Source organism: Patescibacteria group bacterium (assembly GCA_028707065.1).
Lineage (GTDB): Bacteria > Patescibacteriota > Patescibacteriia > Patescibacteriales > WJLG01 > JAQTUZ01.
Genome location: JAQTUZ010000009.1, coordinates 1 through 48615, shown reverse-complemented (window position 1 = coordinate 48615; position 48615 = coordinate 1). Strand labels below are relative to the sequence as shown.

The 48615-nt window shown below is 44.5% G+C and carries 53 protein-coding genes and 2 tRNA genes; 50 read left to right on the top strand and 5 right to left on the bottom strand.

Going from position 1 to position 48615, the window contains the following annotated elements; genetic code table 11:
• From tuf to recO, 28 genes are all read left to right on the top strand, one after another.
• The coding region (gene tuf / locus PHE24_04020) for an elongation factor Tu (protein MDD4902280.1) at positions 1-1135 on the top strand (1135 nt) is incomplete at its 5' end.
• 139 nt (positions 1136-1274) lie between these two features.
• Positions 1275-1640 (top strand): 30S ribosomal protein S10, encoded by a 366-nt coding sequence (gene rpsJ, locus PHE24_04015; GenBank protein MDD4902279.1) that lies wholly within the window; start codon positions 1275-1277, stop codon positions 1638-1640.
• Positions 1641-2152: 512 nt separating this feature from the next.
• On the top strand, positions 2153-2863 hold the full coding sequence (gene rplC, locus PHE24_04010) for a 50S ribosomal protein L3 (GenBank protein MDD4902278.1): 711 nt from the start codon (positions 2153-2155) through the stop codon (positions 2861-2863).
• Positions 2864-2903: 40 nt separating this feature from the next.
• Complete coding sequence (gene rplD / locus PHE24_04005) at positions 2904-3662, top strand: 50S ribosomal protein L4 (protein MDD4902277.1); 759 nt, start codon at positions 2904-2906, stop codon at positions 3660-3662.
• Between the two features lie 99 nt (positions 3663-3761).
• Positions 3762-4283: a 50S ribosomal protein L23 gene (rplW, locus tag PHE24_04000; protein ID MDD4902276.1), complete on the top strand. Its 522-nt coding sequence runs from the start codon at positions 3762-3764 to the stop codon at positions 4281-4283.
• Between the two features lie 102 nt (positions 4284-4385).
• Complete coding sequence (gene rplB / locus PHE24_03995) at positions 4386-5228, top strand: 50S ribosomal protein L2 (GenBank protein ID MDD4902275.1); 843 nt, start codon at positions 4386-4388, stop codon at positions 5226-5228.
• A gap of 102 nt (positions 5229-5330) precedes the next feature.
• A complete protein-coding gene (rpsS, locus tag PHE24_03990; GenBank protein MDD4902274.1) occupies positions 5331-5690 on the top strand; it encodes a 30S ribosomal protein S19 in 360 nt (119 codons plus the stop codon).
• A 134-nt stretch (positions 5691-5824) separates the two neighbouring features.
• Positions 5825-6364: a 50S ribosomal protein L22 gene (rplV, locus tag PHE24_03985; protein ID MDD4902273.1), complete on the top strand. Its 540-nt coding sequence runs from the start codon at positions 5825-5827 to the stop codon at positions 6362-6364.
• Between the two features lie 157 nt (positions 6365-6521).
• On the top strand, positions 6522-7217 hold the full coding sequence (rpsC, locus tag PHE24_03980) for a 30S ribosomal protein S3 (GenBank protein ID MDD4902272.1): 696 nt from the start codon (positions 6522-6524) through the stop codon (positions 7215-7217).
• A gap of 123 nt (positions 7218-7340) precedes the next feature.
• Positions 7341-7751 carry a 50S ribosomal protein L16 gene (rplP, locus tag PHE24_03975; GenBank protein ID MDD4902271.1) on the top strand — a complete coding sequence of 137 codons (411 nt, stop codon included), beginning with the start codon at positions 7341-7343 and terminating at the stop codon, positions 7749-7751.
• Positions 7752-7865: 114 nt separating this feature from the next.
• Positions 7866-8069, top strand: coding sequence for a 50S ribosomal protein L29 (gene rpmC, locus PHE24_03970; protein MDD4902270.1), 204 nt, complete (start codon positions 7866-7868; stop codon positions 8067-8069).
• 105 nt (positions 8070-8174) lie between these two features.
• On the top strand, positions 8175-8423 hold the full coding sequence (rpsQ, locus tag PHE24_03965) for a 30S ribosomal protein S17 (protein MDD4902269.1): 249 nt from the start codon (positions 8175-8177) through the stop codon (positions 8421-8423).
• 111 nt (positions 8424-8534) lie between these two features.
• Positions 8535-8906 carry a 50S ribosomal protein L14 gene (gene rplN, locus PHE24_03960; protein MDD4902268.1) on the top strand — a complete coding sequence of 124 codons (372 nt, stop codon included), beginning with the start codon at positions 8535-8537 and terminating at the stop codon, positions 8904-8906.
• A 139-nt stretch (positions 8907-9045) separates the two neighbouring features.
• Positions 9046-9381, top strand: coding sequence for a 50S ribosomal protein L24 (gene rplX, locus PHE24_03955; protein MDD4902267.1), 336 nt, complete (start codon positions 9046-9048; stop codon positions 9379-9381).
• Between the two features lie 105 nt (positions 9382-9486).
• On the top strand, positions 9487-10026 hold the full coding sequence (gene rplE / locus PHE24_03950; protein MDD4902266.1) for a 50S ribosomal protein L5: 540 nt from the start codon (positions 9487-9489) through the stop codon (positions 10024-10026).
• Between the two features lie 108 nt (positions 10027-10134).
• Positions 10135-10320, top strand: a complete 186-nt coding sequence (locus PHE24_03945; protein MDD4902265.1) for a type Z 30S ribosomal protein S14 — start codon at positions 10135-10137, stop codon at positions 10318-10320.
• Positions 10321-10445: 125 nt separating this feature from the next.
• Complete coding sequence (gene rpsH, locus PHE24_03940) at positions 10446-10862, top strand: 30S ribosomal protein S8 (GenBank protein MDD4902264.1); 417 nt, start codon at positions 10446-10448, stop codon at positions 10860-10862.
• Positions 10863-10973: 111 nt separating this feature from the next.
• The gene (gene rplF / locus PHE24_03935; GenBank protein ID MDD4902263.1) at positions 10974-11519 is read left to right on the top strand and encodes a 50S ribosomal protein L6; all 546 of its coding nucleotides are present in this window, start codon (positions 10974-10976) and stop codon (positions 11517-11519) included.
• A 33-nt stretch (positions 11520-11552) separates the two neighbouring features.
• The gene (gene rplR, locus PHE24_03930) at positions 11553-11909 is read left to right on the top strand and encodes a 50S ribosomal protein L18 (GenBank protein ID MDD4902262.1); all 357 of its coding nucleotides are present in this window, start codon (positions 11553-11555) and stop codon (positions 11907-11909) included.
• An 89-nt stretch (positions 11910-11998) separates the two neighbouring features.
• Positions 11999-12691 (top strand): 30S ribosomal protein S5, encoded by a 693-nt coding sequence (rpsE, locus tag PHE24_03925; GenBank protein MDD4902261.1) that lies wholly within the window; start codon positions 11999-12001, stop codon positions 12689-12691.
• A 42-nt stretch (positions 12692-12733) separates the two neighbouring features.
• Positions 12734-13150 (top strand): 50S ribosomal protein L15, encoded by a 417-nt coding sequence (gene rplO / locus PHE24_03920; protein MDD4902260.1) that lies wholly within the window; start codon positions 12734-12736, stop codon positions 13148-13150.
• Between the two features lie 91 nt (positions 13151-13241).
• Positions 13242-14501, top strand: coding sequence for a preprotein translocase subunit SecY (gene secY, locus PHE24_03915; protein MDD4902259.1), 1260 nt, complete (start codon positions 13242-13244; stop codon positions 14499-14501).
• A 139-nt stretch (positions 14502-14640) separates the two neighbouring features.
• Positions 14641-14934 carry a hypothetical protein gene (locus PHE24_03910; GenBank protein ID MDD4902258.1) on the top strand — a complete coding sequence of 98 codons (294 nt, stop codon included), beginning with the start codon at positions 14641-14643 and terminating at the stop codon, positions 14932-14934.
• A 3-nt stretch (positions 14935-14937) separates the two neighbouring features.
• Positions 14938-15330 carry a hypothetical protein gene (locus tag PHE24_03905; GenBank protein MDD4902257.1) on the top strand — a complete coding sequence of 131 codons (393 nt, stop codon included), beginning with the start codon at positions 14938-14940 and terminating at the stop codon, positions 15328-15330.
• A 139-nt stretch (positions 15331-15469) separates the two neighbouring features.
• Positions 15470-16114 (top strand): nucleoside monophosphate kinase, encoded by a 645-nt coding sequence (locus tag PHE24_03900; protein MDD4902256.1) that lies wholly within the window; start codon positions 15470-15472, stop codon positions 16112-16114.
• A gap of 185 nt (positions 16115-16299) precedes the next feature.
• A complete protein-coding gene (locus PHE24_03895; protein ID MDD4902255.1) occupies positions 16300-17127 on the top strand; it encodes a M24 family metallopeptidase in 828 nt (275 codons plus the stop codon).
• Positions 17128-17282: 155 nt separating this feature from the next.
• The gene (locus PHE24_03890) at positions 17283-17672 is read left to right on the top strand and encodes a RuvX/YqgF family protein (GenBank protein ID MDD4902254.1); all 390 of its coding nucleotides are present in this window, start codon (positions 17283-17285) and stop codon (positions 17670-17672) included.
• A 73-nt stretch (positions 17673-17745) separates the two neighbouring features.
• Positions 17746-18273 (top strand): DNA repair protein RecO, encoded by a 528-nt coding sequence (gene recO / locus PHE24_03885; protein MDD4902253.1) that lies wholly within the window; start codon positions 17746-17748, stop codon positions 18271-18273.
• Positions 18274-18291: 18 nt separating this feature from the next.
• On the opposite strand, the gene PHE24_03880 is transcribed toward recO, so the two are convergent.
• Positions 18292-18858: an adenylate kinase gene (locus PHE24_03880; protein MDD4902252.1), complete on the bottom strand. Its 567-nt coding sequence runs from the start codon at positions 18856-18858 to the stop codon at positions 18292-18294.
• Between the two features lie 675 nt (positions 18859-19533).
• Between PHE24_03880 and aspS the strand changes: the two genes are divergently transcribed.
• From aspS to PHE24_03810, 14 genes are all read left to right on the top strand, one after another.
• Positions 19534-21315, top strand: a complete 1782-nt coding sequence (gene aspS, locus PHE24_03875; GenBank protein ID MDD4902251.1) for an aspartate--tRNA ligase — start codon at positions 19534-19536, stop codon at positions 21313-21315.
• Positions 21316-21766: 451 nt separating this feature from the next.
• Positions 21767-22723 (top strand): DUF5671 domain-containing protein, encoded by a 957-nt coding sequence (locus PHE24_03870; GenBank protein MDD4902250.1) that lies wholly within the window; start codon positions 21767-21769, stop codon positions 22721-22723.
• Between the two features lie 211 nt (positions 22724-22934).
• The gene (locus PHE24_03865) at positions 22935-23597 is read left to right on the top strand and encodes a YbaK/EbsC family protein (GenBank protein MDD4902249.1); all 663 of its coding nucleotides are present in this window, start codon (positions 22935-22937) and stop codon (positions 23595-23597) included.
• Positions 23598-23989: 392 nt separating this feature from the next.
• Positions 23990-24706 carry a segregation/condensation protein A gene (locus PHE24_03860; GenBank protein MDD4902248.1) on the top strand — a complete coding sequence of 239 codons (717 nt, stop codon included), beginning with the start codon at positions 23990-23992 and terminating at the stop codon, positions 24704-24706.
• 110 nt (positions 24707-24816) lie between these two features.
• On the top strand, positions 24817-25524 hold the full coding sequence (gene scpB, locus PHE24_03855) for an SMC-Scp complex subunit ScpB (GenBank protein ID MDD4902247.1): 708 nt from the start codon (positions 24817-24819) through the stop codon (positions 25522-25524).
• 18 nt (positions 25525-25542) lie between these two features.
• Entirely contained in the window at positions 25543-25941 is a 399-nt protein-coding gene (locus PHE24_03850) for a hypothetical protein (protein ID MDD4902246.1), read from the top strand.
• Positions 25938-26933: a serine hydrolase gene (locus PHE24_03845; protein ID MDD4902245.1), complete on the top strand. Its 996-nt coding sequence runs from the start codon at positions 25938-25940 to the stop codon at positions 26931-26933. Before PHE24_03850 ends, PHE24_03845 begins: the two co-directional genes overlap by 4 nt.
• Before the next feature lie 129 nt (positions 26934-27062).
• Entirely contained in the window at positions 27063-27845 is a 783-nt protein-coding gene (gene tpiA / locus PHE24_03840; GenBank protein ID MDD4902244.1) for a triose-phosphate isomerase, read from the top strand.
• Positions 27846-27952: 107 nt separating this feature from the next.
• Positions 27953-28756, top strand: coding sequence for a hypothetical protein (locus tag PHE24_03835; protein ID MDD4902243.1), 804 nt, complete (start codon positions 27953-27955; stop codon positions 28754-28756).
• 72 nt (positions 28757-28828) lie between these two features.
• Complete coding sequence (locus PHE24_03830; GenBank protein ID MDD4902242.1) at positions 28829-29368, top strand: hypothetical protein; 540 nt, start codon at positions 28829-28831, stop codon at positions 29366-29368.
• Positions 29369-29491: 123 nt separating this feature from the next.
• Positions 29492-29564 (top strand) — tRNA-Thr (locus PHE24_03825).
• 54 nt (positions 29565-29618) lie between these two features.
• Positions 29619-29969, top strand: a complete 351-nt coding sequence (locus tag PHE24_03820; protein ID MDD4902241.1) for a four helix bundle protein — start codon at positions 29619-29621, stop codon at positions 29967-29969.
• A gap of 41 nt (positions 29970-30010) precedes the next feature.
• Positions 30011-30094: transfer RNA gene (locus PHE24_03815), tRNA-Tyr, on the top strand.
• 903 nt (positions 30095-30997) lie between these two features.
• On the top strand, positions 30998-32179 hold the full coding sequence (locus PHE24_03810; protein ID MDD4902240.1) for a 3-deoxy-7-phosphoheptulonate synthase: 1182 nt from the start codon (positions 30998-31000) through the stop codon (positions 32177-32179).
• A gap of 122 nt (positions 32180-32301) precedes the next feature.
• Here PHE24_03810 and PHE24_03805 read toward each other — a convergent pair whose 3' ends face one another.
• From PHE24_03805 to PHE24_03795, 3 genes are all read right to left on the bottom strand, one after another.
• Complete coding sequence (locus PHE24_03805; protein MDD4902239.1) at positions 32302-32433, bottom strand: hypothetical protein; 132 nt, start codon at positions 32431-32433, stop codon at positions 32302-32304.
• 62 nt (positions 32434-32495) lie between these two features.
• Positions 32496-32954, bottom strand: coding sequence for a hypothetical protein (locus PHE24_03800; protein ID MDD4902238.1), 459 nt, complete (start codon positions 32952-32954; stop codon positions 32496-32498).
• Positions 32955-33108: 154 nt separating this feature from the next.
• Positions 33109-33675, bottom strand: a complete 567-nt coding sequence (locus PHE24_03795; GenBank protein ID MDD4902237.1) for a hypothetical protein — start codon at positions 33673-33675, stop codon at positions 33109-33111.
• 480 nt (positions 33676-34155) lie between these two features.
• Between PHE24_03795 and PHE24_03790 the strand changes: the two genes are divergently transcribed.
• Complete coding sequence (locus PHE24_03790) at positions 34156-34437, top strand: HU family DNA-binding protein (GenBank protein MDD4902236.1); 282 nt, start codon at positions 34156-34158, stop codon at positions 34435-34437.
• A gap of 170 nt (positions 34438-34607) precedes the next feature.
• Here the strand turns inward: PHE24_03790 and PHE24_03785 are convergent, their stop codons facing one another.
• Positions 34608-34853, bottom strand: coding sequence for a hypothetical protein (locus PHE24_03785; GenBank protein MDD4902235.1), 246 nt, complete (start codon positions 34851-34853; stop codon positions 34608-34610).
• A gap of 774 nt (positions 34854-35627) precedes the next feature.
• Here PHE24_03785 and PHE24_03780 point away from each other — a divergent pair.
• From PHE24_03780 to PHE24_03750, 7 genes are all read left to right on the top strand, one after another.
• Positions 35628-36194: an RNA polymerase sigma factor gene (locus PHE24_03780; protein MDD4902234.1), complete on the top strand. Its 567-nt coding sequence runs from the start codon at positions 35628-35630 to the stop codon at positions 36192-36194.
• A 132-nt stretch (positions 36195-36326) separates the two neighbouring features.
• Positions 36327-37352, top strand: a complete 1026-nt coding sequence (locus PHE24_03775) for a DUF5667 domain-containing protein (protein ID MDD4902233.1) — start codon at positions 36327-36329, stop codon at positions 37350-37352.
• A gap of 188 nt (positions 37353-37540) precedes the next feature.
• Positions 37541-38374, top strand: coding sequence for a class I SAM-dependent methyltransferase (locus PHE24_03770; protein ID MDD4902232.1), 834 nt, complete (start codon positions 37541-37543; stop codon positions 38372-38374).
• Between the two features lie 500 nt (positions 38375-38874).
• A complete protein-coding gene (locus tag PHE24_03765; GenBank protein MDD4902231.1) occupies positions 38875-42609 on the top strand; it encodes a hypothetical protein in 3735 nt (1244 codons plus the stop codon).
• A gap of 291 nt (positions 42610-42900) precedes the next feature.
• Positions 42901-45327 carry an O-antigen ligase family protein gene (locus PHE24_03760; protein ID MDD4902230.1) on the top strand — a complete coding sequence of 809 codons (2427 nt, stop codon included), beginning with the start codon at positions 42901-42903 and terminating at the stop codon, positions 45325-45327.
• Between the two features lie 200 nt (positions 45328-45527).
• On the top strand, positions 45528-46322 hold the full coding sequence (locus PHE24_03755; protein MDD4902229.1) for a hypothetical protein: 795 nt from the start codon (positions 45528-45530) through the stop codon (positions 46320-46322).
• A gap of 214 nt (positions 46323-46536) precedes the next feature.
• Positions 46537-48615, top strand: a 2079-nt coding sequence (locus tag PHE24_03750) for a hypothetical protein (protein ID MDD4902228.1), incomplete at its 3' end; no start/stop codon positions are given.

Sequence of the window (48615 nt, the reverse complement as noted above, 5' to 3'; positions counted from 1 at the left end):
CCACGTTGACCACGGCAAGACAACTTTAACCGCGGCGATTCTGGCGGTTTTGACCGCGAAGGGTTTTACCACTTCGCACAAAACCGTTGACCAGATCGACTCGGCTCCGGAAGAAAAAGCCCGCGGCATCACCATTAACACGGCGCACGTCGAGTATGAATCTGAAACCAGGCATTATGCTCACGTCGATTGCCCGGGTCATGCCGATTATGTGAAGAACATGATCACCGGCGCCGCCCAGATGGATGGCGCGATCTTGGTAGTGGCCGCGACCGACGGTCCGATGCCGCAAACCCGAGAACATATCCTTTTGGCCCGCCAGGTCGGCGTGCCTTACATCGTCGTTTTCCTGAACAAGTGCGACATGGTTGAGGACAAAGAATTGATCGACTTGGTCGAGGAAGAGATCCGCGATCTCCTGAAACAATATGAGTTCCCGGGCGACACCACTCCGATCATCCGCGGTTCGGCGCTGAAAGCTTTGGAAAATCCGACCGGCGAATGGGGAGAAAAAGTTTTTGAACTGGTAAAGACTTTGGATACTTATATCCCGGAACCCAAAAGAGACGTGGACAAACCGTTCCTGATGCCGATCGAAGACATCTTCTCAATCGAAGGCCGCGGCACGGTCGTGACCGGCAGGATCGACAGGGGCACAATCCATATCAACGAAGATATCGAGATCGTCGGTTTGGGTGAAACCCAGAAAACGGTGGTCACCGGCATTGAAATGTTCAACAAGTCGTTAGACGAAGGCCGGGCGGGCGATAACGCCGGCATTCTCTTGCGCGGCACCAAGAAAGAAGAAGTCGAGCGCGGCATGGTTTTGGCCAAACCGGGTTCAATCACTCCGCACACTGAATTTGAAGCCGAAGTCTATGTCTTGACCAAGGAAGAAGGCGGACGCCATAAACCGTTTTTCAAAGGCTATAAGCCGCAATTTTACATCAGAACCACGGACGTGACCGGTGAAGTAGAATTGAACGCCGGAACTGAAATGGTGATGCCGGGTGATACGGCCAGCTTGAAGATCAAGCTGATCGCTCCGGTCGCCTTGGAAGAAAAAATGAAATTTGCCATTCGCGAAGGCGGCAAAACCGTGGGCGCGGGCAACGTTTCGAAAATCATTAAGTAAGTGAATTTTTATCCCTCCTCAAATTTTTGGGGAGGGAGGCTAAATCCATTTAAAAAAGAACAAAGAACAAAAGAACAAAGAACAAGACTAAAACAAAATGCTCTTTGCTCCCTGTTCTTTGCTCGATGATATTAATTACATGTCTGAACCCAAAGCTAAAAAAGTGACGAAAAAAGCGGTTGAAGCGGAACAAGAAGTCAAACAGAAGATCCGCATCAAGATCAAAGCGTTTGATCATAAAATAATCGATAAGTCCACCAAGACGATCATTGATACCGTGGAAAAAAGCAATGCCAAGATTTTTGGGCCCATTCCTTTGCCGACCGAAAAAATCAAATATACGGTTAACCGCGCGACCTTTGTGAACAAGGACGCCCGGGATCAGTATGAAATGCGCGTCCACAAAAGATTGATCGACATTGTCGAACCGACCGCCAAAACCGTCGAGGATCTGACCAATTTGAATCTTCCGGCCGGCGTGGATGTGGAAATTAAAATGGTCTAGGTTAGTTGATTAGTTAATTGGTTAATTAGTTGTGGTAAAAAAATATTTTAAACTAATTAATTTTTTGCCGATAAATTATCAAGTAAGTTTTTTATAGATACATACGTCAAGGATTATTATTTATTCAACTCCCCGAAGTTAAGAAGTTAGCTAGTGATTTAGCTGAATATCTGAAGGGGTTATTCAGATTGTAAACTAAGTGACTAATTAACTAATCAACTAATTCCGGGGAAAGTGTTTAAATGATAGTAAATGACTAATTGAGGAGAAAATATCAACAAACGTTAGCACAAAATTGAATATTGACTAATTTTCGATAATAAGTTATCATTATCTTAGTCATTTTTTGTGAAATTGACCATTTGTTGAAAGGTCAATTTTTGTTTTAGAAAGAACATAAAACAAAGAGCATAGAGCACGGGACAAAGAGCAACTTATTTTAAAATGTTCTTTGTTCGATGTTCTTTGCTCTTTCTGTCAGTAAGTACGGAACAAATTAAGTTAACTAGAATATGAAGTTTATTATCGGTAAGAAAATTGAGATGACCCAGCTTTGGCAGGGAGAAAATGTCGCGGGCGTGACTGCTGTTCAGGCCGGGCCTTGTTATGTCACCCAAGTTAAAACAACCGAAAAGGACGGCTATCAGGCAGTTCAGCTTGGTTTTGGCGGAAAGAAAGAAAAGAATACCAACAAGCCGCAAATCGGTCATTTGAAAAATATTAAAACCAAAGGGATTGATGATAATTTTGCTTGGTTGCGCGAATTCAGAGTTGACGCTAAGTCGGCCTTGGAGATTGGCGACAAAATCGACGTCGGCGCTTTTGCCATCGGCGATAAGGTCGCCGCGACTGGCGTTTCCAAAGGCCGCGGTTTCCAGGGCGTAGTCAAAAGACACGGTTTTTCCGGCGGCCGCAAATCGCACGGCAATAAGGATCAATTGAGAATGCCCGGTTCTACCGGCGCGACCGGCGCGGGCCACGTTTTCAAGGGCACCAAGAAACCGGGACGGATGGGCACGGAAACGGTCACCACCAAAAATTTGGAAATTATTGAAATTGATAAGGAAAAAAATATTTTATACATCAAGGGCGGAATTGCCGGAGCTAGAAATGGGTTAGTGTTGATTGAAGGCGCGGGAGATATTGTCGCCAGCAAACCCGCTGTTGCCGTTAAAGAAGAAATTAAGCCGGCCGAAGCTGCGGCGGAGGCAGAAAAAAAGTAAAAAGTAATAAGTAAAAAGTAAAAAATTTGTTTTTCAAGATATGGCGATAAAGTTAAACGTCTACAATCAAAACGGCGAAGCTAAGGGACAGAAGGAAGTCTCTGACGCGATTTTTGCCGTTAAATCCAATCCGGGATTGATCAATGAAGCGGTTACCGCCCAGATGGCTAATGAGCGCCAGGTTTTGGCGCATACCAAGACCAGAAGCGAAGTGAGAGGCGGCGGCAAGAAACCGTGGCGCCAGAAAGGAACCGGCCGGGCCAGAGTCGGCTCGAGCCGTTCTCCGCTCTGGAAAGGCGGCGGCATAATTTTCGGCCCCAATTCCGACCGCAATTTTTCCAAGAAGATCAATAAGAAAGCCAAGCGCAAAGCGATGTTTATGGTTTTGTCCGACCGAGCGGCTAATAACGGCTTGGCGATTGTGGAAAAATTAACCCTGGATGATTATAAAACAAAAGTGATGGATGGAATTTTAAATAATTGGGAAGAAAAAATTTTTAAGAATTTTACGATCGCGGAAAAAAAGAAATCCGCCTCCGTTAAAGCTTCCCCCTCCGCTACGGCTACGGGGGACAAGCCTGCGGACAAGTCCAAGGTCAAAAAAACAAGAAGCACCGGAAGAAGCATTCTTTTTATCAACGATGCCAGGGACTTGAAAGTCGTCAATTCGGGAAGAAATTTGGCCGGCGTAAAAATGTTAAATCTGGAAAATATCAATATCGTTGATTTGCTGAGCCATAAAAATATTATATTCACTGATAAGGCGATAGATAAGCTGGAAAAAACGTACAAGAAGTAAAGAAATTTGAAATTAGAAATTGGAAATTAGGCGAGAAAATAACTTTAATCTAAATTTCAAATTTCAAATCTCAAATTTCCAATTTCAATTTTCGTAAATATGTCTATTTTTGGAAAAAATAAAATCGAAGAAAATAAAAAAGGCGAAGAAAAATCGGCCAAGGTTGTTAGTGCCAAGAAAGCGAAACCCCCCTTTGCTAAAGCTTCGGCGGACAAGCCGGAGGCAAAAAAATCCATGAAGGATCTTTATGGCGGCGCGAGTAAAGAAAAAGTGACTGCTCCAGTCGCGGCTAAAGCGGAAGGAAAACCAGAAGTCGTAAAAAGCGCTTCGACTGAATCCAATGCTTATCGCGTACTGTTGCGCCCGTTAGTTACGGAGAAAGCCAGCCATATGGGAGTGATCAATAAATATATCTTTGAAGTTGATTATAATTGCAATAAGATCGAGGTAGCCAAGGCGATCGAAGCCACCTATGGCATTAAGCCGCTGAAAGTTAACATGATCAAGCTGGCCGGAAAAGTTATGCGCCGGGGAAGAACGGAAGGACGGAGAAAAAATTGGAAGAAGGCGATCGTTACCTTGCCGGCCGGAAAAACGATCCAGATCTACGAAGGAATATAGATTAGGAAATTAGAAATTGGAAATTAGAAATTAGGCGCTTAAAAGATTGTTCGTGAATTTTTTACCTAATTTCAAATTTCCAATTTCAAATATTATTTTCGTATGGGTATCAGAAACGTAAAACAGAATACTGCGGCGAGAAGAGAATTGAATTTTGATGATTTTGCCGATATCACTTCGACTACGCCGGAGAAAAGTTTGTTATTGGCGAAGAAATCCACCGGCGGCCGCAATTTCCAGGGTAAGATAACCGTTAGGCATAAAGGCGGCGGCGTGAAGCGCGCGATTCGTATCGTTGATTATAAAAGAGATAAATTCGATGTGCCGGCGGTCGTGAAGACGATTGAATACGATCCGGGCCGCGGCGCGAGAATCGCTCTGCTTTGGTACGCTGATGGCGAAAAGAGATATATTGTCGCTCCGATCGGAATGAATGTCGGCGATAAAATTTTAAGTTCCCAGAAAGAAATTGAGATAAAAACCGGCAATTGCCTGCCGATCAAATTCATTCCGGCCGGCGTAGCCGTTTCCGGCGTGGAAATTTTTCCGGGCCAGGGCGCCAAGGTCGCGCGCGGCGCGGGAAACGCGGTTTTTGTCATGGGCGTGGAAGGGGAGTTCGCGCAGTTAAGAATGCCGTCGAGCGAAATCCGCCAGGTCAATAAAGAATGTCTTTGCACTGTCGGCCAGGTCAGCAATCCCGATCATATGAATATCGTTATTGGCGCGGCCGGCCGCCAGAGAAGATTGGGCATCCGCCCGACCGTCCGCGGCACCGCGATGAATCCCAACGATCACCCGCATGGCGGCGGTGAAGGCAAACAGCCGATCGGTTTGAAGCATCCGAAAACTCCTTGGGGCAAACCGGCTCTGGGCGTGCCGACGAGAAGGAAGAAATATTCAGACAATCTAATTATTCACCGCAGAAAGAAGAGAATAGAAAAATAATAGAACAAAGAACATAAGAACATAGAACATAAGAGCAGGGTGAAAATCGGAAATTTATCTGAAGCACCATGTTCCATGCTCTTTGCTCTATGCTCCAATGATATGTCGAGAAGCTTAAAAAAGGGACCGTACGTCAACCCCAGAATAATCAAGAAGATCAAGAATCTTAAGCCCGGTGATAAAACCGTGATCAAGGTTTGGGATCGGGCTTGCACTATCACTCCGGAAATGGTGGGATTTACGATTGGCGTGCATAACGGCAAACAGCATATCCCGGTCTATATTATTGAAAATATGGTCGGCCATCGTTTGGGCGAATTTTCTCTGACGAGAAAATTTGTCGTTCACGGCGGCAAGATGGCTAAGATTGAAGCGATGGAAGAAGCGGAAGCGGGCAAACCGGCGGCAGCTCCGGCGGCAGCGGCCCCGGCTAAAGCGCCGGCGGCGGGAGGGAAAAAATAAACATCTAAAAGTTCTATAAATCAACAATTGCAGGTAATACTAATTTATACGAATACATACTAATATAACGAATTAGTTCTTAATAAGTATTCGCAATTAGTATATATTCGTATAAATTAGTATTATATTCCGATATGGAAATCAAGGTTAAACTAAAATTTTTGAAAATGTCTTCGAAGAAGCTGCGCTTGGTGGCCAATCTTATTCGCGGCGCCGAAGCCAATTCGGCTTTGAATCAATTGAGATTTGCCAATAAAAAAGCGGCTGAACCGATCGCCAAGCTGCTTAAGTCGGGGATCGCAACCGCGGCAAATGATTTTGCGTTGGATAAAAATAATTTGTTTGTTAAGGAAATAAAAATTGATGAAGGCGGGATGTTAAAGCGCTGGACCCCCAAGGCTCACGGCAGCGCCACGCCGATCCGAAGAAGATTAAGTCATATTAACATAACTTTGGGCGAGCTTAAAGCTTCGGGCGTTACCGCGGCCAAGGCGAAAGAAGTGGAAGCTCCGATCAGTCTCGAGGAAATGGTTAAAGAAGGGGAAAAGGCGGCTAAAAAAGACAGTGGAAAAGATATTAAGAAAGAATCGGCCGGGAAGGATTTAAAGAAAGAAGGCGCCTCCAAGAAGGGTTTTGTCAATAAAATGTTCCAGCGCAAAAGCGGAAATGGATAAAGAACTGAAATTAGAAATTAGAAATTTGAAATTAAAAAAATCACGACAGAAAATACAAATTTCCAATTTCCAATTTCAAATATCTTGCTGAAAATATCGAAACATCCATCTTTCGTAAAATTATATATTTAAAAAGAAAGAATGAATTTAGAAAAATATGGGCAAGAAGATAAATCCAAAAATATTCCGAATAGGCATTAATCGAACTTGGCCGTCCGTCTGGTTTGCGACGGGTCAGGACTATATTAAAAATACCAGGCAAGATGTGCAAACGAGAAGATTTTTAATGAACGAATTGAAGGAAGCCGGCGTTGATAATGTCAAAATCGAAAGAGGCGTTAAGAAAATTTCTTTCGACATTACCGCTTCCAAACCCGGAGTTATAATCGGCCGCGGCGGCAACGGCATTGAAGAATTGAAGAAGAAAGTTCATAATAAATACTTGAAAAATTTTCGCTTGAAAGAAATCAACATCAATATCAAAGAATGTGATCGCCCCAATTTAAGTTCGCAGATCGTAATGCAATCGATCATCGCCGATATCGAGAAGAGAATGCCTTTCAAGCGGACGATGAAGCAAGCTATTTCCCGGGTGGAAAAAGCCGGCGGCTTGGGAGTCAAGGTGGTGGTGTCCGGACGTTTGAATGGCGCGGAAATCGCCCGCGAAGAAAAATTAGTTTCCGGAAAGATCCCATTACAGACGCTTCGAGCCGATATTGATTATTCCCGCGGCGCGGCCAAGACCACTTATGGAACCATCGGCGTGAAGGTGTGGATATATAAAGGTGAAGTTTTTGAAAAAGATCTTAAGAATAAAGACGGCAAGGGAGAGATTTTAGGGAGAAGAAAATAAATATCAAAACTATTCGTAGATTAGGATACAATTCGTAGATTTGGATTATAATCTGATAATAATTAATTTCAGGTGATAATCCAAATCTACGAATGACATCCAAATCTACAAATTACATAAGGTATGTTGATGCCCAGAAAAACAAAATATCGCAAGTCCCATAAGGGCGCGAGAGGCGGCAAAGCCACCAGCGGCCTGAGGGTTAGTTTTGGGAGTTATGGCCTTAAGTCTTTGGAAAATTGCTGGGTAACGGCGAGACAGATCGAAGCAGCCCGCCGCGTGTTGACCAGATATATCAAGAAAGGCGGCAGAATTTTTTGCCGGATCTTTCCGGCCAAGCCGGTCACGGCCAAGGGCGGCGAACTGCCGATGGGTAAAGGCAAGGGTTCGGTCGATCATTATGTTTGTAATGTTAAGCCGGGGATGGTGATGTTCGAGATTGAAGGCGTTACCGAGGCGGAAGCCAAGGAAGGAATGAAATTTGCCGGCGATAAATTGCCGGTTACCTCGCGGTTCGTTAAAGCGAATGAATAAAAAAATATGATGCGAATCCGCTAATGGGCGCGAATGCCGCTAATGAATGCTAATAGGTTATTCGCATTGATTCGCAGCATTCGCATCAATTTGCGGATTAGCATCAATTACAATATGGAGTTTAAAGAATTAGCCAAAAAAACTGAAAAGGAATTGCAGGCGATCTTAGCCGAGTATCGGGAAAAATTAAGATCAGCCCGTTTTAAGGATGCCAATAAACAATTAAAAAACGTCCGCGAGATCAGAGTGGCGAGAAGCGTTATCGCCAATGTTTTGACTTTGCTTAATTTGAACAAGAAAACAATAAATCATTCGTAGATTTGAGCAGATTTGTAAATTTGAATTTTGAATCAAAAGTAATTAGTTTGGATCCGAAATTCAAATCTACAAATGACATTCAAATCAACAAATATATATAATCGTATGAATAAAGATAAAAAAATCAGCAAAAGAAAGTTTGTCGGAACAGTTACCAGCGATAAGATGGATAAAACCATCTCGGTCCAAGTGATCACCCACAAGCGCGACCAAAAATATAAAAAGAATTATTTCATCTCCAAAAAATATAAGGTTCACGATGAAAATAATCAGTACAAGGAAGGGGATAAGGTTGAATTTATCGAATGTCGCCCGTTAAGTAAAGACAAAAAGTGGCGAGTTTTATCTAAATAAACATGATGCGAATCCGCTAATGAGCGCGAATGCCGCAAATGAATGCTAATAAATTATTCGCATTGATTCGCAGCATTCGCGACTAATTCGCGTCATTCGCATCAGATTAATATGATTCAGGTTGGGACACAATTAAGGGTAGCTGACAATACCGGCGCCAAATTGGCCGAGTGTATTCATGTTGTCGGAACTTACGGCAAAAGATATGCCACGGTCGGCGATATTATAACTTGCGCGGTCAAGGAAGCGATTCCGCACGCGCCGGTTAAGAAAAGCGACGTCGTCAAGGCGGTTGTTGTCAGAACTAAAAAAGAGATCAAGAGAAAAGACGGCACTTGTCTGCGTTTTGACGAGAATGCTTGTGTTATCGTTGATGCGGATAAAGGCGAACCCAAGGGAACGAGAATTTTCGGTCCTATTGCCCGCGAAGTCAGAAGAAAGGGTTTTGCCAAGATCGCCTCTTTGGCTCCTGAAGTTTTATAAATTATCACAGGTAATGCTAATGTCATACGAATACATACTAATATAACGAATGCTTGTTAAATAATTATTCGTCATATTAGTATGTATTCGTGGATTAGTATTACAATAAAAATTACTATATCCCGTTAACGAATATCGTATGAAAATAAAGAAGAATGACAAAGTGAGAATAATGGCCGGCAAAGACAAGGGCAAGGAAGGAAAAGTCCTGCAAATCTTTGTTGACACCAATAAAGCCAGTATTGAGGGGTTGAATCTTTTGATCAAGCATTTGCGTCCGAGAAAACAAGGCGAGAAAGGGCAGAGAATTGAATTTCCCGCTCCGCTGTCGATCACTAATTTGGCTTTGCTTTGTCCGAATTGCGGCAAGGCCACCAGGGTCGGCTATCAGTTCATCGAAGAAACGGTTGGCGAAGGGAAAAAGATCAAGAAAAAAGTGAGAATTTGCAAGAAGTGTAATAAATCAATTGAATAGATTACGTCATATAAACTGTTCTCTGTTCCTTGTTTCTTGTTCTTTCTTAAAAGAACAGAGAACAAAGAGCAAAGAACAAATCAATTTAAAGAATTTCAAACATTTATGCGATTGAAAGAATACTACAAAAAAGAAATCCTGCCGGAATTAAAAAAACGGTTGAACATCGGGAATGATCTGGCCGCGCCTCGATTGGCAAAGGTCGTAATTAACGTTGGCTTCGGACGCAGTGTTAAAGATAAGGAATTGATCAAGATCGTGGAAGAGAATCTGACGATCATTGCCGGGCAGAAACCGATGTTGAATAAAGCCAAAAAAGCCGTTTCTGCTTTTAAGATCAAAGAAGGAATGATTATTGGCGCGTCGGTTACTTTGCGCGGTAAAAGAATGTACGATTTCGTGGAAAGGCTGGTTAATGTCTATTTGCCCCGCGTCCGCGATTTTCGCGGAGTTGATCCAAAATCGATTGATCGCAATGGCGGATTGACTATCGGTTTCAAGGACATTATGCCTTTTGCCGAAATTGAAGTCAGGGATTTGGAAAAACTGCACGGCTTGGAGATTTGTCTGGCGACAACCGCTAAAAACGCGCAAGCAGGATTGGAATTATTCAGATTATTGAAATTCCCTTTGAGAAAAGAATAAAACAGTTATCATTTATTAATTTTTAAAGAAAAAAATAGTTCTGAAAACCCACCCCGCCGCTCATTTCAATCGCGGCACCCCTCCCAAGAGGGGATTAAATTCAAGGATATGGCTCGAACAGCATTAATAGTCAAAGCGAAAAGAAAACCGAAATTTTCCACCCGGAAGATCAGACGGTGCTGGCGCTGCGGCCGCAATCACGGCTATATGCGTGATTTTGAATTGTGCCGCATTTGCTTTCGCGAGTTGGCTGAAAAGGGAGAATTGCCGGGAATAAAAAGAGCCTCGTGGTAGGCGGGTAAAATACATAATATATTTATAACTGCTCTTTGTTCTTTGATCTTTGTTCGGTTGTTTTTTCGAAAGAACAGAGAGCAAAGAGCAAAGAACAATAACAGAATCATTTTTTTCAAACACATATGACCGATCCAATAGGAGATATGCTAACAAGAATCAGGAACGCGGCCGCTGCCGGAATTAGCGAGCTCTCTTTGCCGTCGAGCAAGATCAAGCAAGAGATCGCTAAGATACTGGAAAGCGAGAACTGGATTCAGAAGTTCGAGATTCTTGGCGCCGAAAACGCCAAAGCCAAAGCTGATGGAGCCTTCAAGGAATTGAAGATAGTTTTGAAATATAAGAAAAGCGGCCGTCCGGCGATCAGCTCGATTCAGCGGGTCAGCAAACCGGGTTTGCGCGTTTATGCCGGCAAAGATAAGATGCCGGTGGTTTTGAACGGCATGGGCACGGCTATTGTTTCCACCTCCCGGGGCTTGATGACCGCCAAAGAAGCCAAGAAACAGAAGATCGGCGGAGAAGTGCTTTGCGAAATCTATTAAGAATTGAAGAATAATTATTTAAATAGTGGTTTAATCCCCAATTTCTGAAAACCCACCCCGCCGCTCATTTCAATCGCGGCACCCCTCCCGAGAGGGGATTAAAATAAATGTATGTCCCGTTTAGGAAAATTACCAATTAAGATCCCGGCTGACGTTCAAGTGAAGATTGAAGGCGATTTAGTGACCGTGAAAGGCCCGAAGGGCGAACTGAAAAGAAAATTGATTCCGCAGATTGCCGTAAAAGCGGAGAATGGCGAAATTTACGTCAGTATCATTAACCCTAAAAATAAAAGAGAAAATGCGCTCTGGGGCCTGTATTGGAATTTGATCAGAAATATGGTGATTGGCGTCAAAGACGGCTTCGAGAAAAAATTGGAAATCAACGGCGTTGGTTTCAAGGTTCAAGGCTCGGGCAAAAAATTAACTTTTGAAGTCGGTTATTCCCATCCGGTCGTTTTCGAATTGCCGGCCGCGATTGACGCAAAAGTCGAGGAAAATGTCATTACGGTGAGCAGCGCGGACAAGGAATTGCTGGGGGAGATCGCCAATCAGATCAGAAATATCAAAAAACCCGAACCTTACAAGGGTAAGGGGATTAAATATGTCGATGAAGTGATCAGGAGAAAGGAAGGCAAGGCGGCAGTAAAGAGCGAATAATTGAAGTAAGAAGTTAGAAGTAAGAATAAATTTATGAATAGACAGATAGTGAGACAAACAAAGAGAATCAGACGGCATGCGAGAATTCGCGCCAAGATCGAAGGCACGGCGGAGTGCCCGCGTTTTTCGGTTTTTCGTTCCAATCGCGGCATGTTTTTACAGTTGATCGACGATGAAGCTGGTAAAACTTTGGTTAGTGCGGGAGTCCGGGAAATTAAAATCAAAAAATTGAACAAGATCGAGATGGCGGCTGAATTGGGTAAACTTTTGGCCAAGAAAGCCGTCGCCAAGAAAATCAGCCAAGTAGTTTTTGATAAGAGTTTTTATAAGTTTCACGGCCGGATCAAGGCGGCGGCCGAGGCGGCGAGAGCGGGAGGATTAAAGTTTTAGTAATTTAAATAAAACTGATCTTTGCTCTTTGATCTATGATCTTAATTAAAAAGAGCAAAGAGCATGGAACATAGAACAAAATTATTTATATGATAACAGAAGATAAGAAAATAGAAGAGGTCCCGGAAGCGGTTGCTATCGAACCGGAAGCGATCGTCCCTGAAGAGGTTGAAGAAATCGTCGGGCCGGCCGCACCGTTAGAAGTAAAAGGTCCGGCAGGCAAGGGGATTGCGGTGGAAAAAGGAAAGGGCTCGCGAAAAACCTTCGGTTTTAAGAAGGGCGGCTTGAAATTGGAAAAAAGAGACGAATTTGACGAGAGAATTTTGGATATTGCCCGGGTGACGCGCGTTATGGCCGGCGGCAAAAGAATGCGTTTCCGCGTTTGCGTGGCGATCGGCGATCATAAGGGCAAGATCGGCACCGGCGTGGGCAAGGGCGCGGACGTTACCGCGGCCGTAAAGAAAGCGGTCAATCAAGCCAGAAAAGAAATTATCGACGTACCCTTGGTTAATGATACTATTCCGCACCAGGTGTATAATAAGTATTGCGCCGCCAAGATCCTGTTCAAGCCGGCCGCCAAAGGCAAGGGCGTTATCGCCGGCGGCGTGGTGAGAATTATTTTGGAATTGGCCGGAGTCAAGAATATCACTTCCAAGATCCTGGGTTCCAAAAGCAAATTAAGTAATGCGGCCTGCACGATTGAAGCTTTGAAGAGCTTGAAGAGAGTTGAAAATAATAATAAGACTGAAAATAAGAAGGCAGAAGTAATAAGTAAAAAGTAAAAAATTTGGGAAATTCCATATTCCAAATTCCATATTCCAAATATGTTATCTCTTAATAATATTAAAGCTAAAAGGGGGCAGAAAAAGATCAAGCGCGTGGGCAGGGGCAATGGTTCCGGCCACGGCACTTATTGTTGCAAGGGGCAGAAGGGCCAGAATTCCCGTTCCGGCGTGACCGGTTTAAAGCGCTTGGGTATGCGCCCGCATATTTTACAGACGCCGAAGATCGGCGGCTTCCGCTCGCTCGCGCCGAAAAATCAAGTGGTTAAGGTCGCGGTAATCAATAAAAATTTCAAGGACGGCGAGACGGTCTCGGTGGCGACTTTGTTTGCCAAAGGTTTGATTGCTGACGCGCAAAAGCCCGTGAAAGTTTTAGGTAAGGAGAAATTGGAAGTGAAGATTGAATTCGACAAAGCGATAAAGCTCAATCAATCGATTGCGGCTGGACTTAAAAAGTAGTATTGGATATTTAGAACATAGAGCAAAGAACAAAGAGCAGTTCTGAATCGACTTCATGCTCTATGCTCTATGCTCTCATGCTCCATGATCTATGTGGGATAAAGTTGAGAAAATTTGGAAAGCCCGCGATTTGAGGAACAATATTCTTTTTGTTTTGGGTTTATTGGCGATTTATCGTTTTGTCGCGCATATTCCGATTCCCGGCGTTGACGTGGCTGCCATGCAAAATTTATTTTCTTCCAGCCAGGCCCTGGGACTTTTGAATTTATTTTCCGGCGGAGGAATGAGCAATTTTTCCGTAGTTTTGATGGGCGTTGGCCCTTATATCACTTCCTCGATTATTTTCCAGCTTTTGGCCATGATCGTCCCGTCATTGGAAGAAATGCAGAAAGACGAGGTTGGCCGCCAGAAGATTACGATGTGGACCCGCTGGCTGACCGTTCCTTTAGCCATGCTCCAATCTTATGGCATGGTTGCCATGCTACGGCAATATTTGGGAGATGTCAGCGCTTTTGATATTCTTTCGATCATGCTGGTAACCTCTTCCGGCACTATTTTTTTGATGTGGCTTGGCGAGTTGATCAGCGAGAAAAAGATCGGCAATGGCATCTCGATGATGATCTTTGCCGGTATCGTCGCCGACTTGCCCCAAAGCGTAATGCAGACTTTCAGCGTTTACGACCCTTCCAAACTTTTCACTATTTTAGCTTTTGTGATTGTGGCCGTGATCACCGTCATCGGCATTGTTATTATCAACGAGGGCCAGCGAAATATTCCGGTCCAGCATGCCCGCCAGATCCGCGGCAACCGGACTTTCGGCGGCACCACCACTCATTTGCCGCTTCGCGTTAATATGGGCGGCGTCATCCCGATCATCTTCGCTATTTCCGTGATCCTTTTCCCGCAAATGATCGCGCAATTTTTTGTTAAGGCTCGGACCGAATGGATTGCTAATTTTGCCGAATGGATCATTCAAGCTTGGAACAACCAGCTGATCTACGGCATTATGTATTTTGTTTTGGTTTTTGCTTTCACCTATTTTTATACCGAAGTTATTTTCCATCCGGACCGGATCGCCGAAAATTTACAGAAGCAGGGGGCTTTTATCCCCGGGATTCGCCCGGGATTGCATACGCAGGAATATCTGGCTAATACGACTTATAAGATAATTTTAGTCGGCGCCTTATTTTTGGGCTTGATCGCCGTCTTGCCCCTGATCATCAAAGCCTTCACTAATATCGGTTCACTGGCGATCGGCGGTACCAGCATTTTGATCGTGGTCGCCGTAGTGATCGATATGGTCAAACAGATCGAAGCGCAGTTGACGATGCGGGAGTACGAAGGAATGTAGGATATTGGTATGAAGTATAAAATATTTAGTATAAAGCCCCTTGGGGGCTTTTTTGTCGGGTGATTTTGTGCTATGATTAGACAGTAAGTCATAATATTTCAATTGATAATTAGCATTGTCAATTGAGTGTTTTAATTTTATGGATACTGCCCGATTGCCTGGTCCGGGCCCGGATTTCAGGCTTAATGACCCCCACCTCGGTTTTAGGCACAAGTTAACCGAGATCACCTTTAAGTCCGAATATAAAAACATCAGGAATGATATCGACCTGATCGTTGACGCTCTCGATCCTTACGAAGAGGTCATCCGTCGAGGCGGATTGGATCATTCGGCCAGGTTTCATATTTGGGAAAAGATCAGAACAGGCGATCGGAGCTTGACTCATTGGGATATGGAATTGGTAATGAAAATTTTAGAGCATTTAAGCGGTTAATCTATGTTTAGTCCGGCAAAAAAAATAGCCAAAGAGGGAAAGCCGCTGACCTATCGGGAGAAAGTTGAGGCCGAAAAAATGGCTGAGCAAAAAAAGAAAATAAATATTTTTCTCACCCGTCGTTCCGGAGAAGAAGGTGTGACCGGTTATCGAACTTCCCGCTCGGCTTTTGCCGGCGGCGAAGTGGAGAGCCGTTCCCGCGTTTCTTTGGTGGGCGGAACCACCGAAGGCGAAGTCGGCCGGGCGGCGGTTGGCAAAGTTAGAAGCAAACTCGGTTTTGCCAAGGGGAGGTACGGTTCGGCCAGGACCGGTTTCGCCAAGAAAAGCGATTATGCCTCGGCGGCTGGTACGCCGGGAATCAAACCTCCAGCTAAACCTTTGGGTTTTGGCAGATAATTTATTAATTCTTCCCGAGGCAAGCTCGGGATGCCGACTTTACGTCGGCATAATTTTTAAATCTTAATTTGATAAATATCAGTTAATGATTTTTTAAGCAATGAACATGAAAAAGAGGAAGAAGATGATATTAATTTTTATGGGTCCTCCCGGGTCGGGCAAGGGAACGCAAACCGATAAATTAGCCGAACGGTTGAAAATTCCGGCTATTTCCGGGGGCGAGTTATTGCGCCTGGAAATAAAAAATAAAACCAAGATCGGAAAAGCGATCAAGAAAAAAATGGATCAAGGGAGTTTGGTGTCCGATGAGTTAATGAGAGGAGTGATGGAAAAACGGCTGCGCCAGCCTGACACTAAAAAAGGTTTTATTCTTGACGGTTTCCCCCGGCACTTTAAACAGATCCGCATCCTGGAAGAAATTTTGCGCGAATTTCATGAAGGAGAAAAAGATGTGCTGGTTTTTTATATCTATATCAGCGCGCAAGAAGCGAGAAAACGCCTGGGCAAGCGCCGAGTCTGTTACGCTTGCGGCCGGACCTATCATCTTGGAGTAAATCCTCCGCGCGAGAAGGGGGTCTGCGATTCTTGCGGCCATAAAATTGAGCGCCGTCCTGACGATGAGCCAAAGTCGATTTCCCGCCGCTTGCGTAATTTTCACCGCGAGAATGATCCGGTTTTGAATTATTTTTCCTCGAGGAATATGTTATTTCGGATAAACGGCGAGCAGAATATCGCTAAAGTTGAAAAAGATATCCTAAGCAATCTGGATAAAGTGCGGCGTTAAACTTCACGGATTTTTAAAATTTGAAAGTATGGCAGGGGTTATTAGTCGCTTAGTTAATTAGGTACTTAGTTGTATCGCAACGAAGTTCACGGATAATAATGAAGCTTATCTATTTTTAAACTAAGTAACTAATTAACTAATTACCCGATTAAGTATCTTAAAATCGCAAAGACTTTTTTAAATTAATGATTACCATCAAGACTAAAGATGAAATAATCGTGCTTCGGGCCGGCGGCAAGATATTGTCCCGAATTTTGCGCCGGATCGCCGCCGAAGTCAAACCCGGAGTCAGCACGGAAAAATTGGAAAATTTGGCCTGCGAATTAATCGACTCCGCCGGCGGCCGGCCTTCGTTTAAAAATTATGAAGTGGCTAACGGCCGGTTTTTTCCGACCGCCTTATGCGCCTCGATCAATAACGAGATTGTGCACGGGCTGCCGATCCCGGGGCGCATACTCAAAGAAGGCGATATTATTGGCCTGGATTTGGGCATGGAATATCCGGTTGGAGGCCGCGCGGCCGAGAAAATTAAGGCCAAAAACCGTTATTCGGCCTTGGGCGGTTTTTACACGGACATGACCTTAACGGTTCCGGTCGGCAAGATCGGCAAGAACGCCAAAAGATTGATCGAGGTTACCAAAAAAGCCTTGGAAATCGCCATTGAAGAAGCCAAGCCGGGCGGAACTTTGAACAAGCTGGGCATTGCCGTGCAAAATTTTGTGGAGAAAGCCGGTTTCTCGGTGGTTCGCGATCTGGTCGGACACGGCGTCGGCCATCAGGTTCATGAAGAGCCGGAAGTTTTCAATTATGAATTTGTTTCCTATGGCATCCGCGACACGGAATTGCGGCCGGGCATGGTGATCGCCATCGAGCCGATGGTGAATATGGGCCGCGCCGACACTAAAAGCGGTCCGGATGGCTTTTCCATTGTCACGGCCGATAATTCGCTCTCGGCGCATTTCGAGCATACCGTGGCGATCACGGAGAAGGGGAATATTGTTATCACCGAATAATTTTTTTGTCATCCTGAGGAATCCGCCTTGGCGGATAACGAAGGATCTATTATCCGAGAAATTCAATTTTTTTCTTTAGAAATTTTTGTCGATAAAGTTTGTGTTTCCTACTTAATAGATCCTTCGCGCGGCGCTCAGGATGACAAGCGTGTTTTATGAGCTTAGAGTTAAAAATTTACCTCGGGGTGGACTGGGGCGCGAAGCGCGTCGGTTTGGCGCTGGGCGACAGCGAAACCAGAATGGCTACGCCTTTTAAGACGGTTAGCGGCGTGCATGACTTGGTGGAAACGGCGGTTGAAGAAAACGCCGATGTTTTAGTGATCGGCCAGCCGATCAAAATGCGCGGCCTTAAAGACGGAATAGCACCGGAGTATTTGGAATTTATTGAAGAGATAAAAGATAAATTGCCGGAGAAAGAAATCGTTTTGGTCGATGAGCGCTTGTCGAGCAAAGCCGCGGATGCCCTGCCGGGAGGGGATCTTAAAGCATCGCGCGATGAGGTGGCGGCAATGTTATTATTGCAAGAATACTTAGATAGAGCATAAAACATAGAGCAAAGAGCAAGGATTGGCAAGTTTTTGCTCTTTGTTCGATGTTCTTTGTTCTAATCTTGATTTTATGCACGAAGCAACATTTAATACAAAAGTTATTATACTCAACCGTCAGGATTTCCGGGAAAACGATTCCCGGATTGTTTGTTATAGCGAGGACCGGGGAAAATTGGAATTGGTCGCCCGCGGCGCCAAAAAATTAAAATCAAAACTTTCCGGCCACATCGAACCGCTCACCTTGTCGCGTCTAATGGTTGTAACCGGTAAAGACCTTAATTATGTCGGCACGGCCACCGGGGAAAATTTTTATCCCAATATCAAGGAAAATTTAGAAAAAGTATCTCTTGCCAATCAGACCCTGGCGCTAGTTGAGAAAATGACCCGCGAAGGGGAGATTGACGGTCACGAAGAAATCTTCAATCTGCTCAAAGATTTTTTAGATGGCTTGGAAAAAAAATCCCCTCTTGAGAGGGGTGCCGAGCCCGGCGAGGCGGGGTGTGTTAAAGTCGTCAATCAATTTGAAATTTTTTCTAATAAGTTTGCTGCCATTCTCGGGTTCTCTTTAGAAGAATTTGAAGAGTTAAGGAGAAAATAAAAGGAGATCTAATATTTATTACTCTAAATGCGCGCAAATTTCGAGGAACACCTCCTCGATATTTTTTTCGCCGTCGATTTCGACTAATTCCCCTCGTTTTTGATAGTAATCGATTAGCCCGGTTGATTGCTCCTGAAAGACGCCAAAGCGGTTATTCACGGCTTCCAAGTCTTTATCATCCACTCGGCCGGTAAGGGCGGTACGTTTGTTTATCCGGTTTATGGCTTCCTCGCGGCTTATTTTCAGATAGAAAAATTTTTCAATTTTTTTTCCCGCTTGAGACAAAATTTTATCAAGCATTTCCGCCTGACTTATCATGCGCGGAAAACCATCGAAAACAATGCCGGTTTTTTTGGCTTGCTCGCCGCAGTTTTGAATTATTTGGATCATTAAATCGTCGGGAATTAAAACGCCGGAGTCGTGCATGATTTTGATTTTTTTGCCCAGCTCGGTGCCAGCCTGAATTTCGGCGCGAATCCTGTCGCCCATGCCGAATTGGTATAGCCCGTATTTTTTAGCCAATTTTTCCGCCTGCGTTGTCTTGCCGCAGGCCGGCAAGCCGTAAAGCGAAATGATTTTTTTCATAGATTGTGGAGCTTATCTATAAAACAAGCTTTTATGATACCATTAAATCTCAGTAAATTCAATAATGCTATTTTTGTTAAATAAACATATGGCTATAAGTTATCGGCCAACACATTGACAAAATGTCGGCATTTTTGTTATTATATTAAATAACAAAGCAATGAGGCCGCTAACACGGCCGAGCGGGGGAAGAAACGTTATTTTGACGGAGTAGAACCCTCCGGGAGTTCCCGTTATCGAACCAATAGCGCGTTTGAGCGTTATAAGACAAAAGCGAGGTGGCACCGCGTAGGAGGAACTGCCGCTGAATGCCGTTTTCGGTCTAAATCTTTATCTTTCGGCAAATTTTTTAAAAAATTTTTCAGCTGATGAACCACATCACCTTCAAAATTTTTTTCAAAATTTGCTCGAAATCTAAAAATTTATACTCGAAAGAGCATCCAGCGGCAGTTCCTTAAAACGCCCTTGCAAGATCGACACGATTTTTGTGTTTATCTGGCAAGGGCGGTTTTTAATTTACACTGACTATTAAAATTTTTTCGGCGCGATATTACACTAAAGATAAATATTTAAATTTAATTAGGAAATTAGTCAATTAGTCACTTAGTTGAAGAGCAAACCAGCGGCAATCTATTTTTCAACTAAGTGACTAATTGACTAATTAACTATTTTACTATGCTGCGAACTCATACCTGCGGACAATTAAGAAAAGAACAAATCGGCCAGGCCGTCGAGCTTTCCGGCTGGGTTTATCGCCGTAGAGACCACGGCGGAGTGATTTTTATCGATTTGCGCGACCGCTATGGCGTGACGCAGATCAAATTTGATTTGGATCATGGCACTAGCGCCGAGGTAATGAAAAACGCTGATCAATTAAGAAGCGAGTGGGTGATCAATATTAAAGGCAAAGTAGCCGCGAGGCCGGCCGAGATGATTAATACCAAGTTGGCCACCGGCGAAATTGAAATTGAAGTTGCCGAGTTGAAAATTTTAAGCAAGTCCAAAGCTTTGCCTTTCGAGCTTGAGGAAGAAAAAGAAAGCCAGGCCAACGAACAGATCCGTTTGAAATATCGTTTTCTTGATCTGCGCCGGGAAAAATTGCAGAACATCATGAAAAAGCGCGATGAGGTCATTACCGCGATCCGCGAATATTTTCATAAAAATGATTTTATCGAAGTGCAGACGCCGATTTTGGCCAATTCTTCGCCCGAAGGCGCGCGTGATTATCTTGTCCCGTCCCGCGTTTATCCGGGAAAGTTTTTCGCCCTGCCCCAGGCGCCCCAGCAATTCAAGCAATTATTGATGGTAGCAGGGCTAGACCGCTATTTTCAGATCGCGCCTTGTTTTCGCGACGAAGATCCCCGTAACGACCGCCATCCGGGGGATTTTTATCAGATTGATATGGAAATGAGTTTTGTCAATCAGGAAGACGTTTGGGCGATGATCGAGCCGTTGATGATCGAACTGACTAAAAAATTCACTGATAAAAAGATCAAGTGGGATAAATTCCCCCAGATCGCTTATCAGGAAGCGCTGACCAAATATGGTTCGGACAAGCCAGATCTGCGTTTTGATCTGCCGATCAAGCCGGTAACTGAAATGGTCAAGGATTGCGGTTTTTCGGTTTTTGCCAACGCCATTAAAGATGGCGGCGTGGTGCATGCTTTGAAAGTTGATGGCGGCAATCAATTTACCCGCAGTATTATCGATGATCTGACCGAATTGGCCAAAACTAAAAAAGCCAAAGGGTTGGCCTACATTCAGATGAAGCCAGAAGGTCCCAATTCGCCCATCATTAAGTTTTTGGGTGATGAGTTGACTAAGCGGTTGATCGAGGAACTTGGCGCTAAAACAGGCGATATTATCTTTTTTGGTGCTGATAATTTCCGCACGGTTTGCTCGAGTTTAGGCGCGGTCAGAAGCCAATGCGGAACTTTGCTTGGCTTGAAAAATCCCCAAGAGGTCGCCTTCGCCTGGGTGGTTGACTTCCCGATGTATGAATATTCGGAAATCGAAGAGGGGAGAATTGATTTTAGTCATAATCCTTTTTCCATGCCCCAAGGCGGTTTGGAAGCTTTGAATACCAAAAATCCGCTGGAAATTCTGGCTTATCAATACGATTTAGTGGCTAATGGTTACGAAATTACTTCTGGTGCGGTTCGTAATCACGAACCGGAAATTATGTATCGCGCTTTTGAAATCGCCGGTTATAAGCGAGCGGAAGTTGATGCCAAATTCGGCGCCATGCTTCGGGCGTTTGAATATGGCGCTCCGCCGCACGCTGGCGCCGCTCCTGGCCTTGACCGCTTGCTGATGATTTTCTTCGATTTGGACTCAATTCGTGACATCTACGCCTTCCCCAAGGACGGCGCCGGCCGCGACGTGATGATGGACTCGCCCTCAGAAGTCAACCCGAAACAGCTTAAAGAGCTTCATATAAAGATAGACGAGAAATAAAAAAGTCCCCTCTTGTCCGCCCCGCAAAGCGATAGCGATGCGTGGGGGAGGGGTGCCGAGTTCGGCGACGGGGTTGGTCTATTCCCGGCATTGTTTTGTTGTTACATTGTTGCGCAACGTTTTTTCCTTTTGTCATCCTGAACGGAGCGTAGCGGAGTGAAGGATCTATTGTCCGAGAAGCACGCGGTTCTTCGTCAAAAATTTTTATTGAAGCAAGTCTGCGTTTCTGCAAAATAGATCCTTCGCCAGGGGCTCAGGATGACAAAAAATACGCTGCGCGTCTTATCCGAAATTTTCCAATGGCGCAGTATCGGTTTTTAGTAAATTTTAAAAATGATGAAAACAGAGGCGAAATCAGCCTCTTTTTGCTTTATCTGGCAATAAATAGTATAATTTAAGCTAGAAAATAAGACATTTATAATTTATCATTTATAATTAATAATTGATTTTTATGGACCAATCCACCGCGGCTGCCGCGCCGGTCAAAAGCAATGCGGCCAAATTCGTGTTCTTTTATCTCATTCATCTGGTTTCGTTGGGGTTTATGACGGTTTCTTTCGGCATAATCTTGTTTCAGATCATCAACAAGAACATCGCTGATGTGATCGTCGCTTATTCGGGAAGCTATGATGAAAATGCTTTGAAATTCGCGATCTCGGCTTTGCTGGTCTCTACCCCGATTTTTTATGGGATCAGCTGGCTGATTCAACGAAGTTTATTTAAAGGAGAATTGAAAAAAGATTCGGGCATCCGCCGCTGGCTGACTTATTTGATACTTTTTGTTTCTTTCTGCATCTTTATCGGCTGGCTGATCGCTTTTGTCAATAATTTTTTAAATGGCGAAGTGACGATGAAATTTATTTTGAAAACAATTTCTGTCCTGGTAATTGCTGCGGCAGTGTTCGGATTCTATCTTTATGATATCCGGCGCGCGGTTGTGGAAAACGTTAAGGATAAAACCTTAAAAATATTTTTTATCGCCACACTGGCCGTAACCGTGATAGTTTTCGTCGCTTCATTCTTTGTCGCCGCCACGCCGGGCGAAGCGCGGAACAGAAGATTAGACGAGCAGGTGATCAATAATTTTTACACGATCGATTCTTGCGCTGATCAATATTATCGGGAAAAGACAAAACTTCCGCCCAACTTTGCCGCGATGCAAGCTGATTGCGCTTATTTGACCGCCGATCTATTAAAAGACAGCCAGACCGGCCAGGCCTTTGTTTATAATGTTACGGGTACGACCACCTATGAAATTTGCGCTAATTTTAGGACTTCTAACATTGGTAGAGATAAAAATCTCGGCATGACTTATCCAGCCAGCGTTGGCGCGAATTCATCCGCGCATGATGCCGGTTATCAGTGTTTGAAGCGGCAAATATTTATTACGCCGGTAAAGGGAAATTAGAAAATTGGAAAATTTGAAAATTGGAATTTAAAAAATCTTCCGCCTTGAGCGGAAGATTTTTTGATCAATCAATTATTTTAATTTCAAATTTTCCAATTTCCGCGAAAATTCTTTGCAAAAATTTTTTTCTGTGGTATGATGTGTAATACGACGAAAGGGGAAAAATGGAAAAATCTCTTCCCAAAAAAAATAAACGTGCTATAATGTGATTATGAGCAAGTCAGAATCCTTCTCCGCCAAAGCTACGGAGGACAAAGGAAAAAAAATGCCGACCGCGCTGATCAAGTATTTGGAAGCCGGAGGAATCAGTCCGAAAGTTTTAGAGCACAAAACAGTTTACACGGCGATCGACGTTGCCAATACTTTGAAAAGAAAAATGGATGAGATCGTCAAGTCGCTTTTGGTCAAGGCGGACAATTATTATTATATCGTTTGCCTGCCGGCTAACCAAAATTTGGATTTTGCCAAGATCAAGCAGGCGATTGAAAAAGAAGCCGGGGTTAAAGTAAAAACCGTTCAAATCCCTTCGGAAAAGGTAATGAAGGAAATCTTAAAACTTAAAGATCAAGGGGTTACAGCGTTTGGAGGGTTTCATAAATTGCCGATCTTAGCGGAAAAAAAGCTGGCCGGATTGAAAAAAGCGGTATTTTCTTCGGGAAGCTTCAATCATTCGATAGAATTGAGTGTTAAGGATTTTCTCCGCCTGGAAAACGCGGTTTTAGCCAGTTTCGGCATTAATAAAAAAGTGAAGTTAACTAATACACGCCCATCTTCACCAATTAAGATGAAGCCTGGCGCGAATAAAAAAATGGCCAAGAAAAAAAAGGCTGCCAAGAAGTCCAAGAAAAAGGCTTCGAAGAAAAAGAAGAAATAATATAGGCAGTATATTATCGCGGGCGGAATTCGCCCGGACGAGGAGGATCCGCTTTTGCCCGCAAGGGTCAAAGCGGATTTTCGTTAGCGGGCGTTATTTTTTTGCCCGATTTGGGTACATAATGCGAATACTACGAATTATACGCGAATACTACGAACAAAATTCGACACGAACGTATTGTATTTAGTTTTAAAAAGCGAGACAATTCGGTGGATAAATGGGCTTTCGGGGATAGGTTTTTTCTGATAAAATACTAACATGATGCGAATACTGCGAATTCTTCGCGAATACTACAAATAGGCAGAACGAATTATCGTCAGAAATTCGTTAAATAGTTCGTGGTATTCGCGTATAATTCGTGGTATTCGCATTATATAACCAAGTTTTTCGAAATGATAAACGTAAAACTGGAAAAATTTGAAGGTCCGCTTTCCTTATTATTAAAGATAATTGAGGCGGAAAAGATGGATATTGCCGAAATATCGCTGGCTAAGATCGCCGATCAATACGTGGAATTCATCAGGACAACCAGCGAGATTGATCCGGATTCCATGGCGGATTTTTTAGTGGTGGCCGCCAAATTGCTCTATCTCAAATCCCGCGCCCTTTTGCCTTATCTTTTTCCGGCCGAGGAAGTTGACGAGGACGATCTGGAACGCCAGTTGAAGATGTATCGCGAATTTCTGGAAGCGATGAAAAAAATAGAAAGCCGATTGAAAGAAAAGCGTTTTATGTTCGCCCCCGCCGAGCGAAAATTATGGAAAATGATCGGCGCCGAAGATAAATTTTTCGCCCCGCCCAAGAAATTGGCCAAAGAACAATTAGCCGCGGCTTTCAGGGAATTTCTGGTCAATAAAAAAATAGTTAAATTAGAAGAAGAGACCATTCAAGTCAAGGTTAATATCGAAGAAAAGATTCAGGGAATCTGTGATGCGCTTTTAGCCAGAATAAATTTAAGTTTCCGGGATTTTTTGGCCAAAGCCGAGTCGAAAACCGAGGTGATCGTCAGTTTCTTGGCCGTTTTGGAATTGATGAAGCAAAAAACTATTTCCGTAGAACAAGAGGAGCTGTTTGCGGAAATATTAATTAGCCGTAAAGAAATAAATTGAATTGTTTCATTGCTACATTGTTGCGCTACGAAGGAAATTATTGCGTTGCGTAACAATGTAACAATTTAACAATTTGGCAATTGGGTTAATATTTTGAAGCGCATAATTTTATGAACAATCTAGAATCTAAAATTGAGTCATTATTATTTGTTTCCGGGCGGCCGATGTCGGCTAGAGAATTGGCGGATCTGATCAAAGGCGAGGTTAAGGAAGTTGAAACGGCAGGGGAAAAATTAATTGTGGAGTATAAGGAAAAAAATGCCGGCACCCAGATCATCAAGAACGGTTCCAGCTTCCAAATGGTAACTTCGCCGGAAAACGCCGCGCTGATCCAAGAATTTGTCAAAGATGAAACAACCGGGGAATTAACCAGGCCCAGCTTGGAAACTTTGACGATCATCGCTTATCGCGGGCCGGTTTCCAAGACTGATCTGGACCGGATTCGTGGTATTAATTGTTCGCTAATATTACGTAATTTATTGATCAGAGGTTTGGTTGATGTCAAGGAGGATAGAAAAAAAGACGAAAGTTATTACACGGTGACATTTGATTTTTTGCGCTTCCTGGGCTTAAATGATGTCAAGGAATTGCCTGACTATGACAAATTAAGCAAAGATGATACTATTGATAGGATTCTCGAAGACAATCCGCTGGCCGAAAAGTTTGGCGCCAACCAGCCGGCGCTTGATTTGTCCAGTGATTCTTCGGCCGCGCCGGAGGAAAATGTCGCCGAGGAGGAAGAAGAATTTGAGGATGAAGATGATGAGGACGATGAGGATGACGAAGAAAGTGGCGAGGAAAACAACAAAGCTGCGTAAATAATTAATCTAAAATTTATGCCTATTGAGCATGAGGCCGAAAGCGCCGTTGCCGAACATGAGTCAGCGGATGATTTGGAATCGATTTGGGGAAACGACTATGAGGAATGGAAAAACTGGAAAACCGCGCCTAAGCATATGAGCGATGAGCAGTTTAATATATTGCAAATCGCCGAGATGACTGGCGAACGAACTAAAAAAGCCTATGAAAGATTTTATGGCACAATGACGCCGCCGCCAACCGACTTGATGTTGGTGAATTTTTTCCTCAACAAAGCCGGCTCAGTCTTTTTTCGGCGGCGAAATAATCAATATTTGGAAAAAGCCGATCCTGTTAAAATTGGAGAATATTATAGAGACGAACTTTGGAAAGATGAAATTAAAAAAATTAAACCCATAACCTTAACTCGATTATGACAATTCCGGCCGCCATCGGTTTTATCGTGACTTCATTGTTAGCCAATATCTTTCCCGCCATCGGCGATAACCGCCTGGCGGGTGTTTCAGATTTTCCCCGCTTTGGCGCTGTTTTGGGCGCGATGGAGCAAATATCGTCTCTCCCCGAACAGACTTATGTTTCTTTTTTTCCGGAGAATAATTTGCCGCCGAATCAGGTTAAAATTATTACACCCAAGAAGGTTGTTGATAGCATTGACCTCGAAATTAACGCTTCTTCCAGCATTGCTATTGACCGAGACAGTAATACGGTTTTATGGGATGACCAGTCGAGCGTCATTAGGCCGATCGCCAGCATTACTAAATTAATGACTGCTTTAGTTTTTTTGGAGACTAATCCGGATTGGGAGAAAATTTATGAATTACAGAAAGAAGATGTGCGCGTTGGCGGCAGAAGCTATATTTACCCCGGCGACCAGGTCAAGGTCAAAGATCTTTTTTATTTGACTTTAGTCGGTTCGGATAATACGGCGGCCGTAGCCATGGTCAAGTCGGCCGGTTTTAGCGAACCGGAATTCGTGGACAAAATGAACCGGCAGGCGCATGATTTTGGCCTGACTAACACTAAATTTGAAGATATTTCCGGCTTGAGCAATGGCAATGTTTCCACGGCTAAGGAAGTTTTGATTTTGGCCAAGAGATGTTTGGCTAAACAGATGATCCGCGATACCACTATCGAAGCTACTTACGAATTTTCCACCGCGGGCGGGCGAGACGTCAAAGTGCAATCAACCGACGCGCTGCTTTCGGTTTTTCCGATTGATGGCATCAATATCATCGGCGGCAAGACCGGCCATACTGAAGACGCCGGTTATTGTTTTGTGGGAGAATTCGCCGATCAAGCCGGCCATAAAATAATTTCCGTGGTGATGGGGACTAATTCCGATGAAGATCGTTTCGCGGAAACTAAAAAATTGGTGAAATGGGCGTATGATAATTATAGTTGGCAATAAATGATCATTAGACTTTAGGATAATTTTATTATATAATATCAAAGAGGCTTAACCAGAAATTTGAAATTTGAAATTGGAAATTTGACGCCTTGGCAATTTCTAATTTCTAATTTCTAATTTCATTTATTTATGTCTAAACAGGAAAAAAAGGCCGGTAAAATAATTATTGGCAACTGGAAAATGAAAAAGGGCTTGGCGGAGAGCGTGGCGCTGGCCAAAGAAATGGTGGAAAAATTTCAAGATTTCAAGGAGGATGGTAAAGAAGTAGTGGTCTGCCCGACTTTAGTAGCCTTGACCGAAGTGGACAAAGTGATCAAGAAAAGCAATTTGAAATTGGGCGCGCAAAACGTTTTTTGGGAAGATCGCGGCTCCTATACCGGCGAGGTTTCGCCGCAGATGCTGATCGAGACCGGCTGCCAATACGTGGTCATCGGCCATTCGGAGCGGAGAAAATATCTCTTGGAAAATTACGCGATGATCCACCAGAAGGTCCGCGAGGTTTTGAATACCGAAAAGCTGGTGCCGGTGGTTTGCATCGGCGAAGAAAACGAAGACCGCAAAACCGACCGGCGCGATTTCGTGCTCTTGAATCAATTGCAGCAGGCTTTGGGCGGGATCGATATTTCGGCCAGCCAGCGGATCATTGTCGCTTATGAACCGGTTTGGGCGATCGGTTCAGGCACGGCCATTGAGCCTTCCGAGGCCACCTATGCCCACAAGATCATCCGTTTGGCCCTGGATGATATGTTCGGGATGCAGGCGGTGGAAAAAGGTTTCCAGATCGTCTATGGCGGCAGTGTTACCGGCAAGAATGTCAAATCATTCAGTAATTTGGAAAATATGGACGGACTTTTGGTGGGCGGCGCCAGTTTGGATGCGGAAGAATTTTACAAGATTTGCCGGGGGATTTAGGTTGAAAATTGTTATCCAGTAATTTAATAGATGGAATTTTTACCTGCAGAGCAAAGAACAAAGAGCAAAGAACAAATTTTAAATGCCTGTTCCATGCTCTATGTTCCATGCTCTATGATTTCATGTATAATATCATCCCTCTAATTCTAATTTGCCTCAGTCTCTTCATTATTATTGTCGTCATCGTGCGGAAATTTCCGGCCCTGGCCAATATTGACGTGGAAAATATGCCGGCGGAAAAGGAAGCGCGTTTCAAAGAGCAGATTATTACCGGCCGGATGCAAAAAAGCATGGCCAAATGGAAGGTTCGTCTGGGTAAGTTTTTTAGCTTTCTCGGCGGCGGGATCGGCGCGCTATTCAAATTCATCCAGCGTAAATTGCAGGAGGCCAAAAAGAATTACAGCCGTCCGTCCGCTCTTCCTCCCGAAGACAAACAGACGATGATCGATGGGCTGCTCGCCAAAAATTCCGCTCTGGATGACCGGGAAAATTTTGCCGATAAAGAGGCTAATTTGATCAAGATAATCGAATTGGAACCCAGGTCCGCGGAAGCTTTCATCGTCTTGGGCAATCTTTACGCGGCCAATAAAAAATACGAAGAAGGGAAACAGGCTTTTGTCCATGTTTTGAAACTTTTGGGCAACGAAGAGTCGGACCAGCAAGCGGAAATTTATTATGACCTGGCGGCCATTTATCGCGATACGGGCGAAGCAGCGAGTTCCTTGGAGACCATCAAAATGGCGGCCAAATTAGCGCCGAACAACCCGCGTTATCTTGACTCGCTTTTGGAAATAAGTATAATGAATAGAGATAAAATCGCCGCTCTGGACGCCTTTGATAAATTAACCGCAGTTAATCCGGAAAACGGCAAATTAGCGGAATTTAAGGGACAAATCGATCAACTGGAGTGATTAATGACATCAATTAAATAACTTTCGCTAAATCAGGATTAATTCCCGTTTGGCAGAAAAGTTAATAAATTTATGGAAAAAGAACCTAACATGTTAGGTGAAGATTTGGATAAAACCAGAAGAGAGGCGGCGGCGGAATTAATCAAAGGCGGAGCTGATTATGCCATTACAGGCGTTACTCCTGAACAGGCGGAAAATTTAGAAAAAGAACACGAAGGCGAATGGGTCCCTAATGTCGCGGCCTGGATAAGACTGCACAAAGAGATTGCCTGCCCCAAAGATACCCTTAATAAAGGAGAATCTAAAAGCCTAGAGAATGCTAAAGGGCATTTTTGGGAAAACAATAATAAGTTTTATTTTTTCGACAGTGATGGTAATATAGCTTCTTTTAAGCCGGATTTTAGTAAGATCGGCACTCTGCAAAAAAACCCTAATATTACTAATGAATTAAAAATGTTACAACTTGCGGCTAATGAAATGGAGAAATACGGATTTAGCCATATCGCAAGTCAAAGCGGATGGGTTACAACCGCTGAAATAGCAATAAAAAGATATCAGGATACAGTTGAAAGAAATGAGAAAGACAGAGTGAAGGGAGAGTTCGATTTCTAACCTTTTTGTTAATGAGGACGTATAGTAAAAATCAATAGATTTTTGGCCGCTTTTCGGCGGCATTTTTAGTAAGAGGCTTGGAAAAAAACGAAAATAGAAAATCGTACTTCGAAAATTGAGAAGGCCGTTGTAGCTCAGCTGGTAGAGCACCTCCATGGTAAGGAGGGGGTCTCGGGTCCGATTCCCGACAACGGCTCAGGTAATGACAGTTAACCTTTAACAGTTAACAATTAACTCATTAAGGAGGGTTATGAGAACTTATCGATTTTTTGATTTTTCTGTCTATAAAGATGCTGTAAAATTTTATATTTCTCTATTGAGCATCCTTGATCGATTGAGCGATTCTGTTATTAAGGATCAGGCAAGGAGAGCCGGTCTCTCAATTATTTTAAATATTGCCGAAGGATCCGCGGTAAAGTCAGATAAGGAATTCGCGAGATATTTGGAAAAATCATTGGGTTCGGCGAATGAAGTGGCTGCTTGTCTTGATGCGATGTTTAAAACAAATTTGATAAACAGTGAAATTTTTCAAATAATGATAAACAGATGCGAATCAATATCAAGACAACTTGGAGGTTTTAAAAAATCATTGCTATCTTAATTAGTTAATTGTAAAATGTTAATAGTTAATTGTTAATACCTGGGTCGGTACCAAAGCGGTCAACTGGGGCAGACTGTAAATCTGCTGGCTTTACGCCTTCGAAGGTCCGAATCCTTCCCGGCCCACCTTCGCCTCGCCGTAGCTCGGCTTCGGTGGGCAATGCCCACCAAGACGAGCGAAGGCGGGAAAAATAAAATAGCCCTTTCGGGCTTTTTTGTTTTGTCCGGGAAGGATTCGAACCCGCCCGAGGCGGGCAAGCGCGAGGGGTTTGGGGAGGGTAATTCCTTAATATAAATGGTACAAAGCTTGGGAAATTATTAATATTTTTAGCTAATTTTAAATAATAAATATTAAAGTATCGACCATTTTAGTTTTAAGGCATTGACATTTTTTTGTATCCGTGCTACTATGATAATATCATTAAGAAGGAACGGTGGATTGCCCCTCAAATCGAGCTCTAATGAGGACCAGCAAGAAGTACCGATCTAATGATTATAAGATGGGTTGCCTGTTCGGTAACCAATGGTTGGACAGAAAACACCATCTTGTAGGAGCATCTCTTGCTCCACCCTGCCGCTGACATTGGTTGTTCTTAGGAAGGTTTCTAAAAGCGACTTCGACCCAGTTGTTCGAGAAGAATTCTGGGACGAAGAAGAAATCGTTCACCCTCCGGCATGTCTACGTGCCCTAAAGAGACCCCGGAGAAATTTATCCTGGCACACAACACAGCCCTACAATTTATCGTAGGGCTTTAAATTTGGGAAAATTATAAGGGGTAATTGACAATTTTTTAGTTATAAGATAATATAATAATATGGAAAAATTAATAATTAAAACCAGCTGGAGCTTTTACTTTACCTCGACGGCGAAGCTGGGTTTTAATTGTGTCAATCATCAGTAAGAAGTAATCAGTAAATTGATATAATAACCGGCTTTCGCCTCAAGCGAAGGCCGGTTTGTTTTTGCTCTTTGACAAAAAAATTGTTAAACTGAAGTTTACTCATTATTTTCCAACTATGGGAGGACTAATGAACAGATTCGTCTCGATTTTCAGGAGCCCGACGGACGGTTTGCGGACAAAAGAAGTGAAAATCCTGCCGTCGCCGCGAGCAATAAGGAAAAAGTATCCGCTGAATCCGGATTTGGACCGGCAAATTTTGGGGTTTCGGGAAACCATCAAGAATATCCTTGATGGCCGCGACCCGCGATTTTTGGCGATTGTCGGACCTTGCTCGGTCCATAATGAAGCAGCGGTATTGGAGTATGCCGGACGCTTGCTTAAGCTGGCTGACAGATACCAGAGCAAGATTTTCGTGGTCATCCGTCTCTGCTTTGAAAAACCGCGGACTGAAACCGGCTGGGAAGGGGCGGCTAACGACTGGACGGGCGACGGTACGTGCAATTTGGCGATGAGCATGGAAAAGAGCCGGCATCTGCTGTGGAAAATAGTAAAATTGGGCTTACCGGTCGCCGCGGAGGCGCTGGATCAGGTCAGCGAACAATATTTTTCCGACTTGCTTTCGGCCGCCTGGCTGGGAGCCAGAAACGCGGAAACGACGACATTGCGGCGCATGGCTTCGGCAATGTCAATGCCGGTAGGCATCAAGAATGCCACCAGCGGCGATATCGGTTCGGCTGTCAATGCGATAAAATACATCGCTAAAAGCGGGCGCGCCTTTCCGGGTCCGGCTTTGAACGGCCGGGTGGCGGAAATTCACGCGACCGGCAATCTTGATACGTTCCTTATCCTGCGCGGCGGCAAAAGATCCGATTATTGCGCCGGAGAAGTCGAAGCGATGGAGAAAATACTCCGCGAGGGAAACGTCGACGAGCAGATAATCAAAGCGGCAGCGAATATCTTTTCCGGCGCGATCAGGACCAATTATCATCCGGAAGAAATCGATCGGGCGATCGCGTGCTACAAGAAGGCAGGTTTGCGGGCAGCAGTAGTCGTTGACGCCAGCCATGGAAATTCCCTCAAGGAGCATAAAAGGCAGATCGATGTCTGGAAAGCAGTCGTTCAACAGCGTTGTGATGGAAATTCGGCGATTATTGGCGGGATGCTTGAATCATATTTGAAAGGGGGAGCGCAAAAACATCAAGGACAGCGTTTTTCCGAAATGGATCCGGAAATCTCCGTAACGGATTCATGCTTATCTTTCGCGGAAACCGAAGAAGTGTTGGATTGGACTTACGAAAAGATGCGGTAAATCATTGTTTAACAATTATCAGCCCGCTGGTTTGGAAAACAGCGGGCTTTATTTTTGAAAAAATAAAAAAATCCCGCTTCGAAGTGAAGCGGGGATAAGTGTTTTTGCCGAAGTTGGCGGGATTAGCGAAACTGGCGAACCCTTTTTTGAATCTTCACCGCCTCGCGATTGCGGTGAGCCTTTTTTATTTTGGGAAGGAAGATCCAGACAATGATGAAAATTACGACAACGGAAGCGGCAACTCTTTTCTTCATGGCGACCCTTTCTCGTTTGAATAAAAAAGGTAATGAAATTGTCATGAATAACACGATTGAAATCAGTATTTTGCCGGCGGTATCGGGGTATTGGTTGTGTCTTCCCTTAAAACGGTGGGGCCGGTTTGAACTTTGCTCCATTTTCCGTAGATGTCTTTATTGATGTAGGTTTGGACGACTACGGTTCTGGTCGCGTCAAACCGCGCGGCTCGGCATCCCTGATTGTAAGCGGCGCTATCCTGGGGATTGTTTTTATCAAGGGGGCGGATCGCCTGCTTGACGTTTCTTACCTGAATTCGAACAACTATGGTATCGAACTTTTCCGATAAGACCCGTCCGGAAGTGTCAATGATGACCCAGACCGGGGCGGGTGCGGGAGCGGGCAAAGACACCGCGGCAGTGTCTTTGGTCTGATTTTTCTGGTCGCCGATGCCCATATTGAAATGACGTTGTGCCAGTGCCGGAACCACGAAAATGACCACGGCTGCCAACAACGAAAGCCTGAGCAGTTTGTTGCTCATAACTCCTCCTCTGGAAAAGGTGAAAGAAAAAATTGTGAATATGCGAACGTTTTGCTCACTTTACCATATTATATAAAAAATGTCAATGGTGGAAATTAAAAAATCGTGATTTCCGAAAAAATCACGATTTTTGGTATTTTTTGCCGATATTTTTTTAATTTTTCGGCAAAGTGTTCACTGGCGCGCCAATGTAGATTTGGCTCATTTGCGGTTTGCCGCCCGAATTTTTTGTTTTGATTTTTAAAATCGGTTGTCCGGCGACGTTGCCAATGGAAATAATCCGCACCTGCCCTTCTTTTACGGTGACTATGTTTTGCGTGGCTATCAACCCGTAGTCCGTGGCCGCGATCAGCTGCTTAGTGTCGACTGATTTGGTTGTCGTCTGACGTTGATGCTTGATAGTTATTGTTACTACGTCGTAATCCACTGAATCCCCGGATTTAATGTTTTTTAGGGACTCAAGAATGGAATCGACAATGGCATCGTCGGTGATCGATTTTTTCGCCGGTGCCGTGGCAACTTTGGCCGATTGCTCGGTCCCAGTTGTGGCGGGCGCGGGGATAGCAGCCGCGGGCGCGGGCTGTTGTTCGGTGGCCTGCGCGATTTCCGGCCTGGCAGATGCCGGTGATTGAGGAGCGGCGCTCTGGCCGGAAACAAACGCGGTGGCGGCAATGACTGTTACGAAAACGACAGAAGCCAGACGGACGAATCGTGAAAACATAGAACCTCCCTTTATGGGTTGAGGGTTGTGGAAAAGTCAATGAATTCGAAAAAAAATTGTGCAAAGAGCAACAATTCATTTAATCATCAATACTAAGTAAAGTCAATAGAAAATTAAGATCAATGGATTTTTTTCTTTAATAATAGCAATATTTAAATATTAGAAAAAACACGTTTTCTGCCGTTCATTGACAAAAAAAATAAAAGATTAAGATAACCCTTGATTTTATTGTATTTATTTAATAAGGGGTGTATAATATCAATCATAAAGCCCTTTTATAATTTTAATAACTTCTTGATTTTGTCAGTTAAATTATATTTTATCAATCTTTCCAGCCGAATATCGGACGGAATCCCAAATATTCGAATGGAAAAAATTAAAAATATAATTAACACAAATCAATCAGTTATCTTAATTAATTAAAATAAATCTTATTTATCGGGGGTAAATGGGGCAACCCGATGAATATGACCAACTATTATGGCGAAAATGACCAAGGCGCAGATCATGTCTGCGTTAGCCGAGAAAACCGGCTTGAAGAAGAGCGAAGTTGTGGGCATGATGGATGCGGTGGTGGAAATGGCCTACAAAGAAGTTAAGACGAACGGCGAATTCGTTCTTCCCGGTTTCGGCAAGATGGTGAAGGTTAATCGCAAAGAGAGAATGGGCCGCAATCCTGCTACGGGTGAATCGATCAAGATCCCGGCCAAAACTGTGGTTAAATTCCGCTTGGCCAAGGCTGCCAAGGAAGCCGTGATGTAATTAAGATTCTAGTTCTCAATAAAAATATCCCGCCGTAGCGCGGGGTATTTTTTTATTCAATCCTTTTTAAAATATTATCGGCATTTAGTTGATTAAGGCGCTTAGTTGTAGCAAAAATAAAGTTCATTATTTTTTTATCACTTCAACTAATTAACCAATTAACTAATCAACTAATTTCTCCATTTCTCCACGTACTGCCCGATGCCCGATTCTATTAATTTGTTCCAAAGTTTTTTTCTGGAAAAAAAATATACCAGCGTTGAGCGCAGATCAACCTGATAACGGCCTTCAACGATTCGAAATTTAAGGTGCCCCGATCTTAAGGCTCGCTTGATGGTGCGTTTTTGCACTCCGCCCAGCTTGGCGGTTTCCGCCATTGTCAGCCAGATCGGGTTGGCCGCCTTTAGTGAAAACAACCCTGTGTTTTTATTAAGGCGCTTGTTTTTTATTGTCCGCCCGGCCTTAGCTCTTGCGGATTTAACTTTATTTTTTACCGCGCGAGTTTGAGATTTGATTTTATTTCTTGATTCCGAAATTGAGTTATCCACAGGGTCATTTTCAAGATTAAAATCCTCGTCCTTTGTTTTGGTATTGAGCTGGTTTTCGCCAGGCTTGATCTCACGTTTTAGTATTTGATAAAAATCAGACATAGGTATGAAATAAAGGATATTTTTGACTGGAAATGAAAAATATATGACTTTAGTCCACTATATAGTGGACTAAAGTATACTAATCAGGCTTAAATTAAACTAATATTTGATTTAAGTCTACGATAAAGTGGACTAAAAATCATACATTTTGCTATTTTGAGGTAATTATCGGGAAAATATATTTACAAAAATCTATTTTTATGACTTTTTGTCCACGATATTATGTACTAAAGTCATTTTGTGAAATAAATTATATATCTATTGCAAAAAAAATACAAGTATTTTTTCAGGCAAGCCGCATTTTATATTTGATCTAATTATCAATCAGTTGAAATTGATTTTTTATTTAACAGTTTATTCGTGCCAATATTTTTTTATCGGTCAGGAGCGGATTTCTCTATTGATTTTTAATCATTTTTTGTGTTATGCTCATAATAAATTTATCAACAATTAAAAGGTGCGGTAAGCACTTGATTTTTTGTTTAGCAGATTAATTTTTTTACTTTTGTCAACCGCGAGATTGGCGGTAATCTGACGCAAATGAATAAGAACCGACAGGACAAAAAATTGTTTTTTCGAGTCAAGAAAAAAGATAAAAATGCTTTTATCGAGGCTTATGATTTGTACGCGGACGATATTTATCGTTTTGCTTATTTTAAAATTAGCAATGCCGAAGAAGCCAAGGATTTGACCTCGGCGGTTTTTCTTAAGGTTTGGAATTACGCCCAAAGCCAGGGGTTGGATGAAAGCAAGTCTTTACGGGCTTTTATCTATAAAACAGCCAGAAATTTGATCATTGATCATTATCGGCAATTGCGGGAAACCGAGGCCAGGCTGGATGTCTTTGAAAACGGCGTGATAGGAATGCTTTCTGACGAAAAGCAAAATTTGGAGCAGCAGGCGGAAGTTTTATCCGATATGGGCTTGGTCAAAGCCGGCTTGGCTAAACTTAAAGAGGAATATCGGGAAATGATCTTAATGCGCTTTGTGGATGAGTTATCCTTTGCCGAAATAGCCGAAGTAACCGGCAAGACAACCGGTTCGGTGCGCGTGCAGACTTTTCGCGCCCTGCAGGCTTTGAAAGATCTGCTGGAAGAGAAAAAATGATCATCACAATGATTGGTTTTTCCGGTTTTGTCAACTGTAACGTTTTACCCGGTTTTACGTATTATTAGGTATAAAGAGTACAACGTAATTTGCCCAATTAAAACTTCAAAAAAGTTTGTCCCCATCATTCTTATGACCGATCATGAGTTAATTAAAAAGTTGAGCATTTTAAAAGAAACAAGACCCGAGTCTTCCTGGAAACAGGAGGCCCGGGATGTTTTGTTGGCGCAAATTTCCAATTCCGTCGGCAAGGAAATTAAAGTTAATCTTTTCGAAGTGATGGCCTATGATTTGAAAAATATTTTTTCTTTTTTGCCGGCCACCGCTTGGGCCGTTATTGGTTTAGTGATAATTTTGACCGGCGGCAGCCTGGGCGCGCTGGCGGCCCAAAATTCCAAGCCGGGAGACAATTTATATATTGTCAAAGTTTGGAAAGAAAATATCCAGTTGCTGATGACTTTCGATCAGGAGGATAAAGCGAAACTCGATATGAAGCTGGCGAACATCCATGCCAGGGAGATCACAGAAATATTATCCAATCCGAATTTTAATGCCGCGGGAAATCAAAAGAAAGCGGAGCAACTGGCGCAAAATTTCAAACAGGAAATTAATACGGTGAAAGAAAGATATTCGGAAATCAGCGAGATGCAGCAAAAAAATTCCGCCCTTCCCGCTTCCGGAGCGGCGGCCAATAACGCTAACGGCAATTTGGCCGGGAATAACGATGATGCCAAGGTTGGCATCGGCGGCATGCAAAAGGATGCTGAAGGCAAAGTTTATGGCGTGGAATCGGGCAAGGATAACAAAGGATTGCAGCTTTACGATCCCAATGCCGTTTTAAAAAATACCGCTTATGATGGAGTAGTTACCTCTTCTTTACTGGTGCCGCAAACCGTTTCCTCGAACAGTGTTTCCAGTCTGGCAACTTCCACCGCGGCTTCTTCCACGACTACCCCGGCTGATATTAATACCACCTTGGATAAGGCGACTCAGTCTTTTGAGACGAAAGATTTTTCCGGAGCCAAGGATATGCTGGATCAAGTGGGAAAAATTATTGAAAAAATCGATTTTGGAATAGTTAAAGGCGTTAGCGAACCGGGAGCTTCCACCAGCGTCGGCAATTCGGCCGGAGCTGTCGGCAGCTCGAGCGGAAAATAACACATAACACATAACACATAACACATAACACATAACACATAACACATAACACATAACACATAACACATAACACATAACACATAACAATTATCCTTATTGGCTAAATTTTTAAAACAACATTTGATTCAAGAGAAAAGGTGATTATTTTAAAAATATTTTTATTTTCGCCATGTTACGTGTTACGTGATATGTGTTACGTGAGTATGGTTTTTGAGGAAAGATTAATCATCAATAAAGAGAATCGTTCGAATATTATTTACGACGAGCATCTGGTTCGTTATCAATTAGCGGCGCAAATCGCGGCCGGTAAAAATATTCTGGATATTGCTTGCGGATCAGGTTATGGTTCGAAAATTTTAGCCGAAGCCGGAGCGCAAAAAGTTACGGCGGTTGATAAAAGTCCGGAAGCGATCGCGGCAGCCAGGGAAAAATATTCTGCCGGCAATATTGTTTTTATGGTCGGCGACGCGGAGGAAACCCACCCCCTCGCAACCACCCCCAAACCCCTCCTTGGAAAGGAGGGGGGATCTCCTTCGGAAGGAGGGGAGACCGATCTGGCCGACAAGTCGTTCAATCTGGTTGTTTCCTTCGAAACTATCGAACATTTAACCAATGCGGAAAAATATTTGGCCGGGATCGCCCGAGTTTTGGATGAGGAAGGAATTTTTTTGGTTTCCACGCCTAATCGCGAAGTGTTCGGCCAAAAAAATCCTTACCACCTTCGCGAATTCACCCGCGGCGAATTCGAGGAAATATTAAAAAAGTATTTTAAAAATATATATATCCTGGAACAGACGAACGGAATTGCCAGCCTGATCAGGGCCGGAGGCAGGGGAGAGGTTTATTTTTCCGGGCAGAGCAAACCGCTTTATTTCATCGCCGTCTGCAGTAATAATGATTTAAAACTTTCAGACTTATTCAAAGAAAGTGTTGTTTCCGTCAATCCGGCCGCCCTGGATAAACTGCGCAATAATCCGGTGATGAAATTTATTGATAAGATATATTCCATCTTTATAAAATAGAAAATTGCATTTAGACGGAGCCATTAATTCCGAACAAGTTCGGACTTAATGGGTCTGGTCTAAACAGACTAGGGAATTCCCTAAAGGTCGAATCTTATCTTTTGTCAGGGATCGGAACGCAGAATATCGCGTTCCGACGACTGGTCTAAACGAGGATAAGACGGATTCCTTCTTACAAAAATTATTTAATTTTGCTTATGAACAAGTAGGGGAGACAAGAACGCGAAATATCGCGTTCCTCGGCCGGAGCAAATCAGCTAAATTTTGCTCTGCCTTGCAAGCGGCTTCTTTTCTAGAAGAAGCCTGGAAGCGGCTTAGCGGCTGTTTCCATAAAGTCAAATACATTGTCTTTCCTGTCGGGTAGGGTATGGGATTCCAATTGATTTGCAATGGAACCGTCATCCTTGAAAGTTCAAAAGCAATTCTGCTTTACTTGAATTGTTTGCGCATGTAAATGTGTAAACATTCAGATAAGGCTTCCGAAAGTACTTAATATGAGTATGTTAAGAAAAATTCTTATCGGCAGCGTCATGTTTATGACCGTCTTGTCGATGTCAGTTGTTGTCGCCCCGCAAGGAGCGAGCGCGGCTGCCTCGGCCGGCGATCTGATCAAGATTAACGGTCTTTCTTCCGTGTATTATCTTGGCGCCAACGGTAAGAGATATGTTTTCCCGAATCAGTCGACTTATTTTTCCTGGTACAAGGACTTCTCCGGCGTGATAACCATTCCTGCTTCTGAAATGGAAGGTTATCCTTTAGCCGCGAACGTCGTCGTTAGACCGGGTACTAAATTAATCAAATCTCCGAGCATCAATACCGTTTACGCGGTTGAACCGAACGGCGTTTTAAGATCGATCGTTAGCGAAGCTAACGCCATCAGTCTTTGGGGCGCCAATTGGGCCAAGATGGTTATCGATGTTCCCGATTCTTTCTTTGTCAACTACACGGTTGGCACTCCGTTAGCTGTCGGCGCGTATCCGATTGGCCAGCTGATCAAGACTGCCGGTTCTCCGGACGTCATGCTCTTGGCTGCCGATGGTACGGCCAGAAAGTTCGCCTCACAGGCGGCTTTTGATGCCAATAGCTATAACTTCGACTACGTGGCGACTGTTCCGACCGCTTATGTCATGCCCTCTACCGGGGCTGTCGTAAATGGTATTGAGAGCGGTTTGAACACTGTGTCGCAGAGCGGCGTGGTTCCGGGTCCGGTTGCCGGCGGCAGTGCCGTTTCGGTTGCGTTAGCTTCCGATTCTCCGGCTGCTGCTTCCGTGGCTAAAAATTCCTCGGTTCCGATGTTGAAATTTAATTTGACCGCTTCCAATGATGGCGCGGCTCTTATTAACGGTATCACTTTGACTGCCGACGGTTTGGGCGCTGTTTCCGCCATAACGAATGTTGTTCTTTTCGCGAACGGCACCAGAATCGGCAATGTTAAGAATACTGTCGACTCCAACCGCGAGGCGATCTTCAATCTGGCCACTCCGTTATCGATTCCGGCCGGCCAGACTGTCGCGATCACCGTGAAAGCCAAAATCACCGATACCAATCAGCATAACTTAAGCGTTTTGCAGGCGGCTGACATCAGCGCTTCCGGCGCCACTGTTTCGGGTTCTTTCCCGATCGCTGGCAATACGATGAGCGGTGTCGATGTTACTGTTGGCGCTTTAACCCTTTCTCAGGACGGCAATCCGTCTGATGTGAATTTGGGCGATGTTAACGCGGTCATTGGTAAATTCAAATTCGCCAATGATAACGTGGAAGAAATCACTTTGAATTCCATTACGGTCCAGAGATCGGATGGCACTTCCGTCAATTCTGATTTTGCCAATCTGGCTTTATATCTGAATGGCGTGAAAATCGCCAGCTCCGCGGGCTTTTCTGGAAAATCCAATGGTTATGCCACTTTCGTTTTGACCTCTCCGTTGGTGATCAAGAAGAACCAGACCGTCAAATTCGAAGTGCATGCTGACATAGTTGACGGCCGCGCCGCTGATACGACTGTCATTTCCGTTGATTCCACTTCTGATATCGACGCGGTGGGCAGTGTTTACGGCCAATCGGCCACGATTACCGCCTCCGTGAATTCGTTCTATCAGAGCACCTATGCGGCTGGCACCAGAGGCTTTGTTATCAATGCCGGCACGATCGCTTTAGGCGTGGCTCAAGCTCCGAGCGACAAGGTTAAATCAAATTCCACGGGCGTGGTGTTTGGTGTTCTCAAGATCACTTCGAATAGCAGCGCTAACGCTACTTTCGACACCTTGAAAGTCACCATTACCGGCACTAACGATGGTAATATCGGCAGTGTCGCCTTCCGCAGCATTGAAAACGTCAAGCTGGTTGAAGAGTCCACTGGCCAGGGATTTGACCTGGAGTATGCTTCCGGCGCCGCTTACGCCAAGGTTTATGGCGCGATCAACAATATCGGCAAGACTTTAACTACCGGCCAGACTTATACCTTTGATCTCGTGGCTGACGTGAAAGCGTCCTCCACCAATCAGAGCTATGTCTTCGCCATAGCTAACGCGACAACCGATTTGATCGTCCATGACCAGAACAACACCGCGATCACCGACATTACTCCGAACTCCGTCACCTATAATTCGGTGACCGTGCAGGCTCCGGCTGTGACCTTCTCAATCAATCCGTTGTCGACTCCGTTCAGCAAGGTTGTTGGTACGACCAATGTTTTGGCCGTTTACTTCAACATGAAGGCCAACCAGACTTCGGACTTGAAAGTTACTGATCTGCAGTTCACGGGCAGCACGACCTTATTTACCACCACCTTGGCTGCTTCGCACGCGATTTCCCAATTCCGCCTCTATCAATGCCCGGGCGGCGTGCCTGGCACCACCCCGATAAAATCAGTTTCGACGGTTGCGACTAACGTTATCGATTTCAACAACTTGTCGTTGAGCATCCCGGCCAACCAGACAGTACAGTACTGCGTGACCGAGGATATCAACAGCGACAACACTTTGAGCGGCAAGGGCGTCTATTTGGGCGTTTCCGCTTATTCTATCGGTGATGTTGACAATAATAGCGTTTACGATGCGACCAACGATAGCAATCTCGATGGCACCATGGATTCAGTGATGAATTCCGCCAGAAAGGTTGCCTTCTTGAGTTCTGGTTCGCTGTTCGTCGCGATTGACAACACCGACACCAACACCTCGAGAGACACCATCCAGGTTGATGGCGCCGCTTCGACCGGTTATTTGGCCGCGATCAAATTGAGAGCGACCAATGAAGCCGTGAAGATCCAGGACCTCACTGTTGGCGTCCTTGATCCGACCACCACCATTGGCAACACTAATGCCAACAAGATGTTCGCCAGCTTGTCGATTACCGATTCTTCCGGCCTGGTTTTGGCCTCGGTAAACGACGTTTTGGCTTCAACCACCTTCACCGGCTTCAACCATGTTGTGCCGGTCGGTACGGAAACTCTGTACTTGAAGGGCGTCTTGAATCCGATCGGTCAGGATCAGATTAACGTCTCGCATGCTTCCTCCTCCTTCGTTATTTCTGATTTGACCAACTCCAAGGGAGTTTCTTCCAACGTAACTTTGACTGAAGCGACGACCACGACCAGCGGCACTTGCGCGTCAAGCAAGGTCTGCTACGCGGTTTCGACTGCGGCGCAAAAGAATATGCGCACTGATCAGTCCAAAGTCATTGACAGCGTTGCGTCGAGAATCTCCTCGGTTGACTTGGTTGCTTCCGCGCCTGGTTGCGCTTTGGCGACTTCCTTGAGCGGCGGTCCTAACACCCTTGCTATTCTCAAGGTTACGACCGATGCCAATAGCAATACTTTGTCCACTGGCGATCCGGTTAAGACCATTCTTAGCTCGATCCGCGTGAACGTTCTCAAGAACGCCACCACCACTTTCGATTTCTGGACTATCGAAAAGTGCAGCGGCACCACCGGCAGCACCACCTATGCCACCACTCTCGTCACCACGGCCAATGGTCCGGTTGTCTTCCCGCTTATGTCTCATCTTGGCGTTGACGCCCAGATCGTGAAGCAGGACACCAGCTATTACGCCATTAAGGGTGATGTCTCCGCTATGGAATCGGGTACGGGCAATGACTGGGTCGAGGTTGACCTCGATACTTTGGATGGCGCCGCAACAACCGGCAACATCGGCTGGCAGGATTCGTCCGAAGCCTCGCCGTTGTACAAGCTGTTGCTGTCGATCACCAAGGTCACCGGTGTTAAGATTCTGGAACCGTAATCCAAATCAAATTGGATTAGAGTTGAGTGAGAAACTTTAAACCTCACGGGGAGCCATGTCCGCAAGGATGTGGCTCCTTTAGTTTTTAGAAAACCGGCTTTTTTTCGATTGAGCTTTTATAGTTGATTGGTTAATTAGTTAATTAGTTTTTAAGTAAAATATTTCAGCGAACTAATTAGCATTACAACTAATTAACTAATCAACTAATTAACTAAGTCCCGTTTTGACTTTGCCGGGAAAATACGTTAGAATGCTTTTATATTCATTAATAATTTATAATCGTCTAACGCTATGTCTCAAAAAGTCTATCTCTGGATCCTGAAAACCGGAGTGATCCTTTCCTTCCTCTGCGTTTTTTTTGTTTTTAAAAATCTGCTTTTTCCTTACATCACCTCCAAGCAGATCCCTTTTAATATCTTGATCGAGGTGCTGCTGGTTTTCTGGCTGGCTTTTATCATCAAATATCCGCAATGGAGCCCGTTTAAAAATTGGCAACGCAGCTGGCCCTTTAGCGCCTTTAAGCCAAAACCTGTACAGCCTGAACTTGCCGCCTCCGGTGAAACAGCGCCAAAACTCCGCCCGCCCAAGAAAGGCGTCCCGATCGTTGCGGAGCCGGAGCCGATCCTGCTTCCGCAAAATCTGATCACTTTAAGCACCTTGGCTTTTTTTGTCATTATTCTCATCTCCTGTTTTACCGGCGTTGATTTTCACATGAGTTTCTGGAGCAATGCCGAAAGGATGCTCGGCGTTTATCACATTCTTCATTTTTTCGCGCTCTATCTGATCGCCATTACTGTTTTTCGCGATTGGCTGGATTGGCAAATCGTTTTCACCGCTTTGCTGGTCTTCGCGGTTGGAGTGGCAATCGGCAGTTTTAACGGCTCGGTTTACAGCACGCTCGGCAACAGCCTTTATGCCGCCGTCTTTATGATCTTCGCTTTCTACTTCATCTTGCTGTTGTTTTTTCATAAAGAGGGGAATGACGGCAAGAAGAGCTATTCTTCCTGGAAATGGTTTTATTTTTTAGCCATCCCTTTCCTTTATATCCAATTTTATAAAGTCAACAAGGCCGGCGATACGATCGGTTTATTGATGGGCGCGGCCGCCTTTATTCTTCTCTTCGGCGCTATCAATAAGCGGCGCGTCATCCGCGTCGCCAGCTGGGTTTTGACTTTATCCGTCGTCGGCATTATCGCTTTCGCTTTTGTTTATCATACCAATCCGATCATTACCCATAACCGATTTTTAAGTAAATTCAATACTGACCGCGCCACTTTCCAAACTCGTCTTCTTTCCTGGGAAGCGGGCGCCAAGGATTTTCACAATCACTGGCTCCTGGGCACGGGCTTTGGCAATTACGCCATTACTTTCGATCGTTATTTTCAGGCCAAATTCTATAACTATGCCAAAACGGAAACTTATTTCGATCGCGCCCACAACAATATCGTCGATCTTACTTCCACCACCGGTATTTTGGGCATCCTGGCCTATTTGTCCATTTTCGCGGCGGTAGGAATTTATTTGGTCCGCGCGCTCCGCCGCGGCCGGATCAAGCCGGTTGAATTTTGTCTGATCGCTTCGCTGTTGGTCGCTTATTTCGTGCAAAATTTGGATGTTTTCGATTCCTTCGTCACTTATATGTGCCTGTTGATCGTCTTAGGCTATATCCATTGGCTCTCGAACACTGGGCAAGACCGCGGCAACACCAGGGCGCTGCTCGCTACCGGCGGTCCGGCTGGTTTTGTTGACCGGGAAATTTTCGTTTTGATCGGCGCCGGTTTGATCGCCGCCTTCCTTATTTATAATTTTGCCGTCATGCCGCTGCGGACCTTTGCCGGAGTGATTCAGGGGCAAATGAATTTTAGCCAGGGCGATATCGCCACCGGCGTCCAACTTTACCGGAAGGCCCTGGCCAATAATACGCCGATCGATAAAGATGGCCGCTCGATGTTTTTGCGCGCCGTGGCCGACTACGCCTGGAATATTTCCAAATTGCCCCAGGCGCAAGCCGTTGATATCATCGCCTTCGCCGTCGCGGAAGGAGAAAAAAATCTCGCTTATAATCCCCGGGACAGCTTGATGCAGATGGAACTGGCCCGGGTCAATGACGTCGGTTTTAAAGTGGTCAGCGATCCGGCCTTGCGCTCAGCTTATGCTAAAGCTGCGCTCGAGCACATTGATAAATCGATCGCCGCCAGCCCGGAGCGCGTTCCGGTTTATTTCATCAAAGCGCAAATGCTGATCGGCCAAAGCCAGACCGACGCCGGCATCAGCGCTTTGGAATATGCCAAGTCGATCAAGACTGATTTTTTCGATACTGATTGCCAATTAGCCCAGGCTTATCTGATCAAAGAAAACCAGCTGCGGCAAGCCAAGGCGGCCACTTCCACGATCAACGCCGCGGGCGACAAGGGCTGGTCGGCAATGGATATTTGCCTGGATCATAACGGCGCCGGCAATTTGGCGATTGCCGATGTGATCAAAATGTCGATCGATCATTATATCGACAGCCAAGACCTGGACAAAGTTATCCAGCTTTACGAACAATTGGTGCAATACGAAAGCAACGCCCAGTATTATGTGGCCCTAGCCAGGCTTTACCAGCAGAAAGGGGCGATCGATAAAGCTATCGCGGCCGCGCAACAGGCTGAGAAGATCGATCCGGCCTTGAAAGCCGACGCTGATGCTTATATCAAACAGCTGCAGAACCAGCAATAAATTTATTCCCCTCCACGGGAGGGGTGGCCGCCCCGGGCGGACGGGGTGGGTATATTCTTAGCATTTTTTTAAAAAACTTGCCGGATTTTCCGGCGAGTTTTTTTGTGGTATAATAAATTCGTACGCACCAGAGCCTAAAATTGAATTTGGTATTTTTTATTTCGTTGCGAAATACTAAATACCAAATACTAAATACCAATATGATTTGCCTATCTTGCAAACAACAAATTCCCGACGATTCCGAGCGCTGCCCCAATTGCGGCGCGGAAGTTTTTCCCAAAGATCAGCTGGTCAAAGAGATCGGTTTCCGGCGCTACCAGCGGTGGATTTTTTACTGCCTGTTCATTTTGGCTTTCGCCGGCGCCGTCGGCATTGTCATAAAAATTTACAGCATTAATACCAAGCTTTTGACCGCCATGGCCGACACGCAGTCGAGTTTGTCGCAGCGGCAGACGGATTTGGCCAAAGCGCAAGCCGATCTGGCCGGTTTGCAGAAGACCAGAGACGATCTGATCGCTCAAAATAAAAAAGTTTCCGACGATCTGACGGCGCAGATCGCGGCGGCGAAAAAAACGCTTGATGAAAAAACCGCTCTGCAAAGCAAGGTTGATCAAAATAAATCGCAATTGGATTTCTCCGATTCTTTATTGCGGAGCGCCGCCAAAATCGCCTCGCCCATCACGCCGGCCGATCTGGATAAAATTCCTTTGGCCGATATCGCTTACGGCGGCATCGATGCGGACGCCGACGGCTTGCCGGATAATTTGGAAGCGGCCCTGGGCACTTCGGCGACTTCCACCGATACTGACGCTGACGGGTATGCCGACCGCGCCGAAATTATCGCCGGCTTTGATCCTCTGGTTGCCGGCGGAAAATTACCGATTGATCTGAATTTTGCCGGTGCGCAAAAAGGAAAAATACTTCTCGATCCTTCGGGATATCTCTGGTATGTCGGCTCGGACGCGAAAAGATATTTTCTCGGCAAAACGGAATAAAAATTATAATTTATAATTCATATTAGAACAGAATAATCTCATAATTAAAACCCGATTACTAAACTGAATGATTGTATTTTCCGCCCAGTTGACAAGATAATTTCTCCGTTGTAGTTATGGATTATAGTTATTCCGCGAAAATCATTTGATAAGTTTATGCTAAAGTCGGCGATTTGGCGATAGATTTCCGAAGGACATTATTTTTCTATTAAATATGAATGTCGCGACAAAATTTAGAAGCAAATTGCTATCATGCAAGCTTATTTTTGTGTTTGTCGCTGCCATTGTTATAGGCGGTTTTTTTATTTTTACCAGTCCGGTTAATGCGGAGACTGATTGGCAAAACACTTTAGTTGCCACCGATAATTTTGACAGCGGTATCGGCTGCACAGTCGGGGCAAATCCGGCAATGAGCAATTGTGATGGTTGGTTTTGGAACTCTTCTTGCAATGTGCCTTTTGGTCAGATTAAAAATGATTTATCAGCCTCATCTCCTAATTCCCTTTATTTTAACGGTTGGGGCGGTAGCGGTTGCTTTCTTCGTCAGCCCTATGACACCCCCGTTTTTCCCGACAAAGGACATATCACCTGGCAAGTTTACCCTAAATACGTGGGCTCCACCTGGCATCAATCACTTTCAGTGGTGGAGGAATATGACCCTAGTTCTGTGTATCGGATAAATATTGATGGAAAAAACGTGGTAAGGCTTCAGGCCATTCGCGATAACGGGTTATATTATGACGTTAACCTGATCGTCGGCGCTTTGAACGATAGCTCTTGGAATACAATCAGTTTTTATTGGGATCGATCAGGTGAGGCGATACGCGCCGATTTGAACGGCCTAACCGGCTCTTGGCAAAATGTTCTATATCCTATGCCCGCCTTAAATTCTGTCAGGATACAGGATAGCGGTAATCAGTATTTGCAAGACCCGATTTTACATTTTGATGACATACAATATTTTCAGGATTCTCCGCCAGCGGTAATCATTTCCGGGCTTGGACAATTCGAATCTGACAGAACAACGCCGATCGCTGAAGGCGCGAGCACTACAGATAGCTCCATTACGATACGGGGAATGTTAAGCAGCCCTGTAAATTATCCGGTGCAATTGCAGGTTGAAGTTCAGCCATCAGGTATTCCATTCACCGGCAACCCAAATGCGACCAGCAGTTTTTTCGCTTCCGGACAAATTGTTCTGATAACCGTATCGAACCTGCCCAACGGCCGATATCATTGGCAGGCGCGAGGCGCTAATTTACAAGGCGTTGTTTCTGCCTGGAAGGCAATGAACAATCCTGCGGCCTCGCTTGACTTTACGATTGATTCGACGACTGGAGAAACATTTTTTTCTTCCGTTTTGGTTGCGACTGATAATTTTGACAGCGGTATCGGCTGCACAGTCGGGGCAAATCCGGCAATGAGCAATTGTGATGGTTGGTTTTGGAACTCTTCTTGCAATGTGCCTTTTGGTCAGATTAAAAATGATTTATCAGCCTCATCTCCTAATTCCCTTTATTTTAACGGTTGGGGCGGTAGCGGTTGCTTTCTTCGTCAGCCCTATGACACTCCGGTTTTTCCCGATCAAGGGCACATTACTTGGCAAGTTTATCCCAAATATACCGGCTCTACCTGGCATCAATCACTTTCAGTGGTGGAGGAATATGACCCTAGTTCTGTGTATCGGATAAATATTGATGGAAAAAACGTGGTAAGGCTTCAGGCCATTCGCGATAACGGGGCATATTATGACGTTAACTTGATAGTTGGAGTTTTGAATGATAGTTCCTGGAATACAATCAGCTTTTATTGGGATCGATCAGGCGGGGCGATACGCGCCGATCTAAACGGCCTAACCGGCTCTTGGCAAAATGTTCTATATCCTATGCCCGCCTTAAATTCTGTCAGGATACAGAATAGCGGTAATCAGTATTTGCAAGACCCCATTTTACATTTTGATGACATCCAATATTTTGAAGATTCAGCCTTGACAGTAAGCCTTTCCAATCTCGGTCAGTTTCAAGCTGATGGTATAACGGCTATTCCCGAAGGCGGCGACACTTTCGGCAACACGGTCGTTTTTCAGGGAACGCTTGGCACGATAGATAACCCGGAAAATAATCCGACCCGGTTGCAAGTTGAAGTCCAGCCCGTCGGCGCTCCTTTTACCGGTATTCCCACCGCAACCAGCATTTTTTCATCAACTTGGGGAGTTGTTTCCGTTTCAGTGTCAAATTTATCTAATGGGTCATATCACTGGCAGGCCAGAGCCGTGGATTCGCAAGGCAATGCC

Bases quoted from the DNA above. Each gene is read 5' to 3' on its own strand.
- rpsJ (MDD4902279.1), top strand. From the start codon at position 1,275: ATGTCTGAACCCAAAGCTAAAAAAGTGACGAAAAAAGCGGTTGAAGCG.
- rplC (MDD4902278.1), top strand. From the start codon at position 2,153: ATGAAGTTTATTATCGGTAAGAAAATTGAGATGACCCAGCTTTGGCAG.
- rplD (MDD4902277.1), top strand. From the start codon at position 2,904: ATGGCGATAAAGTTAAACGTCTACAATCAAAACGGCGAAGCTAAGGGA.
- rplW (MDD4902276.1), top strand. From the start codon at position 3,762: ATGTCTATTTTTGGAAAAAATAAAATCGAAGAAAATAAAAAAGGCGAA.
- rplB (MDD4902275.1), top strand. From the start codon at position 4,386: ATGGGTATCAGAAACGTAAAACAGAATACTGCGGCGAGAAGAGAATTG.
- rpsS (MDD4902274.1), top strand. From the start codon at position 5,331: ATGTCGAGAAGCTTAAAAAAGGGACCGTACGTCAACCCCAGAATAATC.
- rplV (MDD4902273.1), top strand. From the start codon at position 5,825: ATGGAAATCAAGGTTAAACTAAAATTTTTGAAAATGTCTTCGAAGAAG.
- rpsC (MDD4902272.1), top strand. From the start codon at position 6,522: ATGGGCAAGAAGATAAATCCAAAAATATTCCGAATAGGCATTAATCGA.
- rplP (MDD4902271.1), top strand. From the start codon at position 7,341: ATGTTGATGCCCAGAAAAACAAAATATCGCAAGTCCCATAAGGGCGCG.
- rpmC (MDD4902270.1), top strand. From the start codon at position 7,866: ATGGAGTTTAAAGAATTAGCCAAAAAAACTGAAAAGGAATTGCAGGCG.
- rpsQ (MDD4902269.1), top strand. From the start codon at position 8,175: ATGAATAAAGATAAAAAAATCAGCAAAAGAAAGTTTGTCGGAACAGTT.
- rplN (MDD4902268.1), top strand. From the start codon at position 8,535: ATGATTCAGGTTGGGACACAATTAAGGGTAGCTGACAATACCGGCGCC.
- rplX (MDD4902267.1), top strand. From the start codon at position 9,046: ATGAAAATAAAGAAGAATGACAAAGTGAGAATAATGGCCGGCAAAGAC.
- rplE (MDD4902266.1), top strand. From the start codon at position 9,487: ATGCGATTGAAAGAATACTACAAAAAAGAAATCCTGCCGGAATTAAAA.
- PHE24_03945 (MDD4902265.1), top strand. From the start codon at position 10,135: ATGGCTCGAACAGCATTAATAGTCAAAGCGAAAAGAAAACCGAAATTT.
- rpsH (MDD4902264.1), top strand. From the start codon at position 10,446: ATGACCGATCCAATAGGAGATATGCTAACAAGAATCAGGAACGCGGCC.
- rplF (MDD4902263.1), top strand. From the start codon at position 10,974: ATGTCCCGTTTAGGAAAATTACCAATTAAGATCCCGGCTGACGTTCAA.
- rplR (MDD4902262.1), top strand. From the start codon at position 11,553: ATGAATAGACAGATAGTGAGACAAACAAAGAGAATCAGACGGCATGCG.
- rpsE (MDD4902261.1), top strand. From the start codon at position 11,999: ATGATAACAGAAGATAAGAAAATAGAAGAGGTCCCGGAAGCGGTTGCT.
- rplO (MDD4902260.1), top strand. From the start codon at position 12,734: ATGTTATCTCTTAATAATATTAAAGCTAAAAGGGGGCAGAAAAAGATC.
- secY (MDD4902259.1), top strand. From the start codon at position 13,242: ATGTGGGATAAAGTTGAGAAAATTTGGAAAGCCCGCGATTTGAGGAAC.
- PHE24_03910 (MDD4902258.1), top strand. From the start codon at position 14,641: ATGGATACTGCCCGATTGCCTGGTCCGGGCCCGGATTTCAGGCTTAAT.
- PHE24_03905 (MDD4902257.1), top strand. From the start codon at position 14,938: ATGTTTAGTCCGGCAAAAAAAATAGCCAAAGAGGGAAAGCCGCTGACC.
- PHE24_03900 (MDD4902256.1), top strand. From the start codon at position 15,470: ATGGGTCCTCCCGGGTCGGGCAAGGGAACGCAAACCGATAAATTAGCC.
- PHE24_03895 (MDD4902255.1), top strand. From the start codon at position 16,300: ATGATTACCATCAAGACTAAAGATGAAATAATCGTGCTTCGGGCCGGC.
- PHE24_03890 (MDD4902254.1), top strand. From the start codon at position 17,283: ATGAGCTTAGAGTTAAAAATTTACCTCGGGGTGGACTGGGGCGCGAAG.
- recO (MDD4902253.1), top strand. From the start codon at position 17,746: ATGCACGAAGCAACATTTAATACAAAAGTTATTATACTCAACCGTCAG.
- PHE24_03880 (MDD4902252.1), bottom strand. From the start codon at position 18,858: ATGAAAAAAATCATTTCGCTTTACGGCTTGCCGGCCTGCGGCAAGACA.
- aspS (MDD4902251.1), top strand. From the start codon at position 19,534: ATGCTGCGAACTCATACCTGCGGACAATTAAGAAAAGAACAAATCGGC.
- PHE24_03870 (MDD4902250.1), top strand. From the start codon at position 21,767: ATGGACCAATCCACCGCGGCTGCCGCGCCGGTCAAAAGCAATGCGGCC.
- PHE24_03865 (MDD4902249.1), top strand. From the start codon at position 22,935: ATGAGCAAGTCAGAATCCTTCTCCGCCAAAGCTACGGAGGACAAAGGA.
- PHE24_03860 (MDD4902248.1), top strand. From the start codon at position 23,990: ATGATAAACGTAAAACTGGAAAAATTTGAAGGTCCGCTTTCCTTATTA.
- scpB (MDD4902247.1), top strand. From the start codon at position 24,817: ATGAACAATCTAGAATCTAAAATTGAGTCATTATTATTTGTTTCCGGG.
- PHE24_03850 (MDD4902246.1), top strand. From the start codon at position 25,543: ATGCCTATTGAGCATGAGGCCGAAAGCGCCGTTGCCGAACATGAGTCA.
- PHE24_03845 (MDD4902245.1), top strand. From the start codon at position 25,938: ATGACAATTCCGGCCGCCATCGGTTTTATCGTGACTTCATTGTTAGCC.
- tpiA (MDD4902244.1), top strand. From the start codon at position 27,063: ATGTCTAAACAGGAAAAAAAGGCCGGTAAAATAATTATTGGCAACTGG.
- PHE24_03835 (MDD4902243.1), top strand. From the start codon at position 27,953: ATGCTCTATGATTTCATGTATAATATCATCCCTCTAATTCTAATTTGC.
- PHE24_03830 (MDD4902242.1), top strand. From the start codon at position 28,829: ATGGAAAAAGAACCTAACATGTTAGGTGAAGATTTGGATAAAACCAGA.
- PHE24_03820 (MDD4902241.1), top strand. From the start codon at position 29,619: ATGAGAACTTATCGATTTTTTGATTTTTCTGTCTATAAAGATGCTGTA.
- PHE24_03810 (MDD4902240.1), top strand. From the start codon at position 30,998: ATGAACAGATTCGTCTCGATTTTCAGGAGCCCGACGGACGGTTTGCGG.
- PHE24_03805 (MDD4902239.1), bottom strand. From the start codon at position 32,433: ATGAAGAAAAGAGTTGCCGCTTCCGTTGTCGTAATTTTCATCATTGTC.
- PHE24_03800 (MDD4902238.1), bottom strand. From the start codon at position 32,954: ATGAGCAACAAACTGCTCAGGCTTTCGTTGTTGGCAGCCGTGGTCATT.
- PHE24_03795 (MDD4902237.1), bottom strand. From the start codon at position 33,675: ATGTTTTCACGATTCGTCCGTCTGGCTTCTGTCGTTTTCGTAACAGTC.
- PHE24_03790 (MDD4902236.1), top strand. From the start codon at position 34,156: ATGGCGAAAATGACCAAGGCGCAGATCATGTCTGCGTTAGCCGAGAAA.
- PHE24_03780 (MDD4902234.1), top strand. From the start codon at position 35,628: ATGAATAAGAACCGACAGGACAAAAAATTGTTTTTTCGAGTCAAGAAA.
- PHE24_03775 (MDD4902233.1), top strand. From the start codon at position 36,327: ATGACCGATCATGAGTTAATTAAAAAGTTGAGCATTTTAAAAGAAACA.
- PHE24_03770 (MDD4902232.1), top strand. From the start codon at position 37,541: ATGTGTTACGTGAGTATGGTTTTTGAGGAAAGATTAATCATCAATAAA.
- PHE24_03765 (MDD4902231.1), top strand. From the start codon at position 38,875: ATGTTAAGAAAAATTCTTATCGGCAGCGTCATGTTTATGACCGTCTTG.
- PHE24_03760 (MDD4902230.1), top strand. From the start codon at position 42,901: ATGTCTCAAAAAGTCTATCTCTGGATCCTGAAAACCGGAGTGATCCTT.
- PHE24_03755 (MDD4902229.1), top strand. From the start codon at position 45,528: ATGATTTGCCTATCTTGCAAACAACAAATTCCCGACGATTCCGAGCGC.